Source organism: Pseudoflavonifractor sp. MSJ-30, assembly GCF_018918045.1.
In the GTDB taxonomy this organism is placed as follows: domain Bacteria; phylum Bacillota; class Clostridia; order Oscillospirales; family Oscillospiraceae; genus Faecousia.
In genome coordinates this window covers 1-56,004 of sequence record NZ_JAHLPU010000034.1, presented here as the reverse complement: position 1 = coordinate 56,004, position 56,004 = coordinate 1, and the positions used below count along the sequence as shown (strand labels likewise).

53 protein-coding genes, 2 tRNA genes and 1 pseudogene (1 of these 56 only partly in view) are annotated in these 56,004 nt (G+C 54.1%); 35 read left to right on the top strand and 21 right to left on the bottom strand.

Annotated features, from left to right (window positions below; genetic code table 11):
* Position 1: pseudogene (locus KQI10_RS05535) on the bottom strand (SpoIVB peptidase S55 domain-containing protein); its annotated part reaches 122 nt to the left of the window's first position; the annotation flags it as partial.
* Positions 2-15: 14 nt separating this feature from the next.
* Between KQI10_RS05535 and KQI10_RS05530 the strand changes: the two are divergent.
* A complete protein-coding gene (locus tag KQI10_RS05530; protein ID WP_253285170.1) occupies positions 16-924 on the top strand; it encodes a YhcG family protein in 909 nt (302 codons plus the stop codon).
* On the opposite strand, the gene KQI10_RS05525 is transcribed toward KQI10_RS05530, so the two are convergent.
* From KQI10_RS05525 to KQI10_RS05505, 5 genes are all read right to left on the bottom strand, one after another.
* Positions 849-2,339, bottom strand: coding sequence for a class I SAM-dependent DNA methyltransferase (locus KQI10_RS05525; protein ID WP_216566411.1), 1,491 nt, complete (start codon positions 2,337-2,339; stop codon positions 849-851). The genes KQI10_RS05530 and KQI10_RS05525 overlap by 76 nt on opposite strands.
* Before the next feature lie 92 nt (positions 2,340-2,431).
* A complete protein-coding gene (locus KQI10_RS05520; protein ID WP_216566410.1) occupies positions 2,432-3,583 on the bottom strand; it encodes a hypothetical protein in 1,152 nt (383 codons plus the stop codon).
* Between the two features lie 61 nt (positions 3,584-3,644).
* Positions 3,645-4,994, bottom strand: a complete 1,350-nt coding sequence (locus KQI10_RS05515; protein WP_022402616.1) for an ATP-binding protein — start codon at positions 4,992-4,994, stop codon at positions 3,645-3,647.
* A 413-nt stretch (positions 4,995-5,407) separates the two neighbouring features.
* Positions 5,408-5,758, bottom strand: coding sequence for a TnpV protein (locus KQI10_RS05510; RefSeq protein WP_022402617.1), 351 nt, complete (start codon positions 5,756-5,758; stop codon positions 5,408-5,410).
* Positions 5,759-5,790: 32 nt separating this feature from the next.
* Positions 5,791-6,282, bottom strand: a complete 492-nt coding sequence (locus tag KQI10_RS05505; RefSeq protein ID WP_256445302.1) for a helix-turn-helix transcriptional regulator — start codon at positions 6,280-6,282, stop codon at positions 5,791-5,793.
* A gap of 272 nt (positions 6,283-6,554) precedes the next feature.
* On the opposite strand from KQI10_RS05505, the gene KQI10_RS05500 reads away from it, so the two are divergent.
* Positions 6,555-6,899 (top strand): TfoX/Sxy family protein, encoded by a 345-nt coding sequence (locus KQI10_RS05500; RefSeq protein ID WP_216566408.1) that lies wholly within the window; start codon positions 6,555-6,557, stop codon positions 6,897-6,899.
* 34 nt (positions 6,900-6,933) lie between these two features.
* On the opposite strand, the gene KQI10_RS05495 is transcribed toward KQI10_RS05500, so the two are convergent.
* The gene (locus KQI10_RS05495) at positions 6,934-7,893 is read right to left on the bottom strand and encodes a SpoIVB peptidase S55 domain-containing protein (RefSeq protein WP_216566407.1); all 960 of its coding nucleotides are present in this window, start codon (positions 7,891-7,893) and stop codon (positions 6,934-6,936) included.
* A 160-nt stretch (positions 7,894-8,053) separates the two neighbouring features.
* Here KQI10_RS05495 and KQI10_RS05490 point away from each other — a divergent pair, with 160 nt between their 5' ends.
* The 4 genes from KQI10_RS05490 to KQI10_RS05475 all read left to right on the top strand — a co-directional run bounded on the left by KQI10_RS05490 (position 8,054) and on the right by KQI10_RS05475 (position 10,662).
* The gene (locus KQI10_RS05490; RefSeq protein WP_216566406.1) at positions 8,054-8,509 is read left to right on the top strand and encodes a GAF domain-containing protein; all 456 of its coding nucleotides are present in this window, start codon (positions 8,054-8,056) and stop codon (positions 8,507-8,509) included.
* Positions 8,510-8,616: 107 nt separating this feature from the next.
* Positions 8,617-9,804: a cysteine desulfurase NifS gene (nifS, locus tag KQI10_RS05485; protein ID WP_216566405.1), complete on the top strand. Its 1,188-nt coding sequence runs from the start codon at positions 8,617-8,619 to the stop codon at positions 9,802-9,804.
* 17 nt (positions 9,805-9,821) lie between these two features.
* Positions 9,822-10,250 (top strand): Fe-S cluster assembly scaffold protein NifU, encoded by a 429-nt coding sequence (nifU, locus tag KQI10_RS05480; RefSeq protein WP_216566404.1) that lies wholly within the window; start codon positions 9,822-9,824, stop codon positions 10,248-10,250.
* A gap of 4 nt (positions 10,251-10,254) precedes the next feature.
* Positions 10,255-10,662: an Rrf2 family transcriptional regulator gene (locus KQI10_RS05475; RefSeq protein WP_216566403.1), complete on the top strand. Its 408-nt coding sequence runs from the start codon at positions 10,255-10,257 to the stop codon at positions 10,660-10,662.
* A gap of 713 nt (positions 10,663-11,375) precedes the next feature.
* Here the strand turns inward: KQI10_RS05475 and KQI10_RS05470 are convergent.
* Positions 11,376-12,086 (bottom strand): 5'-methylthioadenosine/adenosylhomocysteine nucleosidase, encoded by a 711-nt coding sequence (locus KQI10_RS05470; RefSeq protein WP_216566402.1) that lies wholly within the window; start codon positions 12,084-12,086, stop codon positions 11,376-11,378.
* A gap of 10 nt (positions 12,087-12,096) precedes the next feature.
* Positions 12,097-12,573, bottom strand: coding sequence for an S-ribosylhomocysteine lyase (locus KQI10_RS05465; protein WP_216566401.1), 477 nt, complete (start codon positions 12,571-12,573; stop codon positions 12,097-12,099).
* A 193-nt stretch (positions 12,574-12,766) separates the two neighbouring features.
* On the opposite strand from KQI10_RS05465, the gene KQI10_RS05460 reads away from it, so the two are divergent.
* Together KQI10_RS05460 and KQI10_RS05455 are read left to right on the top strand one after the other, a co-directional pair.
* Positions 12,767-14,860, top strand: a complete 2,094-nt coding sequence (locus tag KQI10_RS05460) for a hypothetical protein (RefSeq protein ID WP_216566400.1) — start codon at positions 12,767-12,769, stop codon at positions 14,858-14,860.
* A gap of 17 nt (positions 14,861-14,877) precedes the next feature.
* On the top strand, positions 14,878-15,375 hold the full coding sequence (locus KQI10_RS05455; protein WP_216566399.1) for a DivIVA domain-containing protein: 498 nt from the start codon (positions 14,878-14,880) through the stop codon (positions 15,373-15,375).
* A gap of 186 nt (positions 15,376-15,561) precedes the next feature.
* Here the strand turns inward: KQI10_RS05455 and KQI10_RS05450 are convergent, their stop codons facing one another.
* Together KQI10_RS05450 and KQI10_RS05445 are read right to left on the bottom strand one after the other, a co-directional pair.
* The gene (locus KQI10_RS05450) at positions 15,562-16,176 is read right to left on the bottom strand and encodes an ECF transporter S component (RefSeq protein WP_216566398.1); all 615 of its coding nucleotides are present in this window, start codon (positions 16,174-16,176) and stop codon (positions 15,562-15,564) included.
* 170 nt (positions 16,177-16,346) lie between these two features.
* Complete coding sequence (locus KQI10_RS05445; RefSeq protein WP_216566397.1) at positions 16,347-17,135, bottom strand: type III pantothenate kinase; 789 nt, start codon at positions 17,133-17,135, stop codon at positions 16,347-16,349.
* A gap of 156 nt (positions 17,136-17,291) precedes the next feature.
* On the opposite strand from KQI10_RS05445, the gene coaBC reads away from it, so the two are divergent.
* Entirely contained in the window at positions 17,292-18,491 is a 1,200-nt protein-coding gene (gene coaBC, locus KQI10_RS05440; protein WP_216566396.1) for a bifunctional phosphopantothenoylcysteine decarboxylase/phosphopantothenate--cysteine ligase CoaBC, read from the top strand.
* Between the two features lie 59 nt (positions 18,492-18,550).
* The gene (locus KQI10_RS05435) at positions 18,551-19,909 is read left to right on the top strand and encodes an MATE family efflux transporter (RefSeq protein WP_216566395.1); all 1,359 of its coding nucleotides are present in this window, start codon (positions 18,551-18,553) and stop codon (positions 19,907-19,909) included.
* 242 nt (positions 19,910-20,151) lie between these two features.
* Here KQI10_RS05435 and KQI10_RS05430 read toward each other — a convergent pair whose 3' ends face one another.
* From KQI10_RS05430 to KQI10_RS05415, 4 genes are all read right to left on the bottom strand, one after another.
* Complete coding sequence (locus KQI10_RS05430; RefSeq protein WP_216566394.1) at positions 20,152-20,826, bottom strand: PolC-type DNA polymerase III; 675 nt, start codon at positions 20,824-20,826, stop codon at positions 20,152-20,154.
* A gap of 72 nt (positions 20,827-20,898) precedes the next feature.
* Positions 20,899-22,011 carry an aldo/keto reductase gene (locus tag KQI10_RS05425; protein ID WP_216566393.1) on the bottom strand — a complete coding sequence of 371 codons (1,113 nt, stop codon included), beginning with the start codon at positions 22,009-22,011 and terminating at the stop codon, positions 20,899-20,901.
* Positions 22,012-22,015: 4 nt separating this feature from the next.
* A complete protein-coding gene (locus KQI10_RS05420) occupies positions 22,016-22,276 on the bottom strand; it encodes a cysteine-rich small domain-containing protein (protein ID WP_216566392.1) in 261 nt (86 codons plus the stop codon).
* Positions 22,277-22,288: 12 nt separating this feature from the next.
* Positions 22,289-22,924, bottom strand: coding sequence for an RluA family pseudouridine synthase (locus KQI10_RS05415; RefSeq protein WP_216566391.1), 636 nt, complete (start codon positions 22,922-22,924; stop codon positions 22,289-22,291).
* Between the two features lie 306 nt (positions 22,925-23,230).
* Between KQI10_RS05415 and KQI10_RS05410 the strand changes: the two genes are divergently transcribed.
* Complete coding sequence (locus tag KQI10_RS05410) at positions 23,231-24,265, top strand: hypothetical protein (RefSeq protein ID WP_216566390.1); 1,035 nt, start codon at positions 23,231-23,233, stop codon at positions 24,263-24,265.
* A 267-nt stretch (positions 24,266-24,532) separates the two neighbouring features.
* Positions 24,533-24,967 (top strand): stage V sporulation protein AC, encoded by a 435-nt coding sequence (spoVAC, locus tag KQI10_RS05405; RefSeq protein ID WP_216566389.1) that lies wholly within the window; start codon positions 24,533-24,535, stop codon positions 24,965-24,967.
* 90 nt (positions 24,968-25,057) lie between these two features.
* On the opposite strand, the gene KQI10_RS05400 is transcribed toward spoVAC, so the two are convergent.
* Positions 25,058-26,926 (bottom strand): glycogen/starch synthase, encoded by a 1,869-nt coding sequence (locus tag KQI10_RS05400; protein WP_253285167.1) that lies wholly within the window; start codon positions 26,924-26,926, stop codon positions 25,058-25,060.
* Between the two features lie 214 nt (positions 26,927-27,140).
* On the opposite strand from KQI10_RS05400, the gene KQI10_RS05395 reads away from it, so the two are divergent.
* The 3 genes from KQI10_RS05395 to KQI10_RS05385 all read left to right on the top strand — a co-directional run bounded on the left by KQI10_RS05395 (position 27,141) and on the right by KQI10_RS05385 (position 29,950).
* Positions 27,141-28,127 carry a 3'-5' exonuclease gene (locus tag KQI10_RS05395; RefSeq protein WP_216566388.1) on the top strand — a complete coding sequence of 329 codons (987 nt, stop codon included), beginning with the start codon at positions 27,141-27,143 and terminating at the stop codon, positions 28,125-28,127.
* Between the two features lie 165 nt (positions 28,128-28,292).
* Entirely contained in the window at positions 28,293-28,853 is a 561-nt protein-coding gene (locus KQI10_RS05390; RefSeq protein WP_216566387.1) for an RNA polymerase sigma factor, read from the top strand.
* Positions 28,850-29,950, top strand: a complete 1,101-nt coding sequence (locus KQI10_RS05385; RefSeq protein WP_216566386.1) for a DUF4367 domain-containing protein — start codon at positions 28,850-28,852, stop codon at positions 29,948-29,950. The genes KQI10_RS05390 and KQI10_RS05385 overlap by 4 nt, the downstream gene beginning before the upstream one ends.
* Positions 29,951-30,000: 50 nt before the next feature.
* Here the strand turns inward: KQI10_RS05385 and KQI10_RS05380 are convergent, their stop codons facing one another.
* Together KQI10_RS05380 and KQI10_RS05375 are read right to left on the bottom strand one after the other, a co-directional pair.
* Positions 30,001-30,519: a spore maturation protein gene (locus KQI10_RS05380; protein WP_216566385.1), complete on the bottom strand. Its 519-nt coding sequence runs from the start codon at positions 30,517-30,519 to the stop codon at positions 30,001-30,003.
* Positions 30,507-31,085 (bottom strand): spore maturation protein A, encoded by a 579-nt coding sequence (locus KQI10_RS05375; protein ID WP_216566384.1) that lies wholly within the window; start codon positions 31,083-31,085, stop codon positions 30,507-30,509. The genes KQI10_RS05380 and KQI10_RS05375 overlap by 13 nt, the downstream gene beginning before the upstream one ends.
* Positions 31,086-31,242: 157 nt before the next feature.
* Here KQI10_RS05375 and KQI10_RS05370 point away from each other — a divergent pair, with 157 nt between their 5' ends.
* The 4 genes from KQI10_RS05370 to KQI10_RS05355 all read left to right on the top strand — a co-directional run bounded on the left by KQI10_RS05370 (position 31,243) and on the right by KQI10_RS05355 (position 36,278).
* Entirely contained in the window at positions 31,243-31,920 is a 678-nt protein-coding gene (locus KQI10_RS05370) for a response regulator transcription factor (protein ID WP_216566421.1), read from the top strand.
* Position 31,921: 1 nt separating this feature from the next.
* Positions 31,922-32,812: a sensor histidine kinase KdpD gene (locus KQI10_RS05365; protein WP_216566383.1), complete on the top strand. Its 891-nt coding sequence runs from the start codon at positions 31,922-31,924 to the stop codon at positions 32,810-32,812.
* Between the two features lie 136 nt (positions 32,813-32,948).
* The gene (locus KQI10_RS05360; RefSeq protein ID WP_216566382.1) at positions 32,949-33,620 is read left to right on the top strand and encodes an ABC transporter ATP-binding protein; all 672 of its coding nucleotides are present in this window, start codon (positions 32,949-32,951) and stop codon (positions 33,618-33,620) included.
* A 15-nt stretch (positions 33,621-33,635) separates the two neighbouring features.
* A complete protein-coding gene (locus KQI10_RS05355) occupies positions 33,636-36,278 on the top strand; it encodes an ABC transporter permease (RefSeq protein ID WP_216566381.1) in 2,643 nt (880 codons plus the stop codon).
* Positions 36,279-36,409: 131 nt separating this feature from the next.
* Here KQI10_RS05355 and rsmI read toward each other — a convergent pair whose 3' ends face one another.
* From rsmI to KQI10_RS05340, 3 genes are all read right to left on the bottom strand, one after another.
* A complete protein-coding gene (gene rsmI / locus KQI10_RS05350; RefSeq protein WP_216566380.1) occupies positions 36,410-37,243 on the bottom strand; it encodes a 16S rRNA (cytidine(1402)-2'-O)-methyltransferase in 834 nt (277 codons plus the stop codon).
* Positions 37,244-37,257: 14 nt separating this feature from the next.
* On the bottom strand, positions 37,258-37,947 hold the full coding sequence (locus KQI10_RS05345; protein ID WP_216566379.1) for a tRNA1(Val) (adenine(37)-N6)-methyltransferase: 690 nt from the start codon (positions 37,945-37,947) through the stop codon (positions 37,258-37,260).
* A 61-nt stretch (positions 37,948-38,008) separates the two neighbouring features.
* Positions 38,009-38,179 carry a DUF362 domain-containing protein gene (locus tag KQI10_RS05340; RefSeq protein ID WP_216566378.1) on the bottom strand — a complete coding sequence of 57 codons (171 nt, stop codon included), beginning with the start codon at positions 38,177-38,179 and terminating at the stop codon, positions 38,009-38,011.
* Positions 38,180-38,335: 156 nt separating this feature from the next.
* On the opposite strand from KQI10_RS05340, the gene KQI10_RS05335 reads away from it, so the two are divergent.
* The 16 genes from KQI10_RS05335 to KQI10_RS05260 all read left to right on the top strand — a co-directional run bounded on the left by KQI10_RS05335 (position 38,336) and on the right by KQI10_RS05260 (position 56,002).
* Positions 38,336-40,663, top strand: coding sequence for an ATP-dependent Clp protease ATP-binding subunit (locus KQI10_RS05335; protein WP_216566377.1), 2,328 nt, complete (start codon positions 38,336-38,338; stop codon positions 40,661-40,663).
* A 174-nt stretch (positions 40,664-40,837) separates the two neighbouring features.
* Positions 40,838-41,266: a division/cell wall cluster transcriptional repressor MraZ gene (locus KQI10_RS11930; protein ID WP_216566376.1), complete on the top strand. Its 429-nt coding sequence runs from the start codon at positions 40,838-40,840 to the stop codon at positions 41,264-41,266.
* A complete protein-coding gene (gene rsmH / locus KQI10_RS05325) occupies positions 41,263-42,198 on the top strand; it encodes a 16S rRNA (cytosine(1402)-N(4))-methyltransferase RsmH (RefSeq protein ID WP_216566375.1) in 936 nt (311 codons plus the stop codon). The genes KQI10_RS11930 and rsmH overlap by 4 nt, the downstream gene beginning before the upstream one ends.
* Positions 42,199-42,217: 19 nt before the next feature.
* Positions 42,218-42,703, top strand: a complete 486-nt coding sequence (locus KQI10_RS05320) for a hypothetical protein (RefSeq protein ID WP_216566374.1) — start codon at positions 42,218-42,220, stop codon at positions 42,701-42,703.
* 114 nt (positions 42,704-42,817) lie between these two features.
* The gene (locus KQI10_RS05315) at positions 42,818-45,142 is read left to right on the top strand and encodes a penicillin-binding transpeptidase domain-containing protein (protein ID WP_216566373.1); all 2,325 of its coding nucleotides are present in this window, start codon (positions 42,818-42,820) and stop codon (positions 45,140-45,142) included.
* 19 nt (positions 45,143-45,161) lie between these two features.
* Entirely contained in the window at positions 45,162-46,622 is a 1,461-nt protein-coding gene (locus KQI10_RS05310) for a UDP-N-acetylmuramoyl-L-alanyl-D-glutamate--2,6-diaminopimelate ligase (protein WP_216566372.1), read from the top strand.
* Positions 46,615-47,997 (top strand): UDP-N-acetylmuramoyl-tripeptide--D-alanyl-D-alanine ligase, encoded by a 1,383-nt coding sequence (murF, locus tag KQI10_RS05305; RefSeq protein ID WP_216566371.1) that lies wholly within the window; start codon positions 46,615-46,617, stop codon positions 47,995-47,997. Before KQI10_RS05310 ends, murF begins: the two co-directional genes overlap by 8 nt.
* Positions 47,994-48,974, top strand: a complete 981-nt coding sequence (gene mraY / locus KQI10_RS05300; RefSeq protein WP_216566370.1) for a phospho-N-acetylmuramoyl-pentapeptide-transferase — start codon at positions 47,994-47,996, stop codon at positions 48,972-48,974. The genes murF and mraY overlap by 4 nt, the downstream gene beginning before the upstream one ends.
* 21 nt (positions 48,975-48,995) lie before the next feature.
* Positions 48,996-50,150, top strand: coding sequence for an FtsW/RodA/SpoVE family cell cycle protein (locus KQI10_RS05295; RefSeq protein ID WP_216566369.1), 1,155 nt, complete (start codon positions 48,996-48,998; stop codon positions 50,148-50,150).
* The gene (locus tag KQI10_RS05290; RefSeq protein ID WP_216566368.1) at positions 50,147-51,271 is read left to right on the top strand and encodes a glycosyltransferase; all 1,125 of its coding nucleotides are present in this window, start codon (positions 50,147-50,149) and stop codon (positions 51,269-51,271) included. The genes KQI10_RS05295 and KQI10_RS05290 overlap by 4 nt, the downstream gene beginning before the upstream one ends.
* 22 nt (positions 51,272-51,293) lie before the next feature.
* A complete protein-coding gene (locus KQI10_RS05285; protein WP_216566367.1) occupies positions 51,294-52,763 on the top strand; it encodes an FtsQ-type POTRA domain-containing protein in 1,470 nt (489 codons plus the stop codon).
* 161 nt (positions 52,764-52,924) lie between these two features.
* Positions 52,925-54,019, top strand: a complete 1,095-nt coding sequence (ftsZ, locus tag KQI10_RS05280; RefSeq protein ID WP_216566366.1) for a cell division protein FtsZ — start codon at positions 52,925-52,927, stop codon at positions 54,017-54,019.
* Positions 54,020-54,075: 56 nt separating this feature from the next.
* The gene (locus tag KQI10_RS05275) at positions 54,076-54,825 is read left to right on the top strand and encodes a class I SAM-dependent methyltransferase (RefSeq protein ID WP_216566365.1); all 750 of its coding nucleotides are present in this window, start codon (positions 54,076-54,078) and stop codon (positions 54,823-54,825) included.
* Positions 54,822-55,700: an Hsp33 family molecular chaperone HslO gene (hslO, locus tag KQI10_RS05270; protein ID WP_216566364.1), complete on the top strand. Its 879-nt coding sequence runs from the start codon at positions 54,822-54,824 to the stop codon at positions 55,698-55,700. Before KQI10_RS05275 ends, hslO begins: the two co-directional genes overlap by 4 nt.
* Positions 55,701-55,845: 145 nt before the next feature.
* A tRNA-Val gene (locus KQI10_RS05265) sits at positions 55,846-55,921 on the top strand.
* 7 nt (positions 55,922-55,928) lie between these two features.
* A tRNA-Asp gene (locus tag KQI10_RS05260) sits at positions 55,929-56,002 on the top strand.
* The last annotated feature ends 2 nt before the right edge of the window (positions 56,003-56,004 follow it).

Here is a 56,004-nt window from a genome sequence, read left to right as displayed (position 1 = left end):
CGAGTGATTGCCATTATGGACAACACAATATGTTTACAATGCCTTTTTATTTGTACTGTTGAAAGCCGATTGCTTTCTTTTGCGCTGTATGGTAAAATATCCAAAGAAAAAGGTGTGTTTCGTTTCATGAGAATGGAGGATTTGCAAATGCTGATGAACAGTGGCGAGTACTTGGATTTGGTACAGAGTATCAAGCAGGAAATCCAAAGTGCGCAATATAGGGCAGCGCTGAATGTCAACAGGGAACTGATATGCCTGTACTACGATATTGGGTCAGCCATCAACGAGCATAAAACCTGGGGAAATAAATTTATTGAAAACCTTGCTACAGACATTAGGCTGGCATTCCCGGAAGCAAAAGGGTATTCGGTGCGAAATCTCAAATATATGGCGAAGTTTGCGCTCCGTTTTCCGAACTTTGAAATTGTGCAAGCGGCGCTTGCACAAATAACGTGGTATCATCACATTGCATTGATGGATAAGGTGAGGACAGCGGAGGAGCACATTTGGTATGCCGATCAAGCAGCTGGGAACGGGTGGTCACGCAATGTTTTGGTACACCAAATTGAGATAGGGCTCTATCAACGCCAAGCGCTGGCTAAGAAAATAGCAAATTTTGAAGAACGCTTACCCTCCCCGCAAAGTGAGCTTGCCGCACAGACAATGAAGGACCCCTATGTGTTTGACTTTATCCCGTTTAAAGAAGATATGATGGAGCGGGATATAGAACAGGCACTTGTGAAAGATGTTACAAAGCTACTGTTGGAACTGGGAACAGGATTCGCCTTCCTTGGAAATCAATATCACCTGAATGTGGGTGGAGATGATTTTTATATTGATTTGCTGTTTTACAATGTATGGTGTTTCAGAATATTTTCCTTAAAAGTCTGTTCGTCTTTGGTCTTGCCTGTCATGGACGATTGAGGAACAATTACCGCAGCCCTTGCTCCTTCGGTCAGGGAATCGAGCAAATGCTCCACAAAGGACAATTCATACTGAGACGGATCTGACTTGGTTCCTTGCGAATAAGGAGGATTCATCATGCCAACAGTTGCGCCTTTGAGCTGCACTTGGGCAGGATTTTGTCGGAGAAAATCTTCGCATTTGATATTGCTATTACCATCATCCCGGAGGATCATATTGGTTGCAGCAATAGCAAACATATTGCTCTGGAGTTCAAATCCGTGTAACTGTTTCTTCTTGATGTTCTTTCGCTTGTTCTGATCAGCACCTGCCTTTTCAAGCATGTGATGCATCGCTGCAACAAGAAATCCGGCAGTACCACAACAAGGGTCAAGCACAATATCTGTGGTCTGAATGTTCAGAAGGTCACAGAACAAATCGCAGATATGGCGAGGCGTAAGGACAATGCCCAGTGTCTGACCATCACCGCCAGAATAGCGCATAAATTCGCCATAGAATCTTCCAATGAAATCCTCGCTAGAGCTTCGATACTTAATGTTGTCAAAGACATTCTTCTTCAAGAACTCAGTGTAGAATTTCAGTGGGGTTTTGCCCAGTTTGGCATCAACTTCGTTCAAACGGGCGCTTGTGCGGATGATAGAAAATTCACTCATCAGCTTGTCACGTTTTGCATCAGGCCCAACATTGGATGCTTTGAGGCGGCGCTGAATCGCATCGTAAATCAGCTGACCATCTGTGGTCGTTTCGTCACCGAGCAAATCATCGGGTTTGAAAAACTTATCATCCAGTGCCAGAAGAATACCGGAGACCACCAAAGGCTTGTCCTGATCCTTCAGGGAGCCATAGGTGCGCAGATATTCGTGCAGTTCCGCCGCATCTTTTAGAATTTCCTCAGTAGTCTTTTCGACATCGGTCTTTTCTGCCAGAACATAACGAGTATAGTATTCGTCGATATTGACAGCGGTGAAGGAGGTAAAAGATTCAATATCAGGGAGCTGCTTATACCCATCTCTATCATCCACATACAGCGGAGTGATTTTATGGTGCTTTTCATCTCCTGAAACACCGATTGCAAAAATCTTATGGAAGCTGCTGTTTTGCGCAATGTGCTTGGCGTAAAAATATGCTCCATTAACAGCGTAATCTGCAATATCTTTCTGATCGATAGAAAGGATTCCTGTATTGCTCAGTTTCTGATGCTTGGCAAGATCAGCTTTGTCCTCAATGACAATAACAAAATCTTTAACAACTGCAACATACTCGGGGTATCCAGCGTTGCCAGTACCACGCTTTGATGCACTCTGCAAAGCGTCATTGATTTCCTTAACATCGCTACCTTGAGCATCATATTTAATTTTGGAGTCATCGAGCTGACGAGCGACCCACAAATCGGTTTTAACTTCTTTCTTTGCCATTTCATTTTCGCCCTTTCTAAGTATCTGTAAGGACATATTGCCTAATTTCTGAGTATCTAACTGAGTTTCTATATTAAGCTTGTATGTTTTTTCTAAAAGAGAATATAGTTTGAAATGTCATCATTAGAAAACCCTATCCATTTCAAGCTCATGCATTTGATCAATTCATCGAGAAGAATCATCAAATATTTGGTGTTGGAGTCATTTTTGAAATCATAGTAATACGCATATCCATGTGCAATAGTACGCCTAATTTCCTTAATTTGATCACTAATCTTCTCTGCAGAAATCTTCGTTCGTGATAGTAATTGTGGGAATTCATTAAACATACATTCCAATTCTTTTTTTAGGGGAAATTTAGGGTTTTGAGCATTCTTGTGATCCAGCTTGTCGAACAAATACTCAAACGCCATAACTTGTTCTGCAAATCGCTGCGGTGTATACATGGAGTTAAAATCCCCTAAATGCCCCAGGGGAATGCTTTGTGTTATTTTATTGCCGGAATCTAACGCTATGTTATTTAAGATTTTCGGGATGTATTTCATAACATCAAATTCGTGGAAGAAACCGCCATGCCCACCAACTATATCTTCTGAAATGAGAGGACAGTAGAACCACCCTGCTTTCAATCCTTGTTTATAAAGTGTAATCCGTTTGAAAGGAACTTCTGCATGGGATGTCATAAACATTGCAAGCCTATGTAGAACATTAGTAATATCATAGCACTCTTGTATCTCGTTGGTGTGTAGTGGCAGAATCAATTCGCACTTTCTGTCGAGGTCTTCCAAAAGCCCGAGTCGGTTATCGTGACCTATCCGGAATTCTAATTCATACTTCTGATCGTTCATACCAAACGGAACCTTATATACAACCTTAGGCTCTATAGCCAAATTGATTCCCGCTTGCACCATGTCAATGTATTCATATTCGTATCTAAAAACTTCATCGAGGGACGGTGATTGAAGGCCTATGGAGTCATACTCTTCATCTTTGTCGAACATATTGATAGTATAGCAACGTAAATAGCAGGTACTGCCCATAGAGTTTTCTACTAAAAAAGTTGCTTTCCGTCCACGAATTCCGATATCAAAACATTGTCCATGCAGGATATAGTTTTCTTTAAAATTATATTCTTTACAAAAATCATCCAGCAGCGAGTCATCCGTAAATAATTCCATGCGGTAGTTTTCGATTACGAATGGTATCTTTCCGTCTCTGAAGAAAATGAAGCCTTTGACCATCATATCACCTTTCTATTTCTTTCATTCTATAGGTCAAATTGTTACTTTTTATATTGATGAACCATTACTGACCAAAGCTATTCTTCTTTTCTAATGCCAATCCAATCAATCTATCTGCTTGATCAGCCATGAACAAAGGGATGTTCAGTACATCATCATCCAGCTTCAGATTATCCAGAGAGAACCGCACACGGAGCTTGACTTGATCCGGGAACAGCTCCTTAAACTTCTTAAGGCTCTTGCTGGTGGTATTGGCCTCAGACTTGACCTCAACAGGGAAAATGTCATTTTCTCGTTGTATGAGGAAATCCACTTCATAAGGTGGATTATTCTGGCTCCAATAACGGGGCATGACTTCAAACTGAGTAATTAAAGTCTGCAACACAAAGTTTTCAGTTAATGCGCCTTTGAATTCAGTGAAAAGGCGGTTACCTTCACCAAAAGCAGTGGGGGCCAACTGTGCCAGACGGCGGAGCAGACCAACATCCACCAAATAAATCTTAAAGGCCGAGAGGTCATCGTAGGCAGCCACTGGAAGACCAGGAGCGGAGCTACGGTAGATTTTATGAACCAATCGGGCATCCACCAGCCACTGCAAAGCATCCTCGTACTCACGGGCTCTGGCCCCTTCTTTGACAACCTTGTAGATAAACTTTTTATTCTCCCTTGCCAGTTGAGAAGGAATCGATTTCCAGATCATCGAAATCTTTGGGAACTCGCTGATATTGGGATGTTTTGCAAAGTCCCGCTCATACGCACCGATAATACCAGACAAGGCTTCTTGCATGGCTGCAACATCCCTTGCCTCTGTCCACATTTTAACTGATTCCGGCATACCGCCAGTCACATAGTACATTTTCAATTTCTCATACAGAGGATTAAAGAACGCATCGGGAATCGGTTCAATGGTGTTTACCGTTTCCAGATACTTTGCTAAGTTTTCATCACCGTTGGCAAGCAGAAATTCTGTGAAGGTCATAGGGTCAATCTGCATGAAGTTGACCTTGCCTACCGGGAAGGAAGATGGCTTTGCCAGAGCAATGCCCAGCAGAGAACCGGCGCAGACAATGTGATACTGCGGGGCATTCTCACAAAAATATTTCATGGAGTTGATGACCTTAGGGCAGTCCTGCACCTCATCAAAGATGATGAGGGTCTTTTCCGGCACTATCTTCTGACCGCTTGCCAGCATCAAATTTTGCAGGATACGGTCAACATCTTTTGTAGTTTCAAAGAATTGCTTATATTCCTCGTTCTCGTCAAAGTTGAAATAGGCGGTATTTTCATAATAGTGTCTGCCGAACTCTTTCAGAATCCAAGTCTTACCCACCTGACGTACGCCCTTCAAGATTAAAGGCTTGCGGTAGGGAGAATTCTTCCAATCCAGCAACTTTTTTAAGATAAATCGTTCCATAGAATCACTCCTCACATTTTTATTGGAGTCTTATGCTTTATAATCACGCTTTTATTATATGCGAAATCTATATAAATTACAATCACAAAATTATTAATTTTTTATGCTCATCGATCACATTTCTATATGAGATAGTGAAAAAGATATTCTGCAATAGAGGCATACCACTGCCTCATCATCAGTTATATAACATCTTATCATTTCTTTTCCATTCCGGATAGGAAGAGAAAGGAACGGATCAGTATCACTATAATCAGTATAGTTATTATCAGTATTATTACATTGTGATTTTCACAACTCTTGAATTGTGAAAATCACAATTCTGGAACTGTCAAAAACACAATTCAAGAATTGTTTTTCTGCATAACAAATGGACTGACCCTTTCGAGCCAGCCCATTCTTTTATTGGTTATTTAACTGTAAATCAGCTCTGCAACTATAATTTCTTCAGCCTGTGCTTTCAGCATATTCATGTGCTGAATCCATGCAAATTGTTGAGTTGACTTATCCGGAGCCGGATTTTTCTCCAGAAGTTCAGTCATTATCTGTTCCACTCTACGGTGAGCAGTTTCGTCAATTTCCCATAAATGCGGAAATAATGTCTCTGTTAGAATCATGTCATCTAAGAGTATTGGATTATTTTCCGCAAGAAAAACTCTGCGCATTCTACCGTACTTCCCAAGTGGTTTATCGCTTACATAGCTCAACCGAACATCAGGGATGAGATAATCACCACAACGGGTATAAGTCAAATTCTGTGTCATAGCAACTCCTCCAATCATTTTTTCTTTCACTTTCATTGTAATGGATGCTCCCCTAAAAGTGAAGTTTGTAGACTGGTCGTTTCAAGCGCAGCATATATCTTCTGATAAACCTTTCGTGACGGTCTGCGATTGCCTTCTTCGATTTTATAGTAGTAGCTTGGTACAAGCCCTATCCGTTCTGCAAAAGCCTTCTGTGACAGCCCCAAAGCCGTTCTAACGCTCTTTAGCGCTTCGGTATAGGGTACAGAAAGGAAACGAGAGAAATCATCATAGAGTAAGGACGCTTCGATTTCCAAAACATCTGCCAGCTTAATAGCTACATTATAAGGAATAGGATGTTTTCCATTTTCATACATCACAACAGTTGATGGTACAATATCCATCTTTTCCGCCAACTGTCTTGTTGTCATCTGTTTTCGCTGACGGTAGTACTTGAGATTGTCGCTCGGTAAGTTGGTCTTTGGCTTTTCTTCAAAAGGTATCGTTAAATGGAGTAACAGCTTGCCTTGATGAAATTCACACAACAATGTGTGATTGAAAATACCATTGCAAATGCTTTATTGTGCTATTTGGATTATATGTTTTAAGAAAAACAGCGTTTTCAGAGCATTAGCACTTTCTATTATTCCTTCAATGTTGTTCTTATTTAGTGGGATTATGAGTAGGTCAGTGCTATTGATTATTGCATCAGTATTATTTGCACCAAGTCATATTGTGATTTCATATAAAAATGTAAAATGATATTTACAACTTCAAGCATTGGAGAATTGAGAAAATCGTAATTTGAGGAGGAAATATGGCATCAAGCAAGGAATACTTAGAGTTTATTTTAGGGCAGCTATCTGAGTTAGAAGAAATTACTTATCGAGCTATGATGGGAGAATTTATTATTTATTATCGTGGCAAGATTGTAGGCGGTATCTATGATGATAGATTACTTGTTAAACCAGTAAAATCAGCAATTAGTTATATGCTGACAGCTCCGTATGAATTACCCTATGAGGGAGCAAAAGAGATGCTGTTGGTAGATGAAGTTGATAATAAGGAATTTTTGACAGGCTTGTTTCATGCAATGTATGATGAACTGCCAGCCCCAAAACCGAAAAAGAAGAAATTAACAACTTCCAGTTTATCGAACTAGCTCTCCCGGAAAACCTCTCCGGGAGAGCTGTTTTTCATCCCGCCGCCTCCAGCATATTCTCAATAAAAATCCCATAGCCGGAAGTTGGATCATTTACCAGCACATGGGTCACGGCGCCGATGAGCTTGCCGTCTTGCAAAATGGGACTGCCGGACATTCCCTGAACAATGCCGCCGGTGGTATTCAGCAGTTCCGGGTCTGTGACTTTCAGAAGGAAATTCCGGTAGGTTGTACGGTCTTTGGGATATAATTTCAGAATTTCCACAGAATACTCCCGTGGCGGCCCCTGCGCGACGGTGGCGAGGATGGTGGCGGGGCCTGTGTGCAGGGAATCCCAGTCTCCGACGGGGACGGGGGAACCGGAAAAGCCTGCGGCTGTGCTGCCGAAAATACCCTGTGGCGTGTTTGCGGAGACAGTGCCGATGGGGATGGGGGAGAGAGTCTGGCCTTTGAGAAGGCCCGGATTTCCAGCGGCACCCTTCCGGACGGAATAGACCTCCGCCGGGAAAATGTCGCCGGAAACCAGTCTCAAAAGTCCCTCCTTGCCGGTGCTGACGCCGTGGCCCAGGGCGGCGAACTGTCTGGTCTCCGGGTCGTACCAGGTGACGGTGCCGATGCCGGAGATGCCCTGGCGCAGGTAGACGCCCAGCACCCGCTGGCCGTCCTCTTGCCCGGGAGTCAGCCGCAGAGTCAGATTCCGGCTGCCCCGGGTGACGCTGAGCTGTACAGGTCCATCCGTTTTTTGCAGCATGGCCTTCATGTCCTCGATGCTCTGCGCCGGTGTGCCGTTGACGGCGGTGATCCGGTCGCCGATCTTCAGTCCCGCCTCCCGGGCGGCGGTACCCAGGGCATCGTCAAAAGCGGCGACCGTAATGCTGTCCGTGCGCAGCTGCAGGCCCACCAGACTGCCCACAGGCACCAGATAATCTGCCGCCCAGGCAGAAACGGGCAGCATCCATAAAAAAAGAATAAAAATCGCGATCCTGCGTTTCATGTGATCCCTCCTCTCTGTCTTACTATTCCGCGCAGACGGCAATGTAACCGCAGAAAAAGTCGAAAAATCTGGAACGGTCTGGCCGGGTTCTCAGATTTTTCTTGATTGTGGCCACGAAAACCGCTAAAATAGGGAAAGAACGTGAAAGGCGGGAAAAATTATGAAATTTGAAACGGACTATGCTTCTTTGTGCCGTGACCTTGCGTCTCTGACAGAGAACGTGCCCTATCTCATTGCCAATCTGGCCAATACCTCCGCTCTGATTTGGGAGCGGATGGAGGGCCTGAACTGGGCGGGGTTTTATATTTTAACGGACGGCGCTCTGGTGCTGGGCCCCTTTCAGGGGAAGACGGCCTGTATCCGCATCCCCTTGGGCCGGGGTGTATGCGGCACGGCGGCGGAGCAGGGGAGGACCCAGCTGGTAGAAAACGTCCACAATTTTCCGGGGCACATTGCCTGTGACTGTGCCTCCAATTCCGAGGTTGTTGTGCCGCTGTATAAGAATGGGAATCTCTGGGGTGTGCTGGATCTGGATAGCCCCTATGTGGGCCGTTTTACGGAAAACGACCGGCAGGAACTGGAAAATCTGACGAAAATCATCGAGGCTTTTCTATAACACAGCATTTACCTATTGACAGGGTAGGCAAAATGTGGTATGCTCCCCAGTGGAATACTAGGGAAACTTCGGCTATTCGAAGTCCTTTCAAACCATAGGAGGTATTTATGCAAGTTTACGCCGATAATGCGGCAACTACAAAGATGAGCCAGACGGCCATCGATGCCATGCTGCCCTACATGACCACCATTTACGGCAACCCTTCCAGCCTGCACTCCGTGGGCCAGAAGGCCAAGGAGGCACTGGATGCCGCCCGGGAGACCGTTGCCCAGTGCCTGGGCTGCGAGCCTCGGGAGATCATCTTCACCTCCGGCGGCAGCGAGGCCGACAATCAGGCCATCATTTCCGCCGCTCGTCTGGGAGAGAAAAAGGGCAAGAAGCACATTATTTCTACTGCCTTTGAGCATCATGCCGTGCTGCACACTCTGAAAAAGCTGGAAAAGGAAGGCTTTGAGGTTGAGCTGCTGGATGTGCGTCAGGGTCACAACATCACCGCCCAGCAGGTAAAGGACGCCATCCGGCCCGATACCTGCCTGGTGACCACCATGTATGCCAACAACGAGATCGGTTCCATTCTGCCGATTCCCGAAATCGGCGCCATCTGCAAAGAAGCGGGCGTGCCTTTCCACACCGATGCCGTTCAGGCCGTTGGGCATCTGCACATCAATGTGAAGGAACAGAATATCGATATGCTGAGCCTGTCCGGCCATAAGTTCCATGGCCCCAAGGGTATCGGCGCGCTGTATGTCCGCAAGGGCTTCCCTCTGGTGAATATCATTGAGGGCGGCGCTCAGGAGCGGGGCAAGCGGGCCGGTACCGAGAATATCCCTGCCATCTGCGGCATGGCCGCTGCCATGAAGGAGGCCTGCGACCATATTGATGAGAACGCCGCCAAGGTTTCCGCCATGCGGGACAAGCTGATTGAGGGCCTGTCCAAGATCCCCCACAGCGCTGTCAACGGCGACCTGGTGCACCGGCTGCCCGGCAACGTGTCCTTCTGCTTTGAGGGCATTGAGGGCGAGAGCCTGCTGCTGCTGCTGGATCAGAAGGGCATCTGCGCTTCTTCCGGCTCTGCCTGCACCTCCGGCTCCCTGGACCCCAGCCACGTGCTGCTGGCCATTGGCCGGGTTCATGACGTGGCCCATGGATCTCTGCGTCTGAGCTTGTGCGAGTGGAATACCATGGAGGAAATGGACCACATTCTGAAGTGTGTCCCGGAGGTCGTTGAATATCTGCGCAGCATGTCCCCTGTCTGGAGAGATCTGCAGACCGGCAAGAGAACCTATATTCTGTAATTTGGAGGAAAAGAAAAATGGCACTTTACAGTGAAAAAGTTATGGATCACTTCACCCATCCCCGGAACGTCGGCGTCATTGAGGATGCCAACGGCATTGGTGAGGTCGGCAACGCCAAGTGCGGCGATATCATGAAAATCTACCTGAAGATCGAGGACGACATCATCAAAGATGTGAAGTTCGAGACCTTCGGCTGCGGCAGCGCCATCGCTTCCTCTTCCATGGCTACCGAGATGATCAAGGGCAAGTCCATCCATGAGGCTATGGCTCTGACCAACAAGGCTGTGGCCGAGGCTCTGGACGGTCTGCCTGCCCACAAGTTGCACTGCTCCGTGCTGGCCGAGGAGGCCATCAAGAATGCGCTGAAGGACTACTATGACCGGGCGGGCCTGCCCTACGACGAGAAGGATTTCCCCGACTGCGAGCATTGCGAGCACTGCGAGTAAGCCTATGATCGTATCTACCAAAGGACGCTATGCCCTGCGGGTGATGGTAGCCATGGCACAGCGGGGCGGGGACGAGTACATCCCCATTAAGGAGATTGCTGAGCAGGAAGGAATCAGCCTGAAATACCTGGAGTCCATTATGACTATTTTATCCAAGGGCGGTCTGGTGGACGCGGTACACGGCAAGGGCGGCGGCTATCGCCTGAATCGGCCTCCCGAAAAGTATACGGTGGGCAGCATTCTGAAGCTCACAGAGGGCGGTCTCAGCGCCGTATCCTGCACTTCGGAAGGCCCCTCCGCCTGCTCCCGCAGCTCCTGCTGCGAGACAAGGCCCATGTGGGACAAGCTGGACGCCATGATCGATGATTTCTTTGAGGGAATCACCCTGGCGGACCTGCTGAAAGAAAAATAATTGACCGCATGGCCCGGGAAATGAACTGCCCCCTAAAAGTTAGACAAAAGTTTTAACGTAAATTGTTCAAGCTGCCGAAAGGGCTTGTTGTCTGTGATTTGCAGGCGGCAGGCCCTTTCGGCAGCTTTGTGGTATCGTCTTTATTGCGCATAGAGATGTTCCTTTCAGTGCCGTAGGGTACTTTTGTTGTAAAAGATTGTATCTCTATGCTCACCTTTTTTGTATAGCAAAGGGGTCAGGCGCATAGCCTGACCCCAGCATTTATTATAGAACCAGGGAGCATCTGAAAATTTCCAGGCAAATAGAGCTATTCTCTCACTCTAAAACCTGTAATTTTTGCGAGACTGACATATATTTGTCGACACAGCGCAGATATATGAACGCGTTTTCAAAGGCCGCTATTTACGAAAGTTGGCATATCATGCTAAAATATAGTCAGATTTCTTTTGAAACCCGTGACTTTTCCCCTTCCAATTCTTATTACATGGGTGAGGAACCTCAGAGATTCCCGGAGAAAGGAGTGACACGCATTGGACGACACACAGATCATTGCCCTGTTTCTGGCACGGGATGCGCAGGCCATCCACGAAACGGACCTGGCCTATGGCCGGAGGCTGCATACGCTGGCGAACCGGATACTGCTGAGCCGGGAGGACGCGGAGGAAAGCGTCAGCTCTTGTCGATTTAATCAGAGCTTCCCTGGAGATCGGATTTTAGTTTTCCGCTTCCAGCAGCATCTTGGCCAGCCGGTGGGTGACCTCCGCGCAGCGGTGGGCGGAAAGAGTCTCAAAGGTGGGGTAGTCCATTTCCGCACTGTTGTCAGCTTTGTCGGAAATGGCCCGCAGGATCACGAAGGGAATGCCGTTGCGGTAGGCTGTCTGGGCGATGGCGGTGCCTTCCATTTCGGTGCAGAGGGCATGGGTTTTCTCGATGATAGAATCTTTCGTTTCCTTGCTGGCGATGAACTGGTCGCCGCTGGCCACTCTGCCGATTTTTGTGTGGCCGGGGTTCACGGCTTCGGCGGCAGAAAAGGCATAGGCCATCAGGGTTTCATCTGCCGGGAAGGAAATCACATCCATACCGGGCACTTTTCCATAAGGGTAGCCGAAGTGAACGCAGTCGAAGTCATGGTACATGGCGTCCCGGCTGACTACCAGATCCGCAATGTCCAAGTCGTTGGAAAGGGAACCCGCAATGCCGGTGTTCACCAGGTGGGTGACCCCAAAGCAGGAGCAGAGGATCTGCGCGCACAAGGCAGCGTTGACCTTGCCCACGCCGCACTGGACGATGACGGCGGGCAGTCCATCCAGAGTGCCTTCATAAAAGGTGCTGCCGGCGATTTCTTTTGCAATGTGATCGGCCATGGATGCGACCAGGGTTTCGACCTCCTGGGTCATGGCTCCGATGATTCCAAGCTTTGTCATAGTGTCCTCCTTATTCCGGGTATGTGAGCCGGTCGTCCGTAATGTTCTCCAGCAGAGCGGTGTAGCGTCTGCCCCAGTAGTTTGCCATGGGAAGATTCATATCCAGGTAGTTCCCGCAGTCTCTGGGGCTGGCGCCGGGGACCTCGCCCCGATAGTCCCGGATGAAGCGGAAGCAGTCCGTTACCAGAGGCAGCGCATCCCGGGAGGAGAGATCTCCCGCAAGCAGCAGGTAGAAGCCGGTCCGGCAGCCCATGGGGCCAAAGTAGAGAACGCGGTCCTTCCAGACAGGATCATTCCGCAGGAATGTGGCCGCCAGGTGCTCAATGGTATGCACCTCCGCGGTGTTTATCACAGGCTCCTCGTTGGGGCTGGTGAGCCGCAGATCGAAGGTGGTGACGGTCTCCGTCCCCACGGCATCTTTCCGGGAGACGTAAAGCCCGGGCTGAAGGCGGATATGGTCAATGGTAAAGCTGGTAATTTTTTCCATAGAAAACCCTCCGGGTAATTTCGTATTTTCCCGGACATGATACCACAGAACAGGTCGAAAAGCAAGGAAAGCCGCCGAAAGAAGCCGAAAAAGATTCATGGATTCTTAAACATGTTTTATGTCAATTCGGCTTGCTTTTTTTCGGCAGGAATGATAGAATATCATTGACTATACCATAAGGTAGGGATTTGCCATGGATAAGAACGATTTTGACGTCGATTTTGATTTTGACAAGGATATGGGTTTTGACCCGGAGGAGTTCCTGGGCAGTGACGATCCCGGGGATTTTGATATGTCGCAGTTTGACGATGATGATCTGAATTTGTCGGATATTCTGGGGGAGGACGGCGGTGACGCGGCGGACTTCCAGGATTACAACATGGAGGAAGAGAAGGCTCGGAGCGAGGATACCTTCGACCCCTATTCCGATGGGGACGGCACCGGTCAGACCGCGGATGATGCCGACTATAATGAGAGCGAGGACCTGGGGGAGGATTTGTATTTTCCCAAGCGCGACCGCCGGCAGGCCGCCGACGAGGGCTTTGATCCCGACGGCTATGACCCGGATGCCTATACCCAGGACAGCTATTCTCCCGAGGATTATGCCCCGGAGGAGGGCGGCGAATACGACCCGGATGTGGACCCCTATCCCCAGGGCGTGGAGCCTGTGGACGAGCCCAGCACCCGGGAGGACCGGAAGAAACTGAACCTTTCCAAGTTCTTCAAAAAGAAGCCTCGGAGCGCCGCGGGTACGGAGAAGGGGAGCGAACCTGAGAAGAAGGAACGCACCCGGAAACCTTCCAAGCCGGGCCTCCTCTCCAAATTTTTGGATTGGTATATGGAGCCCATCAACCGGCGCAACGAGCCGGATCAGGAGTATGTGGATGAGAACGGCCGCCGCCGCAGAAGAAGAAAGCCCACCAGAGAGCAGATCTTCAAGGAGGCCTATCTGCCCGCGATCATTGCGGGCGTGGCGCTGATTCTGATTCTGTCCTTCGTGGTCGGCGCGATCACCAATGGCTTCAAGAATAAGAAGGTCAAGGACGAGGCGGCCAAACAGTCCTCTATTGCTGCCCAGCAGCAGGCGGACGAGGCGGCTGCCGCTTACCAGCAGCTGCTGGCGGAGGCTGAGCTGAAGGCTACGGAATATGACTATGACGGCGCCATTGCCGTGCTGGAAAGTCTGACCGACACCTCTGACGACGTCAAGAATGAGCTGACGGCGAAGAAGTCCGCCTATATGAATGAGAAGTCCAAGCTGGTGGAGTGGAAGGACGTGAACGCCATTCCCAACCTGTCCTTCCATGTGCTGATCAACGACCCCCAGCGGGCCTATGCGGACAAGGAGTTCGGCGGACTGTACAACAAAAACTTCGTGACCGCCGGGGAATTCTCCAAGATCCTGGAGCAGCTGTATAACAACGGCTATGTTCTGGTGGATATGAAGAGCTTTGTGGCCAGCAATCAGGACCTGACCGGTACCATGAATTTCTCCTATAATTCCATCTATCTGCCAGAGGGCAAAAAGCCCGTCATGATCTCCGAGACCATGGTGAACTATTTCAACTATATGATCGACGGCAACGATGACGGCGAGCCGGACGCCGGCGGCGACGGCTTTGCAACCAGGCTGGTGGTGGACGGCAACGGCGATATCAAGGCAGAGTATGTGGACAGCAGCAACCAGACCCTGACGGGCGACTACGATCTGGTGCCTATCCTGGAGACCTTTATCAAGGCTCACCCGGACTTTGTCTATAAGGGCTCCCGGGCGACGCTGGCCGTCTCCGGCTCCGAGGGCGTCTTCGGCTACCGTACCGACAGCTCCTATGTGGCCACCAAGGGCCAGGAGTACCGGGATCAGCAGGTGGCCCAGGCCAAGGTGGTTGTGGACGCACTGCGGGAGAAGGGCTATACCATCGCCTGCTATACCTACGCCAACAAAAACTACCGGACCATGAGCGTCAATGAGATCCGGACGGATATTCAGAACTTCACCAACCAGGCAATCCCTGTACTGGGAGATGTGGATACCATCATCTTTGCCCAGGGTGTGGATATGGACGACTATTCCGGCAACAAGTTTGATGTGCTCTATGGTCAGGGCTACCGTTACTTTATCGGCGCGGCCCAGGAGATCAAGACCGAGATCAACATCACCTATGTCCACCAGAACCGTCTGATGGTTACGGGCAACGCCATGGCCTGGCACAACAACCTCTTCACAAACTACTTTGACTGCAACGTGGTGCTGGACGTGGCCAGCCGCGGCAATGTTCCCAACTAACAGGAGAAAGCAGAGGGATGACAATGGACGCGGATATTGTCAGAGAAGTGGAGTTTTCCCGGACCCTGCGGGGATACAATATGGCGGAGGTGGATTCTTTCCTGGAACAGATGGAGGGGATGTTCCGCCGCCGGGATCTGGAACAGGAGAATGCCGAAAAGAGACTGCAGCAGGAGCTTCGGGAAAATGCGGATCAGGCACGGCGGCTTGCGCTGCTGACCGCCGAACTGGAGGATGTGCGCCGGGAAAGTCAGACTTTGGAAACGCAGCTCACGCAGACCAGAGAGGCTCTCCGTGCGGAAGAACTTCGCTCCTCGCAGCTGAACGCTGAGCTGGAGCGTATGCGTTCCGCTCTGGCCGCCGCACAGGCGGACGCGGTTCAGGCGGAACAGCGCAGCAGGACTTTGGAAAAAAGTCTGGAGGCCCAGCCCCAGAATCGGCTGGCGGAGGTTGGCGCCGCGGCAAAGGACTCTCTGAAAAAGTTCTCCGATACCCTTCGGGCGAAGCGTAAGTAACAGTTTTAAGGACCGTTGTAAAAGAAAACACAGCGGGACGGCAAGCTGCCGTCCCGCTGTGTTTGGTTTTTTGGAATAGTCCTTTTGACGGATGTTTTCCGCAAAAGCTACGGAAGGAATACCGCTGTAAAGAATTCCATATCATGCAAAAAGAGACACCCGGAATTCCGGGTGTCTTCTGTTTCTTCAATTCTGCCGCTTCAGTACGGAATCCAGGGTCTTGCCCAGAACACCGCCCAGGACGCCGCAGGTGCCGGCTTCAATGAGTCCCTGAACGCCTACCAGAAGCACCACGAACATCAGCGGATTCGCAGCTCCCAGTTTGCTGACCAATGCCTGGATGTAATCCGTGCGATAAAAAACAAGCACGATGTAGCCCATGAAGAACAGGGTGTTCAGCAGAGGCGCGCTGACAGCGCCTACAAAATAGCTCCAGGTACCCTTGACATCCGCTTTGCGGCAGAGCTTATACGCATAGCCGCAGCAAAGGCCCATGAGCATCCGCATACCTACACACAGAATCACCGTGTGCACAGGACTCAGGGCGAAAAAAGTACCCGTCATCGGAGAGCGGCCGGTAATGGCGTCTGTCAGGCTCAGAATGCCAAAGACCGCACCCAGAGCCATGCTTTCCAGCGGCCCGCAGAGCATTGCGGCAACCGCAATGGGCAGGGTCAAAAAGCTCATTTTCAGTGGCCCAATCATAATGGAGTCCAGCCCAATGGCCCGCATAGCCAGCTCAATGGCCAGCAGCAACGCAAGCTTCGTCAGTCTCTGAACGCTCGTACTTGTGGTTTTCATATTCAATTCCTCCTGCTGTCGTTCCGTCCTTTGCCGGATACAACGCATTGTTTATTTGCCGCGGCAACGCTCTTTTCCTCCGCTGCCGTTCCCGGAACGGGATACAGCGCGGATGTCTGGCGTTGGCCGCAAACATCCTAATTATAACAGGCTTTCCGTGAAATGCAAGATTAATTTTCCGCTTTATTAAGCTGATAGAGATAAGCAAGGCCCTTGAGAATCATATTCGGATCATAACTATGCGGATGACGCACCAGTTTGTCCACATATGCCGCGCCGCCGCCGGTGATTACAAAGCTGACGGGTTCCCCGAGTTCCTGCTCAATGGCTGTGACGATGCCATCCAACAGTGCCGCGGTGCCGATGACCGCGCCGGAGAGCATGCATGCCTCAGTATTCTTGCCGATGACTTGTTCCGGGGCCCGCAGTTCCAGTTTGGGCAGCTGGGCTGTGTGGATTCCAAGCGCCTTCAATCCGGTTTCCATACCCGCCGCAATAACGCCGCCGCAGAAAACGCCGCCCGCTTTAATCACGTTAAAGGTTGTCGCCGTGCCCAAATCTGCCGTCACCACAGGAAGGGGATAGTTGGCAGCCGCCCAGGCGCTGTCTGCCAGACGGTCCCGGCCCAGTTTCTGAGGCTCCGGTACATCCAGAGTCAGTCCCAATCTGCTTTCGCAGGTAACGACCAAAGGTTCCAGGCCAAATATGGAGTTCAATGCCTCCCGAACTACGTCCAAGACCCTGGGCACAACACTGGAGATCACGATGCCGGAGAATTCGGCGGTTTCTTTTCCAAGAAGCCGCAGCTTTTTCAGGAGTCGGATGGTATAGTCCGCCGTGTCCCAGGTGCAGTTTGTGTCCAGCTTGGTGGTAAAATCCACACGGTACCCATTGCGGTCACTGATTTCAATGCCGCCGAAAGAAACCGTGGTATTGCCGATGTCAACTACCAGAATCATATAGTATTCCCCTGTCGGAAGGCTCACCCCGGCAAGCGAAAGGCCGTGGGCTGCTGCGATTATTATACCCGGCTTTTTCCCCGTTGGCAATACCCTGTTGCAAATTCTCCATTTCTTTGGTATACTTTATATAATCAGAAAGCAGGAAGGGATATTATGGAAAATTTACAGGGGAAATGCGTGCTTCTCGGCGTTACCGGCGGCATCGCAGCCTACAAGATGGCGAATGTCGCCTCAGGCCTGCGCAAAGCGGGGGCCACGGTGCATGTCATAATGACGGAGAACGCCACAAAATTCATTACCCCCTTGACCTTCGAAACCTTGACCAACAATCGGTGCGTGGTAGACACCTTCGCAAGGGACTTTCAGTATGATGTGAAGCACATCTCTCTGGCGAAGGCGGCGGATCTGATTCTGATCGCCCCCGCTACTGCCAACGTCATCGCGAAGCTGGCAAACGGTCTGGCGGACGATATGCTGACGACTACGGTGCTGGCCGCAAAATGCAAAAAGCTGGTGGCCCCGGCAATGAATACGGCCATGCTGGAAAACCCCATTACTCAGGATAACATTGCCAGGCTGAAGCGGTATGGCTTTGGAATCATCGAACCTGCCGTGGGAATGCTGGCCTGCAAGGACGTTGGTAGCGGCAAGCTGCCGGAACCGGAAACACTTCTGGACTGCATTGCCATGGAGCTGGCCCGGGAAAAGGATATGGCGGGGCTGCAGGTCACCGTTACCGCGGGCCCAACGCAGGAGGCGCTGGACCCCGTGCGTTACCTCACCAACCATTCCACCGGCCGCATGGGCTATGCCATCGCCAGAGAGGCCATGCTGCGGGGAGCTGACGTGACCCTGATCTCCGGCCCTACGGCGCTAAAACCTGTACCCGGTGTCAAAACGGTGGATGTGGTCTCCGCCAGAGATATGTTTGAGGCAGTGCAAACAGCCTTGCCGGAAACGGATATTTTGATAAAAGCCGCAGCCGTGGCTGACTATCGGCCCGCCAACGTCGCCGAGGACAAAATCAAAAAACAGCCCGGCGACATGTCTATCCCTCTGGAGCGGACGGATGATATCTTAGGCTGGGTAGCTGAGCATCGGCATCCGGGCCTGTTTGTCTGCGGCTTCTCTATGGAGACCCGGGACATGGTGGAGAATTCCAAGAAAAAGCTTGCGAAAAAGCATCTGGATATGATTGCTGCCAACAATCTGAAGGTAGCAGGCGCGGGCTTCGGCGTGGACACCAATGTGGTTACTATCCTGACCGCCGACGGTATCCGGGAGCTGCCCCTTATGGGCAAGGATCAGGTGGCATCCCAACTGCTGGACGCCATTCTGGAGAGACGGAAATAATTGTTTACGCCCCTGCTTTCAGGCAGGGGCGTGAATCACGGATACAGAAAGGAAATGGAATGAACACCCAATTGAAAAAGGTCCAATCTCTGACCTCCGGCAGCATCCCGGACTCCATTCTGCGCTTTGCGCTGCCCCTGTTCCTGGGGCAGCTTCTGCAGCAGTTTTACAATATGGCGGACGCCTGGGTCATTGGCAATTTTGCAAGCAACAATGCCTTCGCCGCTGTCAGCAGCGGCGGCAATCTGACCTTTATGATTATCGGCTTTTTCAGCGGCATCGGTGTCGGCGGCGGCGTGGTCATCTCCCGCTACTTCGGCGCCCAGGACAAGGCGAACACCCAAAAAGCCATCCATACGGACTTCTTTTTCGGCATTGCCGCCTCTGTCATTGCCACAGTGGCGGGATTGTTGATTGTGCCCAGGATGCTGGTCTGGATGAAAACCCCGGAGGATGTGCTTCCTTACTCCTTGCAGTATTTCCGGGTGTACTTCGGCGGTGTGACCACCATCGTGCTGTACAACATCTGCATGTCCATCATGCAGGCCCAGGGCGACAGCCTGCGGCCGCTGTACTACCTGGGCATTTCCTCCGCGACGAACGTGGTGCTGGATCTGCTGTTTGTAGCCGTGTTCCACTGGGACGTCACCGGCGCTGCCGTGGCAACGGTCATTGCGCAGGGCCTCAGCGTGGTGCTGTGTCTTGTCCGGATGCTCCGGGAGCCGGAGGAGCACCTGCGCCTGAATCCGCGCCTTATCCGCTGGGACAAAGAGATGATGTCCCGGATCATCCGGCAGGGATTGCCAACGGGCGTCCAGAACGCTGTGATCGGTCTTGGCAATGTGGTCATTCAGTCCAACGTCAATTCCTTCGGCGCCTACGCCATGAGCGGCCTGGGGGCCTACAGCAAGGTGGAAGGCTTTGCTTTCCTGCCTGTGACTGCCATGAGTATGACGCTTCCCACCTTCGTCAGCCAGAATCTGGGCGCGGGCAACATCGAACGGGCCAAGAAAGGCTCTCTTTTCGGCGTTCTCTCCGCTATGATCGCGGCGGAAATCATTGGCATTATCCTGTACATCTCGATTCCGCAGCTGCTGAAGCTCTTTATCAGCGATCCGGAGGCCATCGTCTACGGCATTATCCACGCGCGAATTGACACGCTCTTTTACTGCATGCTGGCCTTGGCCCACTGCGCGGCCGGCGTTCTCCGGGGCTGCGGCAAATCCACGGTGCCTATGGTGGTCATGCTGGGCTGCTGGTGCGTGCTGCGGAGCATCTATGTGACGGTCATTCTGCAATTCATCCACGAATTCCGCATGATCTCCTGGGCCTACCCCCTGACCTGGACGGTCAGCTGCATTCTCTTCGTTATCTACATCTTCCGCCTGAACTGGAACAGGGCGGCGGAAAGGCTGTAACAGAGAAGGGGCTGTTTCACTATGCACTTTAATGGGTCAAAATAACCAAAAATGAAATGTCATTGCGAGCCAGTGACCGAGTCACTGGTGTGGCAATCCCCCGGATAGACGTAAAATCTAGGACTTTCTAACGTAGATGTTTGAAAATCGGGGGGATTGCCACACCAGCGTGCGCGCTGGTTCGCAATGACATTGTTCTCTTTGGGCACTTTGCTATTTTGAGACAGTCCCTTTTTTTGCCATTATGGAATATTTTCCGTATACCGGCACAATGGGTAGCCGGTGCAGCCGTAGAAGGCGCCGAAGCGGCCACGGCGTTTGGTCATGGGGGCGCCGCAGAGAGGGCAGAGCTTCTCCGGGGCGGCGTTTGTCTCCGGCTCCCGGGCCAGGCGCTCGAAGACCTGCTGGTTCATCCGGCAGTCGTTCAGGGCCCGATGGGCGCCGGATGTGGAAAGGCCATAGTGCTCCGCCAGCGCCGTCAGCCGGTAGGTTTGGAGCCCTGCCAGGCGGCAGCGGGCATAGCGCAGGGTATCCACATAGTCATTGCCCGGTACCAGGCCGAACCGGGTCCGGCAGTCCCGGGCAAGGAATTTCAGGTCGAACCGCTCAATGTTGTGGCCCACCAGAATATCGTTGCCGAAGAAGTCCAGGAACCGCGGAAGAATCTCCTCCATGGTCGGGGCGTCGGACACCAGTTCGTCCGTGATATTGTTCACTTGACTGGCTGCCCAGGGGATGGGTCTGCCGGGGTTGACCAGTGACGAGAAACTATCCACAATTTTCCCGCCCCGGACCTTTACGGCGGAGATTTCGATCACATCGTCGCAATTGCAGGAAATTCCGGTGGTTTCCAGATCGAACAGCACATAGTCCGGGATGTAGCGGTTCAGATTCTTTCCCTGAGCGGAAGCAAGCATACAAAAGGTTCTCCAATCTCTCTTTTGCGGACAGTATACCGCCCATAGGCAATTCTGTCAAGTTTGGCGAGGCTATTCCGCCTTTTTGTCATAGATTTCCGCTACCTGCTCCAACAGTTCCCGGATGTGTAAATGCTGGGGGCAGATATTCTCACATTGGCCGCATTTTATGCAATCCGAGGCTTTTCCGCCGTTCCGGGTGTGGACGTCGTAATAGAATTCGCCGTTCCAGTCGCTGTAAATCTGGCGGGCATTCAGGACGGCGAAGAGATCCGGAATATGGATCTTCCTGGGGCATCCGGCCTCGCAGTAGCGGCAGGCGGTACAGGGAATCAGATGCATGCCCCGGAACACCCGGCAGACCTCGGAAAGCGCCTTCCGCTCCCGGTCGTCCAGAGGTTTGAAATCCGTCATGTAATCCGTGTTGTCCCTGAGCTGTTCAATGGAACTCATACCGGAGAGCACCATTTTGATGCCCTCAAAGCCCGCGGCGAAGCGGATGGCGTAGCTGGCGTTGCTGCCGCCATGAAGTTCGTCCAGAATTTTCCGGGCCTTCTCCGGCAGCTGGGTCAGCCGTCCACCCTTGACCGGCTCCATGACCAGTACAGGCTTTCCGTGCTTCCGGCAGACCTCGTAGCAAAGCCTGCTTTGAATGGCCGGATCTTCATAGTCCAGGTAGTTGAATTGGAGCTGGACGATTTCAATCTCCGGGTGCTCCGTCAGAATCTGGTCCAGAAAGTCTGCCGTGTCGTGGAAGGAAATGCCCACATGGCGGATCTTTCCTTCGGCTTTCAGGGCAAAGGCAGTCTCATAGGCATGGCACTGCTGATAATGGTCGTAATTCTCCCGGCACTGAGAGTGCATCAGGTAGAAATCGAAGTACTCCACGCCGCAGTCCGTCAGCTGGCTTTCAAACAGCGGGCGGATATCCGCCTCGGTTTTGAAGTAATTCCCGGAGAGCTTATCCGTCAGAAGGTAGCTTTCTCTGGGGTGACGGCTGGTCAGGCAGGTGCGGATCAGCGTCTCCGCCTTGCCGTCCAGATAGCCCCGGGCCGTATCGAAATAGTTGAAGCCCCGGCGCAGAAACAGGTCTACCATATCGCAGGTCTGAGGAATGTCCGCCTGCCCATCCTTCATGGGCAGACGCATGAAGCCGAAGCCTAACTTTTTTTGCATTTTTTCCATAGGGTTACTCCTTCTTCCTTGCCAATTCCAGAATTCCGGACATTTTTTCGCAGATGGCGTTGTAATTTTCCCGCCTGTGGGGACGCAGGCAGCGGGAGCAGTCCTTGATGCCATCTTTGGTATAAGTAAAGCTGCCGCCACAGTTTTCTCCCAGGGCGTACAGAGGACAATAGCAGAAAATGCAACTGAAGGTTTCAGGGTCAGCCCCCTTGTGGCAGGGAAAATATTCACATTTTTTGTGCTGGAAAAAATCGTAATTGGGCATTGCTCTGCCTCCTTATGCAAATACATTCCAGGGAAACGCCTGGGGCGGCTCCTTGGAAAATTCCATTTTTTTGCCGGTTGCGGGGTGGGCAAAGGTCAGACGGCAGGACCAGAGGGCGATCTCGCAGGGATCGTTCCTTTCGGAATACTTCCGCTCTCCCACCAGCGGCATTCCGCGGCTGGCAAACTGCACCCGAATCTGGTGTGTGCGGCCCGTATGCAGACGGATGCGGACCTTGCTCATCTGCTCCGCCGTTTTCAGGACTGCATAGTCTAGGACCGCTTCCTGGATTCCCCTGGCTTCCTTTTCCGCTACAAAGGTCATGCGCCGGGCCTTGTCCCGGCCAAGGAGGTCCCGGAAGGTGCCGGAGTGCTCCCGCGGTGCGCCATGGACGACGGCCAGATACTCTTTCCCAAAGGACCCTTCCCGGATCTGCCGGGAAAGCTCCGAAGCGCTGGCAGCGTTCCGGGCCAGCACCATCAGACCGCTGACCACCCGGTCCAGCCGGTGGACCGTCCGCACATCCGCTTTTTCGTCTCCCAACGCCTGCCGAACAAGCTCCGGCAGCCCCCCCGGCTCGTCCGTAGACAGCACCCGGGCGGGCTTGACGCAGACCAGAATATCCGCGTCGCTGTATAGAATCTCCATGACTTCACCTCGTTTCCCTTATTGTAGCAAAGCTGTTCCAGGTTTTCAAGAAAGAGTTTTTGCACGGGAATGGGCATGCGTTTAAAACCGTATGATGGGAACAGGTGTTGCGGATCACGCGGCGTTGGTGTATAATTGCATTGGTAAAGATTTTACCATACGGTGCGGCGCCCGGTTTCATGACTGGAACGAATTGATGAAGGGGATTAAAGGCATACATCAGTTTTTCTGGAAGGGAAAAGATGCATGCCTGGTTGCCATGTTGAAAATATCATGTATGCTGTTGTAAAAAGGGAGGATGTACCAATGGAAGTGTTTCAATCTGTGACAACGTGCCCCCAAAATGGCATGATAGATGCACGTTACCTACATCTGGAAGCGGAATTTTTCGAACTGGAAAAGAATCAGTCGGATTTTTTACTTAGGTCATTTGTGATTTGGTGTGAGTCTTTCTTTTCGGAACAATTTGTTGTCGACTGGTATTGGAAAGAAAAAAATGTCAAGGTAGAAACGTTACTGGACAGAATAAAGCAGGAAGACACTTGCTTTGCTGGTGTTGAAGCGGCGGTTCAATGCGAGAGAATTTATAATAAGAAAACATTCCGTGCATATAAGAAAGAACTTTGGTATCCAACAACATGTGGCAAGAGAGATACAGAAATATTTGAGGATTATTTTGAATTTTACAGAGAACGGGTAGCCCAAATCAACAACAAACAAATTGAATGGATAGATGCCATTTTATCCTTTTTTTACGAGCCCAATCGGATTGCTCAGACAACAATTCAACGTCTGGAGGCTGAGGGATATGTTACAAGAACACCATATTTTTCAAATGCCCACTTATTCAATGGGGAAATAGGGTTATCTATTCCCATATTCTGCCTGAATAAGCAGGTTTCAAGCGTGGCGGAGCAGTTTGCGATATTTCTGAACGAAATATCCTGCCAAATAGCAAATATGAACGGGCGCGTGGCTGTAACGCCAATAGATTATCCCTCTAAATGTAGCGGGCATATGAAGTATTTCGGCAACGAATCACGTTTGCAATTAGGACCGATACCCAATGGCTACTTTCCAATAGAGTGGTATCCGTACTACTATATTTGTGGAGCGGAATGGTTTAACGTCATTTCACCATTGGCGCAAACACATTTGCCGATGCTATTCAACGATGCTGAAAATACACCTGAAATTTTGGTAAAGAAGCATTCCAATGGAAGCGTTAACTTGAAACTGCAGATGGACCCGGATTTGGTTGATGTCAGTGATCTGCGAAAAATGAGAGATCTACTGTACAATGGGCTATATCCCGGGGTGGAAAGAATGACAAAGAAATAATTTCTAGACCCGCAGCGCACGGGCCTTCTTTCAAAGCCAAGAATGAAATGGGAAATTCTCCCAATCCATGAAGAGGAAATAATTGAGACAGAGGATGAGATTCTTTTTGTCCACGCCCCTTGTAAGGATGACAACGTATAATTGCCTTATCAGGAAGACCTGTTGATGTGGGGTAATTGCAGAAAACCGGGATGGTGCCCTCAGGCGTCATCCCGGTTTGTGCTATTCTTCGGGAATCCGGGCATACTGCCGTCAGGAGGGATTTGTATGACCCAAAAACAGTATGCCAAGCTCGTAAAAGAAATCAGCCCCAGATCCCATATCGGGAAGGACTGCCTGTTTGCCTTTGTCATCGGCGGGCTGATCTGCCTGCTGGGGCAATGCCTGATGACGCTTTACGGCACCATGGGAGCCGGCAAGCAGGACGCGGGGACAGCCGCCTCCATGACGCTGGTTGCCCTTTCCGCCCTGCTGACGGGATTGAGCCTGTATGACGATATCGCCAAAATTGCGGGAGCCGGGACACTGGTTCCCATCACAGGCTTTGCCAACGCCATCGCTGCCCCGGCCGTGGAGTTTCAGACTGAGGGTTTTGTTCTGGGCGTAGGGGCTAAAATGTTCACCATAGCGGGGCCGGTCATCGTCTATGGACTCAGCGCCTCGGTGGTCTATGGGGTAATCTATTTTTTTGCGACGCTGTAAAAGGCGGCTGCAAAACTGCGGGGGTGCTGCTAACTTACAAGTTGCGGCACCCCCGAAATGGTTATTGCCTTTGAAGCGGAACCCCGGCAGTTACCCCCGGTCTGCCGTCAGCTCCAGGTACAGGTTGCGATACTGCCAGGCGGAGTTCTCCCAGGAAACGTTCTTGTCCATATCCCGCTGGACCATTTCGTCCCAGCAGTAGCGGTTGGTGAAATAGAAGGTCTTGGCCCGGTTGATGGCGTCCAGCAGAAGGCCCGGATCGTATCGGTCGAAGGTGAAGCCGTTGCCGTCGTGGGTGAATTCGTTGTGGGGCTGCACGGTGTCCTTCAAGCCGCCGGTTTCCCGGACGATGGGAATGGTGCCGTAGTGCATACCGATGAGCTGGGTCAGGCCGCAGGGCTCGAACTTGGAGGGCACAAGCAGGGCATCCGCGCCGGCGTAGATCCGGTGGGCCCGGCCTTCGTCATACATGATGTTGGCACAGAGGTTACCCCTGTAGGCGTTTTCATAGTACCGGAAAGCATCCTCATAGCCCTTGTCGCCGGTGCCGAGGACAACAACCTGGGTGTGCTCGTCCATGATCTGGGGCAGAATGGCGTTTACCAGATCCAGACCCTTCTGGTTGGTCAGCCGGGAGATCAGGCCAATGACAAACTTGTGGTCGTCCTGCCATAGCCCAAGCTCCTCCTGCAATGCCCGCTTATTCTCCTTCTTCCGGGGCAGGACGTTGGTGATGTCGTAATTGGTGTGCAGCATGGGATCCGTCCAGGGGTTCCAGATGTCGTAGTCAATGCCGTTGACGATGCCCCGCAGCTTGCCGGAGTGGTAGCGCAGGTGGGCGTCCAATGTTTCGCCGTACTCCGGGGTCTGAATCTCTCCGGCGTAAGTATTGCTGACGGTGGTGATCATATTGCAGTAGGTCAGGCCGCCCTTGAGCATATTGGCGTCCAGCCAGTTCTGGGACAGGGCGTCCTTGTTGAATACGAAGTTCGGAAGCCCGGACCAGTAGCGAATGGTGGGGATGTTATAAACACCCTGGAAGCGCAGATTGTGGATAGTCAGCATGGTTTTGGCCCGGCTCAGGGGCGTGGTCTGGAACAGGGTCCGCAGATATACGGGCACCAGCGCCGCCTGCCAGTCGTGGCAGTGAATCACATCCGGAATCCAGTCCATGTAGTTCAGGGCCGCCAGAGCGGCCTTGGAGAAGAAGCAGAACTTGGGGATATCCCCGATGATGCTGGTGTAGGGGTTGCCGTCGGAGAAAAATTCCTGGTTGTCAATGAAATCATAGACAACGCCGTCCCAGACGTATTCCATGATGCCTACATAAAAGCTGCGGCCATCGCTGCACAGGGGCATCTGGAATTCGCCCCGGTAGACCATTTTGCACTGGTACTCCCAGGGAATGCAGGCATAGCGGGGAAGAATGACTTTCACGTCGCAGTTCATCCGGGACAGAGCCTTGGGCAGGGCATACATCACGTCTGCCAGACCGCCGGTTTTTACAAAGGGATAGCATTCCGAGCCGATGAAGACGACGCTTCTTCTGGGGCCGGGCTGGGGTATGAAATAGGATTCAGGCATAGACTTGGCCTCCTCTTGAATGGGTTCCGGAACGGTTTCAGCCGTTTCCGGGGCAGTTTCGATGGGCATTTCCAAAACGGGGACTTCCGGCGCGGAGATGTCCTCCGCCGGTGCTTCCTGGGCCGATTCTCTGGGCAACTGGGGGGCTGTCTCCGGCTTTGTAATATCTTCAGCCTTTGGCGCGGGTGCCTTTCTGGCGCGCTGACGTTTGGGCGCTTCGGCAGTCTTCACCTCCGGGGCGGTTTCTTTGGTTCGGGAAGCGGCCTTGGAGGACGCGCGCTTCCTGGGGGCGTCGGCGGCCGCTTTATTTGCTCCGCGCTTTTTGGCGGGCTTTTCTGCCGGTTCGGTTACGGCAGCTTCCTTGGTATTCGGCATGGGTTTTTACCTCCTGAATTTACACAGAATCAACAAATCAAAATGGGTCGAATCCGGGAATACATGGGAAATCTTACAAACCCTACCCTAAGTATAATACATCTTTCGGGGAAATGCAATCGGAATAATTTCAGAAGTTTTCGGAAGAACATATTTACAGAAGCGGCATATGTGTGGTATGATACAAAAAAGACGGAATCAAGAGGTTTTCATGATGGATTATATCGTTTTGGATATGGAATGGAATCAGCCCTGGCCCGGGTCCCCTTCTTCCCAGAAGCAGCTTCCCGTTGCCATCCGGGGGGAGATCATCCAGATCGGCGCCGTCCGGGTCACGGAAGCGGGACAGGTTGCGGATGAGTTCCAGATCATGGTGCGGCCCAAGGTCTACCGGCACCTGAACCGCCGGGTCAGCAAGCTGACGGGCATCAAGGAGACCCGGCTGCGGGAGGAGGGGGTGCCCTTTCCGGAGGCCGTGGAGCGGTTCCGCGGCTGGTGCGGCGAGGATATCACTTTCCTGACCTGGGGGTTTGACGATATCGGCATTCTCCGGGAGAACCTGCGGCTGTACGGGCTGGATGAAAGCTGGACAGGCCGCTGGTATAACGCCCAGATGATTTTCAATGCCCAGACCGACGGCTCCACCTCCCAAAAGGCCCTGAAGACCGCCATGGAGATCTGCGGTATTGAAGCCAGCCGCCCGGCCCATGACGCCCTGGGAGATGCCTATCATACGGCGCTGATCTGCGCAAGGCTGGACCTGGAGCGTGGAAAAATGGAATATGACACAGCCCTGCGGAACCATGAAAACGGCTTCCATGGGGCAGAGCTGCCCGGCTGCATCCAGCGGGAGGTCTTCCGGGATCTGCCGGATAAGACCGCGGCTCTGGCCGCCATGTCCGGGCCGGAAAATCTCTGCCCGGAGTGCGGGCGGCAGATGCTGGGCTCCCGTTGGTTCGCACAGCCGGGCCACCGGTACATGGATCTGGCAACCTGCCCGGAGCACGGGAAGTTCCTGATCCGTATCCGGCTCAGCGAGCAGCCGGACGGCATGGTGCGGGTCAGCCGCTTGACCTATGAGGCTACCTCCGAGGCCGCCGAGGCCTACGCCCGCCGGGCAGAAAAGGCTGACCCCGAGGAGCGCCCCCGCCGCCGGAGAAGAAGACGCTCCCGCGGGGCCGGAAAGCAGAAAACAGAATGACCGGGGAATCCCACCGGATACGGGCAGCTTGCCCGGAAACCAGAAAGGCGTGACGTTTGCGGCCACGTCTTTTTGTTTTGGAAAAATTTCTCCGCCCGAGCGTGAAAATCCTACTGTATGGATGTAAGGCCTTACAATCAAAAAGAGTGACCCAAGGAGTAACCCATGGAAGATTTACAGATCATCGAGCTTTTCTTTCAGCGCTCTGAGGAAGCCGTTTCGCAGACGGACCGAAAATATGGCCGATTTTTGCGGAGTGTTGCCGGGCGGATTCTTTCCGTCCCGGAGGATTCCGAGGAAGTCGTAAACGATACCTATCTGGCGGCCTGGAACAAGATCCCGCCGGAGGTGCCCAAAGCGCTCAAATACTATTTATCCCGCATTACCCGCAATCTGGCCCTGAGCCGGTTTGACTATGGGAACGCCCAAAAGCGTTCCGCCTTCGCGGAGGTCGCCATTTCCGAGCTGGAGGAGTGCATTCCGGATCCGGCCGCGCAGCCGGAGATGCGTGCCGAACAGCGGGAGTTGGCGAAGACCCTGAACCGGTTTTTGTCCCGCCTGAGCGGAACCGACTGCGCCCTGTTTGTGGGCCGATACTACTATAATCGGACAGCGGCGGAGCTGGGGGGAAAGTACGATATGCGGGAGTACCAGGTAAAATACCGGCTGAAAAAGCTTCGGGCGGAACTGAAACGGTTTCTGGAAAAGGAGGGCTATACACAATGACCGGAAAAGACCTTTACGGCGCAATGAGCGGTATTGAGGATCGATATCTTGCTATGGCGGATGCTCCAAATAAGGAGGATATTTCTATGAAAAAGCACAGCGGTAAGATTCGGTATTTTTTGATTGCGGCAGTGCTTGTCAGCCTGCTGGGCGTTACAGCCTATGCGGTAACGGCGAGAATTCAGCTGAACACCAAGCGGTATATGCAGGGAACCGGGGAAAGTGTGGAAGCAAATGTCTCCGCGCCCTATGAGGCGGAAATCAATTTTCAATCGACTGCCGATACCTATGAGGGCCTGCAAACGTATTGCCCCACCTGGCTCCCGGAGGGCTACCATCTGCGTTTTGTCAGTGCCAAGGCCTATGGACACCAGACACTGCACTTTGCAACGGCATCGGACGAAAGCGCACTTGTGCTGGAGACGACCCGGGGAGACAACGCCACCGACCTGGTGCTTGAAAGCGTCACGAAGGAAGAAAGCATCACCGTGGGGAGCATTCCCGGAACACTGTATACCTGCACCGGCGGTGAGCGGGTGCTGCTCTGGACGGATGAGGACCGGGGCGTTGGCTTCATGTTGCTGACGGGAGATACGGAGCTGGATCTGATGCGGGTTGCCGAGAGCGTCCGGCCGGATCCGGACCTGAAACCCACCAATGAAGACCGTTATCAGCTGGCACTGGAGGAGCTGGGGGACTATCAAATTACCGGACTGCCGGAAAACTACCCGGAGACGGAATTCATTGCCAGCCCCAGGGAAGATGGCAGCGGTTGGTTCGCCTACGTGTATCGCTGGTACATTGATGCCAAGAAAAATACCACTGTGGAACTGGAATATGAAACGTTCCTGCTGAATGGTGACAAGGATGGAGATTCTGCCCAGGATTCAGAGCCGGTTCCCGAGACCCCGGATACAATTCTCAAAATGAACGGCGGCGGAGAAGCCGCAACGGTTCAGGGAATGCCTGCCGCTGTAACCCAGGGACACATTGTCTGGGTGGATTGGGAGAACAAGGTAGTCTTTCAGATCACTGCGGATAGCATGACCGCTGACCAGCTGCAACAACTGGCGGACAGCGTTCAAAAGGTCAAATAACGCGCAAAAGACGTTCGGTCCAAATTTTTGGATCGAACGTCTTTGCATCCTCAGAAAAACAGCTTTGCAGTCCAGGCGGCGGCGGTAAACCCTACCAGGTCCGCAAACAGGGCGGCGGGGAGGGTGTAGCGGCTGCGGCGGATATTTGCGGCTCCAAAATAAACGCTGATGGTATAAAAAGTGGTCTCCGTGGAGCCAAGCATGATTGCCGCTGTCCGGCCAATTTGGGAATCCACACCGTAAACGCCCATCAGGTCTGTGGCCACAGCCAGGGCGGCACTGCCGCTGATGGGCCGCACCAGCACCAGCAGAGCGCATTCCACAGGAATACCCAGGAACGAAAAGACCGGTGATAAGAACCGCTGCAAAAGTTCCGCCGCCCCGGAGGAGCGGAACAGTTCTACGGCGGTAAGCAGCATAATGAGGGTGGGGAGAATATCTTTGAGAAGCCGCAGCCCCTCCGCCCCTCCCTCCAGCAGCAAGGCATAGCTGTTTTCCTTTTTCCTCAGGGCCAGGCCCGATGCCAGCAACAAAATCACGGGAACCAGATAGTCCGTTAAGACTTCCATAGCTTTCCCAGGGCCGTGGCGGCGGCCACTCCCAGCCCGGCGGAGAGAAGGCTTGTCAGCCATACCGCCGGGAGAATATCAAAGGGCCGGGGGCAGCCCAGGGCGGCCCGGAGGGCGGCCACATTGGTGGGCAGCAGCTGAATGGAGGCGGTGTTTAAAACCACCAGTCGGCACAGCTGGTCCCCGGCGGTTGGAGAACCCGGGGGCTTTAATGCTTTGGCTGCCCGGATGCCCATGGGAGTGGCGGCGTTGCCCAGCCCCAGGAGATTGGCGCAGATGTTGCCGCAAAGAGATTTGCGAAGATCAGGATTCTTCCGGCTGTCCGGAAAGACCCGCCCCAAAACAGGGTCCAGAAGCCGGGACAACGCCTCCATGACTCCGTTTGCCTCCAGCAGCCGCCCCACTCCGGACCACAGACACAGCCCCCCGGCCATAGAAATGGCCACCGTCACCCCCGACTGCGCCCCCCTCATAGCCGCCGCCGCAAGCCCGCCGCCTTTGCCGGTCAGTGCCGCCGAAAGAATGCTGACGGCAATAAGACCTGTCCAAATCCACCCCAAAACCATGTTTCCGCCCCCTTCGAAACAAGCCTATGCCGGGGCCGGGGAAAAAGAACGGATTGATTATAGGGGCGTCTTGGGGTATAATCATCAGAAAATACAGTATCTTTTCAGAGTCGTGACAATAACCAGGGAAGCTCTGAGTAATAAGGGCGTGAGACAGATGGAGCAATTATTGATCGTTGAAGATGATATTGGTTTGAATCAGGGCTTATGCAAAGCACTGAAAGCAGAGAATCGGCAGATCATTTCCTGCCAGGACCTGAAAACGGCGAAAGAGCAGCTGCTTTTCGGCGGAGTATCCTTGATTTTGTTGGATATCAATCTGCCGGATGGCAGTGGGCTTGAACTGCTCCGGGAGGTCAAGGAAAACACACCCGATATTCCTGTCATTCTGCTGACTGCCAATGACACCGATCTGGATATTGTAGACGGATTGGAACGAGGGGCTGACGACTACATTACCAAGCCTTTTTCTCTTTCGGTTTTGCGGGCAAGGGTCAATACCCAACTGCGAAAGAAAATGACCATCCATAAAAACACACCGATTCAGATCGACCATTTTTCCTTTGACTTTGGAACCATGACCTTTTGTGTAGGGGAAGCCAAGGTGGAACTGAGCAAAACAGAGCAAAAACTGCTGCGCTTGCTTGTGGAAAACCGAGGGAGAACCATGACCCGTGGAGATCTTGTAGACCGGATTTGGACAGACGGCGCAGAATATGTGGATGAAAACGCTTTGTCTGTTACGATCAAGCGTTTGAGAGATAAACTTGGCGCACAGGAATATATCAAGACTGTTTATGGAATCGGGTATAGCTGGGTAAAGAAAGAGGAATGAGATGGGAATTGCTGTTATACTGCTGTGTTTTCTGGCAGCGGCAGTTATTGTGTTTTGGAATCAAAGAAAAGCCAGAAAAACCATGGAGACAATCGAGAAAATGTTGGATGCCGCCATGGCCGGCTCCTTTTCTGAAAGCGGTTTTGATGAAAGCAAACTGTCTGCACTGGAAACGAAGTTTGCGCATTACCTTTCCGCGGCAGAAACTTCTTCACGGAATGTGGCACAGGAAAAGGATAGGATCAAATCTCTGATTGCGGATATTTCGCATCAGACAAAAACGCCGATTGCAAACCTGCTGTTATACAGTGAACTTTTGATGGAAGAAGATCTTCCTCCATCGGCAAAAGCAAATGTGGATGCGCTATATGATCAGGCGGAGAAATTGCGATTTTTGATTGATTCGCTTGTGAAGCTGTCCCGGTTGGAGAATGGGATTCTTTCTCTGTCACCGCAGCCCACGGCATTACAGCCACTACTTGGGGGAATTGCGGAACAATATGCTGCCAAAGCTGCTGAAAAAGGATTGTCTTTGCAACTGCATGATACAGATACTGCTGCTACCTTTGATATGAAATGGACAGCAGAAGCACTGGCGAATGTGGTAGACAATGCCATCAAATATACAGAGCATGGCGTGATCACGATTTCTGCTGTGAGCTATGAAATGTTTGCCAGGATCGATATATCGGATACCGGCCCTGGCATCCCGGAAAGTGAACGATCCAAAATCTTCACCCGGTTTTACCGTTCAAAGAATGCGGGGGAACAGGAGGGCGTTGGAATCGGCTTGTATTTAGCACGGCAAATCCTATCCGGCGAGGGCGGCTATATCAAGGTCTCTTCCATTCCCGGCAAAGGAAGCACTTTTTCTGTGTTTCTGCCGAAATAGCATCCATTCTTTCAAAACTGTTAGAATTCATTTCCAACCGGAAAGAATGTGGAAAGAATCCTATGCCATAATCTGTATGTATCAAAGGAGGACTTCTTTGCGTACATACAGATTTTTTTCATGGAGGTACCCGTTTATGGAAATTTTACAGGCAAAGAACCTGAGAAAAATTTATGGCACTGGCAATAATGCGGTTCATGCGCTGGACGGCGTTGATTTGAGTGTGGAGAAAGGCGAATTTGTGGCAATCGTCGGCACATCCGGCTCCGGAAAATCCACACTGCTGCATATGCTGGGCGGGCTGGACCGCCCTACCAGCGGCACGGTCTTGGTGGACAGACAGAATATTTTCTCCTTGAAAGAGGAAGCCCTGACCATCTTCCGCCGCAGGAAAATCGGCTTTGTATTTCAGAGCTACAATCTTGTTCCGGTGCTGAATGTGTATGAAAATATCATTCTTCCCATTGAACTGGACGGTGGCAAAGTCAACAAGGACTTTGTTCAGCAGATCGTGCAGACACTGGGACTGGAGCAGAAGCTGGATGCTCTGCCCAGCCAGCTTTCCGGTGGTCAGCAGCAGCGTGTAGCCATTGCCCGTGCATTGGCCGCCGCTCCGGCCATCATTCTCGCTGACGAACCCACAGGCAATCTGGATTCCAAAACCAGCCAGGATGTATTGAGCCTTTTGAAAGTTACCAGCCAGAAGTTCGCCCAGACCATTGTAATGATCACCCACAACGAAGAAATTGCGCAGATGGCAGACCGCATTATCCGTATCGAAGATGGACGGATCGTCACCCGGAACTAACAGGAGGTGGCGAAAATGAATGTCAAAAACAGAAAATGTATCCGAAAACTAAGTTGGCGTTTTTTATGGGCATCCCGGAAGCGCAACATGATCGCAATTATCGCTATTGCCCTGACTGCGCTGCTGTTTACCTCGCTGTTTACCATCGTCATGTCCATGAATTCCAGTTACGAAATGTACACGTTCCGTCAGGTCGGCGGTTACTGCCACGGAACCTTTAAGGAAGTGACAGAAGAACAGATCGAGAATATATCAGCCCACCCAAACGTAAAAGCCACTGGAAAACGTATTACCATTGGATATATGGACAGTGGGATTTTTGCGAAAGCCCCTGCCGAAGTTAGCTTCATGGATGACAATTGCACCGAATGGAGTTTCGCAGAACCCACCACAGGACATGTCCCACAGGGAAGAAATGAAATCACCATGGATACCTATACCTTAAAGCTGTTGGGTGTTGCGCCTGAACTGGGTGCGGAAATTGAACTGTCCTTTACGGTGGGTTCTTTATCCGCAATGCCTTATGAGAAAACAGATAGGTTTACTCTGGTTGGCTGGTGGGAATATGATGATATCAGTCCCGTTCACTATATCAATATCAGCGAACAATACGCAAAGGAAATCGAAACCGAAGCCCTGTCCAAGGGATTGGAACCGTTCCGTGTTGATTTGAATGTGATGCTGGCATCCGGCATCAACATCCGGGGACAGATGGAGCAGGTGGATCAGGACTTGGGGTATGCCTGGGACGAAACGGGGGAAGGGGAGCTTGTGCGCATCGGTGTAAACTGGGGCTATACATCTTCTCAGCTTGGCGAAAGCATGGATGCAGCAACGCTCCTGGCGATTGTCGCTTTCCTTGTGCTGGTGATCTTTACAGGGTATCTCATCATCTACAACATTTTTCAGATTTCCGTTACCGGGGATATTCGATTCTATGGTTTGCTGAAAACCATCGGTGTCACCCCCCGGCAGCTGAAGCGCATTATTCGTCAGCAGGCACTGTTTTTGTGTGTTGCAGGCATTCCCACCGGTTTGCTGTTTGGATACGGTGTCGGTGCGTTTCTGACACCAGTCATAATGGCACGGACCACTTTTGGTGCCGGCGTTTCTACCGTCAGCACTTCACCGCTCATTTTCCTCGCTTCTGCGCTGTTTGCGCTCCTTACAGTGATGCTCTCCTGCGCCCGTCCGGGGAAAATCGCTTCAAAGGTCTCTCCGGTGGAAGCAACAAAGTATACGGAAACTGTAAAAAGCAAAAAGAAACAGCGTAGCACCCGTGGCGCAAAAGTATATCAAATGGCATTTGCCAATTTGGGTCGCAATAAAAGAAAAACGGTTCTTGTAGTAATCTCTCTTTCTCTTTCCGTGGTACTTCTCAACATCCTGGTCACTTTTACCGGGGGCTTTGATATGGAAAAGTATCTGGCCAAGCAAACCTGTGCGGACTTTATCGTCAGCTCTACAGACTATTTTCGGTACAATTGCTCCGAAAGCTATATTTCTCAGGAGCAGATAGAGCAAATAAAAGCAAATACACGGTCATCTCTTTCAGGATGCGGCTATCAATTGCTAGGCTCGAAATCTTGGATAACAGAAGAAGCATGGCGTGCAGAGCGTTCCAGATTCGGTTTCTCGGAAACGCTGGAATCGGAACTGGCCATGACGGCCCACCGAGGAGAACTGGTTGGTGCTGAAGCCCAAATCGAAGGATTGGACGAAAGCCTGTTTGAAAAGCTGACGGTTGTAGAGGGAGATCTGGCTCCTTTGTTTCAAGAAGGCAGCAATGCAATTGCCATGGCGGTTTCTACAGACGATTACGGCAAGGTGTCCATTTCGGAACAATACCCGCGTATCGGTTCTCCACAGACCATCAGCTATGTGGAGGATGGCTATTACATTGACAGTCGAACGGGCAAAAAATGTGAGGAATCCACACCCCAGGAATTTCTGCAATACTACGTTTCCCAAAGCCGTGATGTGAACTATACCGTCTGCGCTTATGTGACGATACCCAACTCCATGAGTTACCGATATGGTACATTCGGACACCGTTTTCTTCTGCCTGTAACAACACTGGCGCGGGACAGTCAACAAGAGCCGGTCCCCTTATTCTGGCTGTTCGATACCCCGGATATGGCCGCAGAAGATGCTGCGGAAAGCTATCTTTCGGAACTTACAGCCAATGATTTATCGCCACTGATGTACGAAAGCAAGACCACCCTCCGTGCAGAATTTAAGAGCTATCAGAATATGTTCCTGCTGTTGGGCGGCCTGCTCTGCGCCATCATTGGGCTTGTGGGTGTTCTCAACTTCTTCAATGCCATTATGACAGGAATTATTTCTCGAAAGAGAGAATTTGCGGTATTACAGGCAGTAGGTATGACCAACAAACAGTTAAGAGCCATGCTGATCTACGAGGGCCTGTTTTATGCACTCAGTTCTGCCGCCGCAGCACTTGTTCTTTCTTTCGTGCTGAATCCTTTGGTCGGTGATCTTCTGGAGCATATGTTCTGGTTCTTCAGCGCAAGGTTTACAATCGTTCCTGTTTTGCTTGCCATACCGATGTTTGCACTGCTGGGATGGCTGATTCCTGGTGTTATGTATAATCACACTGCCAGATGCAGCATTGTGGAACAGTTGAGAGATACCCAATAGAATCCAACAACGAAAAAGCAGAGGGCCGCATATCCAATCAAATCATATTCAAAAGAAAAGAATTATAAAAAGCACCGGGAAGCCGAAGAAATCGGACCTTCCCGGTGCTTTTTTATAAGGAAATCTTGGGGTCATTCTTCTTCCAACGCCAGAGCGTAAACGGTGTTTTTGGGCAGCCCCAGTTCTGTGGCGGTTTGCTTTACCGCATCCTTACGGGATAGACCCTGGGAAAGAAGTTCTTTTACCCGGGCGGCGGCATCGGCTTCGGAGGGGGCTTCTTTGACCTCCTCAGGGGCACCGGCCAGGATAAGGACGAATTCGCCCTTGGGGGCGGTTTCGGTGTATTTGGCGATGGCTTCCCCCAGGGTGGTCCGGACCACCTCCTCGTGGAGCTTGGTCAGTTCCCGGCAGAGGCTGATGGGCCGGTCAGGGCCAAAGGCCTCTGCCATATCCTGCAGGGTGTTCAGCAGCTTGTGGGGAGCTTCGTAGAAAATCATGGTTCGCTGCTCGCCCTTTAAGCTGTCCAGGTGTTCCCGGCGGCTTTTCTTGGCGGTGGACAGAAAGCCCTCAAAGCAGAACCGGCCGGTAGACTGGCCGGAAATGCTCAGGGCGGTGATGGCGGCGCAGGGACCGGGGATGGCGCAGACCGTAATGCCCGCGGCGGCGCACTGCTTCACCAAATCCTCTCCCGGGTCAGAGATGGCAGGGCTTCCGGCGTCGGAGACCAGAGCGCAGGTCTCCCCGGACAAAATCCTATCCAGAATTTTCTCGCCCTTGAAGGACTTGTTGTGCTCATAGTAGCTTACAAGGGGCTTTTTCAGTTCCAGATGGTTCAGGAGCTTCAGCGTCACCCGGGTATCCTCTGCGGCGATAAAGTCCGCGCTTTCCAGAGTTTCCCGGGCGCGTTTGGAGATGTCTCCCAGGTTCCCGATAGGGGTGGGGACGAGATACAGCATTCCGGCCATAGGGGCCTCCTATTCTATATATGGTAGATGGATTTGTATTCTTCGGAAGGACGTCCGTATTCGTCCGTCAGCGTCAGTTCCCGGAAGATAAGACCGGGCTTTCCACCCTTGCGCAGCCGCAGAAGGATCAGAATGATGGGCCCGTTCGGACGGTGCCGTACCAGACACAGCTCTTTGGCTTCCAGGGAAAAGGAACCTGCCCGGGCGATGATCTCCCCCAGTCGCTCCGGGCGGTGGACAAGAAACAGGTCTCCGCTGTATTTCAGGGCCCAGGCGGCGCTTCGCAGCAGCTCCCGGATGGTGCAGCAGTCCTCCCGCCGGGCCAGGGGCAGAGCGGCGCTTTGGGGACCGGCGGAAAAATAGGGCGGATTGGAGACGACGGTTGTGAAGATTCCGGGGGAAAGCAGGGAGGGAACTTGCCGGATGTCCACGCATATACTTTCCATGCGGTGCTCCAGACCATTCCGGCCGATGTTCTCAAGGGCCGCCCGGTGGGCCTGCTCTGTCAGTTCAATGCCGGTAACGCGGCATTGTTTTTCCCGGGCGCAGAGCAGCAGCCCAAGGGTACCGCAGCCGGAACCGAGGTCCAGAACCCGGGCGTTCCTGGGCAGTTTCGCAAACCAGCTCAGGAGCATGCTGTCCGTGCTCAGAGGGAAGCAGCCTTCCGGTACATCCAGGGTAAAGCCATTCAAAAGTGTTTCCAAGTTGTGTTCCTTATATTGAAAACCGGCCTGCGCAGGACGCAGGCCGGTGGTTTCCGAAGAATTAGCCTTCCTCGATAGCATCAGCGGGGCACTGATCGGCGCAGGAACCGCAGCTGACACAGACATCGGGATCGATTACGTACTTGTCTTCGCCCTCGGAAATAGCCTCAACGGGGCACTGCTCAGCGCAGGAACCACACTTCAGGCAAGCATCGGTAATTTTGTAAGCCATGAAAAATACCTCCTATCGTTTTTTCGGTGTGCATTCTCACAATGCACCTATATTCTAGCATGGATTTTTAAAAATGCAATTCCTTTTTTATAAATTTTTGATTTCCGTATATTTCCTCTTTTGACTGGCGAAACTGAAGCCGAAAGGGGGCATTCCATGGGCTATTACGGACAAACGGAGGAACTGATCCGGCGCTCCGGGGCGGAGGCCAGACGTCTGGGCCACAGCTATGTGGGCTCGGTGCATCTGCTGCTGGCACTGTGCCAGATGTCCGGCGGCACGGCCCAGCTGCTGCGGTCATTCGGCATCGAGCCGGAATTCCTGCGGCAGCTGACCATGCTGCTCTATGGCGTCGGCCGGGCGGAGCTGCCCCTTCCCCAGGGACTGACCCGGGCGGCCAGAAGAATTTTGCGTCAGGCGGCCCGGGAAGCGAAACATCAGGGATTCCGGGAGGCGCGGCCTGCCCATGTGCTGCTGGCTATGGCCAGAGTGGAAGATAGCGGTGCAAGCCAGCTGCTGAAAACCTGCGGCGTCAGTGCGGACGCACTGTTCACCCATACGCTGGAGTATCTGTTTCAGGACGTACCCCGGCTGCGGGGCGGAAAAAAGGAGGGAGTATCTACGAAACTTTTGGAGCAATTCAGTGAGGATCTGGTCCAGAAAGCCGTGAATATGGATCCCGTCATCGGACGGGAGAAGGAGATCGATACGGTGGTGGGGATCCTGTGCCGGAAGAACAAGAATAACCCCGCCCTGATTGGGGAGCCGGGAGTGGGAAAGACGGCTATTGCCGAGGGCCTGGCCCAGCGGATGGCCGTGGGCAACGTGCCGCCCCAGTTAAAAGAAAAGCGCCTCTACAGCCTGAATATGGCAAGCCTGGTGGCGGGTACCAAGTACCGGGGGGAATTTGAGGAGCGGCTGCGGGATGTGCTGGCGGAGATCCGGCGCAGCGGGGACGTGATTCTCTTTGTGGACGAAATGCATACCATTGTCGGGGCCGGCGCGGCGGAGGGGGCCATTGACGCCGCCAATATTCTGAAACCTGCCCTGGGCCGGGGAGAGCTGCAAATGGTGGGAGCCACTACCCGGGAGGAGTACCGGAAATATATTGAAAAGGATGCCGCCCTGGAGCGGCGATTTCGCCCTGTAAGCGTGGAGGAGCCGGATGGGGAGACGGCGCTGGAAATTCTCCGGGCGCTGAAACCCGGCCTGGAACGCCACCACAGACTGCGGATCACGGAAGAGGCTATGCGGGAGGCGGTGCGGCTGTCTGTCCGGTATCTTCCGGACCTGTACCTGCCGGATAAGGCCATCGACCTGCTGGATGAGGGCGCGGCCCGGGCAAAAATGGAGGAGACGACCTGCACCCGTGGTTCCTCCGCCCGGAAAGAATTGGAGGAGGAACTGCGGGAGGCGGTGCGGGAGCGGCGGTTTGAGCGGGCGGCAGAGCTGCGGGATAAGGTCCAGAATCTGATGGAGCGTGCCCCGGACGGCAAGCGGGCCCGGGCGGTGACGGCGGCGGATATTGCCTGGGTGGTCTCCGCCCGGACAGGGATTCCCGTGGGCCGTTTGACGGCAGGGGAGCGAGAACGCCTGCTGAATCTGGAAGGACTGCTGTCTGCCCACGTCATGGGCCAGCCCAAGGCGGTGAAAACCGTGGCGGAGGCGGTGCGGCGAGGTTTTTCCGGCATCCGTGACGCTGGCCGCCCCATTGCCTGTCTGCTTTTTACCGGGCCAACCGGTGTAGGGAAGACCGAGCTGTGCCGGGCGCTTGCCACAGAGGTCTACGGAAGCGCGGATGCCATGCTGCGGCTGGATATGACGGAGTATATGGAAAAACATTCCGTGTCCCGGCTGATCGGCGCGCCCCCGGGCTATGTAGGCTATGAGGAAGGCGGCAAGCTGACAGAGGCAGTCCGCAGACGGCCCTATTCCCTGGTGCTGCTGGATGAGCTGGAAAAGGCCCACCCGGAGGTGCTGGGCCTGCTGCTGCAAATTATGGAGGAGGGGGAGCTGACGGATTCCACCGGGCGGCATGTCAGCTTCAAGAATACCATTGTGGTCATGACCTCCAATGTAGGCGGCAGCCTTCGGGGCGAGGGGCTTGGCTTCTGCTCGGACGGAAAGAAGGGCCTCTTCGTCCAGGCACTGCAGGACCAGTTTACGCCGGAATTTCTGGGTCGTCTGGACGCCACGGTGTTCTTCGACCCACTGGGGGAGAGCGCCATGGAGGCCATCGCCCAGAAATATCTGCGGCAGCTGGAGCAGCGCAGCGCCGCCGCCGGAATCCAGCTGGTGCTCCCCAACGGCCTTTCTCAAGCGCTGAGCAGCCGCTGCGGAGGGAAGGACGGAGCGCGGCAGCTGCGCCGGCTGGTGCAGACCGAGGTAGAGGACGCACTGGCCATGTTCCTGCTGCGCTGTCCCCGAAAGCCCGGCAGGGTCCGGTCACGGCTGGAGGACGGAAAGCTGCGGTTTGGCGCCTGAATCGACAGAATAACTGAACACACGTTTGAAAATACGGGGAAAAATAGGCTTTTCCAGAGAATTCCGGGAGGGTTTCGCAAAAAACGATTGATTTTTTTCGGAAGAGGATTTATACTGTACAAAAATGGAGTGGAATGGATGTAAAGTGGAGGATTAGGGAAAGGCGGTGAGACAGTGATCGGCAAATACGCAGCCCGGACGGACGACAAGAATCGGCTTATCGTCCCGGCGAAGCTCCGGAAGGAGCTGGGCGAGAGCTTTTATGTGACCCTCGGGGTGAACTGCGGTCACCGCTGTCTCACCGTCTATACCGCGGAGGAGTGGCAGCGTCTCAGCGAGAACTTCAACGCCCTGAGCATCTCTCAGCGGGCGGGAGCCACCAGCCTGATCTTCATGAACGCCGCGGAATGCACTCCGGACAAGCAGTTCCGTTTTACCCTGACGCCTTTCCTGCAGACCTACGCCGGGATTGACCGGGACGTCATGATTGTGGGCCGGGCAGGCCAGGCGGAGATATGGGACGCGGCGGAATTCCAGAGGTTTGAGGAAGAAAATCTGACGCCCGAAAAATTGTTGGCATCCTTGGAGGCAATCGGACTATGAGCGAATTTCATCACGTTTCCGTCCTCCTGGACGAATGCATCGAGGGCCTGAACATCAAGCCTGACGGGATCTATGTGGACGGCACCCTGGGCGGCGCGGGCCACTCCTGTCACATCTCCGAGAGGCTGACCACCGGGCGGCTCATCGGCATCGACCGGGACCCTGTGGCCCTGGAGGCCGCGGGAAAGCGGTTGGAGCCCTTTGCGGACAGAGTGACCCTGGTACACTCCAATTTCTGCCGTATGGGAGAGGTCCTGCGGGATCTGGGTATTTCCGGTGTGGACGGCATTTTGCTGGATTTGGGCGTTTCTTCCCCCCAATTGGATGACGGCAGCAGAGGCTTCTCCTATATGACGGATGCCCCGCTGGATATGCGCATGGACAATGGAGACGCGCTGACTGCCGATGCGGTGGTCAATACCTGGTCCTATGAAGAACTGAAGCGGATCCTCTATGACTACGGTGAGGAGCGCTACGCCCCGGCCATTGCGGCGGCCATCGTCCGCAGGCGGGAGAATACCCCTATCCGAACGACTTTGGAACTTGTGGATGTGATCCGCTCCGCCATGCCCCCCGCTGCCCTGCGGGAAAAACAGCATCCGGCAAAGCGAACCTTTCAGGCCATCCGCATTGCGGTAAATGACGAATTGAATTCCGTGGCGAAAGCCATGGATGCCGCCATTCCCTGCCTGAATCCCGGTGGACGGCTGGCGGTGATCACCTTCCATTCTCTGGAGGATCGGATCGTGAAAAACGCCATGGCAGCCGCGGCCAAGGGCTGCATCTGCCCGCCGGAATTCCCGGTGTGCGTCTGCGGCCGGAAGCCCCAGGTGACGGTACTTACCCGGAAGCCCATCGTGTCCGGCAAGGAAGAGCTGGAGCGGAACCCCAGAGCAAGGAGCGCAAAGCTGCGCGTTTGTGAGAAACGATAACATTGGCCGGAGGCAAAACATGGATCAGAAACCTGTTATTCAATATGTTGGCCAGTTTTATGTATACGGCAGCGAAGTAAAAGCGCCGAAGAAGAAGCAAACTCCGAAAAAGGCCGTCCTGCCGAAGCTGAAGCCCGGCAAGGAACGCCGCGTTTACGTGGACCCTGTAGCTGTAGGCGGTATTGCGCTTGCTGTAGTGGTGCTGATTGCCCTGGTGGTCGGTGCCTTGCAGCTTACCGCCTGCATGCAGGGCTATAACGAGGCCGTGGATACGCTGACGGAGCTGAAGCGGGAAAACGCCAAGCTGGAGCATGCCTACCGTACCTCCCTGAACCTGGATGCGGTGCGGGAGCAGGCAGAGAAGCTGGGCATGATCCCCGCTGAGGACGCCGAGCATATCAGCATTCGGGTCACGGTGCCCGAGCGTGCCCAGGAGCCTACGGCCTGGGAGAATTTCCTCTGGTTCCTGTCCGGCCTGCTGGCCCAGACGGAGGAAACGCCCTGAGAGCATGAAGCCATCCGCTCAGGCATATACTCAAAACGGCAGCTGCGAATGGGCGGCGAGGGATTCCCTTGCCGCCCATTTTAAAAGTCATCCGCTGCCGGAAGGGGTATCGCCTTGGGAAAACCAATTTATCGCAGGGTACGTATGGACAGTGCCCAGCACTGGCGGATCCGACTGACGGCGCTGATGCTTGGCGTGCTGGGCTTTCTGACTGTGGCGGCACGACTGTACCGGCTGATGGTGGTGGATTATGACTATTACGCCGCCAAGGCCCTGAACAATCAGACCCGTTCCACGGCGGCGGCTTCCAACCGGGGCTATGTGTACGATCGGAACATGAATATTCTGGCGGCGTCTCAGAGCGTGGAGAATGTCTATTTGGACCCTCATGAGCTGAAGCAGTCCCAGGCGGACCTGACGCGGATCGCCGCCTTTCTTAGCCCGCTGCTGGAAAGGGATGCCCGGTGGATTCTGGAGCAGGGACAGGATCTCCGCCGTCGCTATAAACAAGTGGGCAGCCGTATCCCGGAGGACACCGCCGCGAAGATCCGGGACTACATTCAGGAAGAGAACATTTCCGGCATCCACCTGGAGCCGGCCGCCCTGCGGACCTATCCATTTGAAACGTTGGCCGCCCAGGTCATTGGCTTTACCAATCTATCCGGCCAGGGCAGCGAGGGCATTGAGGCGGCCTACGACAGCTTCCTCTCCGGAAAGACCGGAAAAGTGATTACCACCAAGGGCAATAACGAAATGGATATGCCCTTTTCCTATGAGAATTTTACGGCATCCCAGACGGGCTGCAGCGTAGTGCTGACCTTGGATGCCACGATCCAGGAGATCCTGGAAAAGCAGCTCCGGGCGGCCATAGACCGCTATGATGTGCGCAACGGTGCCTTCGGACTGGTCATGAACTGCAAGACCGGGGAGATTCTGGCCATGGCAACGCTTGGCAGCTATGACCCCAATGACTACCAGCTGGTGTGGGACGAAGATGTGCGGGCCGCCCTGGAGAAAGCCCAAAGCACCTATACCCAGTACCCTCAGGGAAGCGCGGAATATCTTCAGGGGAAGCAGAGCTATGAGACAGCACTGACCCAGGCGCGGCTGAAGCAGTGGCGCAACCGGGTCCTGTCCGACGGCTACGAGCCGGGGTCTACCTTCAAGGCGCTGACCATGGCGGCAGCTCTGGACTGCGGTGCCATTGATCTGAATACCTCCTTCTATTGTAAGGGCGCCGAGCAGATTCCCGGACGGTCCCAGTTGCTGCACTGCTGGCGTGCTGCCGGTCATGGATCGGAAAAAACGCCCCAGGCCCTGCAGAACTCCTGTAACCTGGCTTTCGCCCACATCGCTCTGAAATTGGGGGGCGAGCGGTTTTATGACTATGTGAAGACCTTCGGTATTCTGGAGAAAACCGGCATCGATCTGTCCGGCGAGAGCAAGGGCGTGTTTTTCGACAAGGCTCTGGTGACAAACACCGACAAATGGGGCACGGCCAGCCTGACCTCCGGCTCCTTCGGCCAGACTTTCAAGATCACGCCCTTGCAGCTGGTCCGGGCCATCGCCTCCGTGGTCAACGGCGGGAATCTTCTGGAGCCCTACATCGTCTCCGAGGTCATCGACAAGGACGGCAATACGGTTCTGAAGCAGGAGCCTACGGTGGTGCGCCGGACCATTTCGCCGCGGACCTCCGAGACCATGCGGACGCTCATTCGCTCCGTGGTGACGGAGGGAACCGCGAAAAACGCCAGTGTTGCGGGCTTTTCCATTGGAGGAAAAACCGGAACCAGCGAGAAAATTGACGTTTTTGATGAAAACTGCCAGCGTGTTCTGGATAAAATTGTCTCCTTCGTGGGGATTGCGCCAATGGAAGATCCGGAGTATATTGTATTGGCGGCCCTGGACACGCCGTCGAGAAGTACCGGCATTTATATTTCCGGCGGCGTTATGGCGGCGCCCACCGTGGGGGCCGTTATGACGGATATCCTGCCCTACCTGGGTGTCCGGCGGAATTATACCGAAGACGACCTGCCCGGGCGGCAGATCCTCCTGCCGGATTGCGCGGGACTGTCAGCGAAAGAAGCGCAGGAGCTTTTGAAAGATTCCGGGCTGTCTTCCCGGTGCGTTGGCAGCGGGGAGACGGTCACAGGACAGATCCCGGCGGCGGGGATGAGCCTGCCCGGCGGCAGTGAGGTTTTGCTGTACTTCGGAGAGACGCCGGAGGAAAGGCTGGTCACAGTGCCGGATTTTCTGGGCAAGACCCGCCAGCAGGCCGCCGACCTGGCGGGGACGCTGGGGCTGTATATTCTGGCGTCCGGCAATCCGGATACGGCAGCAGGCGTCACGGCCATTTCTCAGGACATGGCGGCGGGGACTCAGGTACGCGCCGGAACAACGATTACAATTCGCTTTGCCGACGGTTCGGCAGAAGATTAGAGATACAGGAGCGTTTTATATGAAACTACGAGAGCTTTTGCAGGGGGTAGCGGTGCTGGAAATCCACGCCGACCCGGAGACGGAGATCACCTCCATTGCCTATGATTCCAGAAAAGCAGAGCCGGGATGTCTGTTCGCGGCCATTTCCGGCTTTGCCTCCGATGGGAACCGATTCATCCCCATGGCGCTGGAAAAAGGGGCCGCGGCGGTCATTACCGCCAGGAAGCCGGAAGAGGATGTGCCCTATGTACTGGTGGCTTCCGACCGGCTGGCCCTGGCCCGGACGGCCTGTAATTTCTATGGAAATCCGGCCACATCCATGAAGCTTATCGGCATTACGGGCACCAACGGAAAGACCTCCGTGACGCTGCTTCTGAAATCCGTCCTGGAGCAGACCAGGGGGGCAAAGGTTGGACTCGTGGGCACCATGGGCAATATGATCGGCCAGGAGGCCGTTGCTTCGGACCGGACGACCCCGGAAAGCCTGGAGCTGCAGCAGCTCTTTGCCCGGATGCGGGATGCCGGCTGCCGGTATGCCGTTATGGAGGTATCCAGCCATGCCATTGCGTTGGACCGCATCGGGGGCGTTCACTATGACGTGGCGGCCTTTACCAACCTGACGGAGGACCATCTGGATTTCCACAAGACCATGGATGCCTATTGCGACGCCAAAGCGGAGCTGTTCCGCCGCTGTGATCGGGCAGTCGTCAATCAGGACGACCCATACGCCTCCCGGATACTCGGGGCAGCCGCATGCCCGGTACTGACGGTATCGGCACACAGTGAAGCCGGGCTGTACGCCAAAGACATTGCCCTCCATGCTCAGGGTGTGGAGTTTACGGCGGTTTGCGCAGAGGAGACGGCGCATGTGGCAGTGCCCATTCCGGGACGGTTTACGGTTTATAACGCCCTGACAGTGCTGGGTGTGGCGAAGCAGCTGGGCATTTCTCTCGCCGAATGCGCCGAAGCCATGGGAAAGGTTTCCGGCGTCAAGGGACGCATTGAGGTGGTTCCCACCCCCGGAATGCCCTATACGGTGCTGATCGACTACGCCCATACACCGGATGGCCTGGAAAAAGTTTTGCTGTCCGTGCGGGACTTCTGCAAGGGGCGGCTGATCGCGGTGTTCGGCTGCGGCGGCGACCGGGACCCGATGAAACGGCCCATTATGGGAAAGATCGGCGTCAAAAACGCGGATATTGCCGTCATTACCTCTGACAATCCCCGGACGGAGGAGCCTATGGCCATCATAGAGGACATTCTGAAGGGCGTTTCCCCGGATATGGGGGAATATACCGTTATTGAAGATCGGCGCAAGGCCATCAGATACGCTATGGACATTGGCAAAAAAAATGATATAATTGTATTGGCAGGAAAGGGCCATGAAACATATCAGGATATCGGTGGACATAAGTATCATCTGGACGAACGGGAAGAGGTCCAATCTTACCTGTCGGAATTGAGGAAATCGCATGAGTAAAATATCCCTGAAGCAGGCGGCTGCCTGGTGCGGCGGCACTGTGGAAGAAAAGTACGCGGATATCGAATTTTTGGGTGCCAACAATGACACCCGGACCTTGCAGCCCGGCCAGCTGTTTCTGGCTCTGCAGGGTGCCCGGGACGGGCACGACTTTATCCCCGCCGCCATGGAAAAAGGGGCGGCTGCCGTGCTGTGTACCCACAGCGTGGGGGATTATCCGGCAATCATCGTCAAGGATGTGCGTCTGGCCCTGGGAGACATCGCCCGGGGAGAGCGTGAGCGCATCGGCATGAAGGTGGTTGGCGTCACCGGCTCCGTGGGCAAGAGCACTACAAAAGAGATGATCGCTGCAGTGCTGGAAAAGACCTATCGTACGGCCAAGACCCCGGTGAACCACAACAATGATATCGGTATGCCCATGGCGATTCTGGGCATGCCCGCGGATACGGAGGTTGCCGTGCTGGAAATGGGCATGAACCACTTCCGGGAAATGGCGTATCTGTCCTCCATCGGGAAACCGGATATCGCCGTGATCGTCAATATTGGTACGGCCCATATTGAGTACCTGGGCAGCCAGACGGGGATCCGTCAGGCGAAGATGGAAATTGTGGAGGGAATGCCCGAAAACGGCACCCTGCTGCTCAATGGGGACGACCGGATGCTGCGGGATCTGGACCAGATCCCCGGGCAGCGCATCGTCTATTTCGGGGCCGATGAGGGCTGCGCCGTGCGCTGCCGGGAGATCGTCAACGCCGTGGACGGCCTGCGGTTTCGGGTGACCTACGGAGACGAGAGTTTTTCCGTTATCATGAATCTGGAGGGCCGCCATTTTGTCAGCGACGCCATGGCAGCCGTGGCGGTGGGTCTGGAAATGGGTGTGCCCGAGGAAAGGATCCGGCAGGGCCTGCGCTCCTTCCGGAATCTGGCCGGGCGGCAGGAGACCCTGCGCGCTTACGGCTATACCCTGATCAAGGACTGCTATAATGCGGGCCCTGAATCCATGGAAGCGGCGCTGAAGGTGCTGGGGGAGAAGCAGGGACGGAAAATCGCCGTTCTGGGCGATATGCTGGAGCTGGGCGACCGTGCCGCCGCGGAGCACTACCGCATTGGCCGCATTGCCGCGGAGCGGGTGGACTTCGTGCTGGCCTACGGCGACTGTGCGGATCGGGTCATCGGCGGCTGTATTACCGGAGGTATGCCGGACAGCCGTGCCCAGGCTTTTAAGGATCAGCAGGCATTGTCCTGCGAACTGCAGCGCATTGCCAGGCCCGGAGATGTGATCCTGTTTAAGGGCAGTCACAGCATGCACATGGAGCGTGTATTGGACGCCTTTATGAAATACGAAAAAGACCTGAACGGAGGAGATCCCGTATGATCCGAATTCTGCTTACCGCGGCTGTCTGCTGCGGTGTATCTGCCCTGCTGGGCCATTTTCTGCTGCCGGTGCTTCGGGCGCTGAAGGCCGGGCAGTCTGTTCGCTCCATTGGCCCCACCTGGCATAACAACAAGGCGGGTACCCCGCTGATGATGGGCCTGATGTTCATCGGCGGTACGCTGATCTGCCTGCTGGTCAATCTGGCCTTCGGTATGACGGACTACACCCCCTTCTATGTTTACGCCCTGGCCTTCTGCTTCGGCGCCGTGGGTTTCCTGGATGACTATTGCAAGGTCAAGAAAAAGCGGGACATGGGTCTGACGGCCATTCAAAAGTCCCTGCTGCAGATGGCGGTATCTGCGGTGTTCCTGTACGTGCTGTACAGAGAGGGCGTCCTGACCTGCGACCTGTACATTCCCTTCTGGAACGTCCGGTTCTATATCCACCCGGCGTTCTTCGTCCTCTTTGCCATGTTTGTCATTGTGGGCACCGTCAACGCTGTGAACCTGACTGACGGCATCGATGGCCTGAGCGCTTCCGTGACCATTCCGGTCATGGTATTCTTCGTTGCCGCGTCCGTCGCTCTGGGCAGAGAAAATCTGGCGCTGCTGCCCGCCTGCATGATCGGCGGCCTGCTTGCCTATCTGCGCCTGAACTGGCACCCCGCAAAGGCATTCATGGGCGATACCGGCTCTCTGTTCATGGGCGGAATCGTCTGCGGCCTGGCCTTTGCCCTGGATATTCCTCTGGTCCTGATTTTGGCGGGCTTTGTCTACATTGTGGAGACCCTTTCCGTGATCCTTCAGGTGACCTATTTCAAGGCGACCCACGGCAAGCGCCTGTTCAAGATGTCCCCCATCCACCATCATTTTGAAATGAGCGGCTGGAAGGAAGAAAAAATCGTGCTGACCTTTGCGGCCGTGTCTGCCGTCATGTGTCTGATCGCCTGGTTCAGCATTTCCGGCCTGACCCATTAACGATTCTGAAAGGAGCGTCATATGGCGGGAGCGAAGCTCTTTGCCAAAGAGGACCGCCAAAACGGCGCAGCTGTGGACATTCCATTTCTGGTCCTGACGCTCCTGCTGCTGACGGTGGGGCTTGCGGTGCTGTATTCCGCAAGCTCGGCCCAAAGCGCCTATGACACCCGCTACACCATGACCACCCGGTATCTGCAGAAACAGGCCGTGTGCGCTGGGCTGGGGCTGATTGCCATGTGGGCCTTCAGCCGTATTCCGGCAATTGTCTGGTACAGATTGGCCTGGCCCATTTACTTTGTCAGCATCGTGCTTCTGCTGAGCGTGCTTGTGATCGGTCAGCAGGTGAACGGTGCGAAGCGCTGGATCAATATCGCGGGGCTTCAGTTCCAGCCATCGGAAGTGGCGAAATTTGCCATGATCGTCTTGCTTTCCCGGCTGACCCTGAACTATGGGGAAAAGGCAAAGCGCTTCCGCTTCGGCGTCCTTGGCTTCGGCGGGGCGCTGCTGGGAATTCTGGTGCCGCTGGCACTGGAAAAGCATTTGAGCGCCATTATGCTCATGGGCATGGTGGCGGTGGTCATGATGTATATCGCCGGGACCCATCCCAAGTGGCTTCTGCTGGGGGCAGCGGGCGCGGCGGTATTCCTGCTGGTGTATATCCGGTTTATGGGCTACGCCGGCGACCGGGTGACTGCCTGGCGGCATCCGGAGCTGGACCCCGGGGATACGGGGTATCAGATCCTGCAATCCCTTTATGCCATCGGCTCCGGCGGCTTTTTCGGCCTGGGGCCGGGCAAGAGCAGACAGAAGTATCTCTATCTGCCGTTTCAGTATAACGACTATATCTTTGCCATCGTCTGCGAGGAATTGGGCCTTGTGGGCGCGCTGGGCATTATGGCGCCGTTCGCGCTGCTGATTTTCCGGGGCTACCGCATCGCGCGGCAGGCGGAGAATCGTTTTTCCACGGCTCTGGCCGCGGGGCTTATCAGCCTGATCGCGGTGCAGACCATTCTGAACTTGTGCGTTGTCACGAATCTTCTGCCCTCCACCGGCATTGCGCTGCCATTCTTTTCCTATGGCGGCACGGCGCTGGCGGTGAATCTGGGGGAGATGGGGATCGTGCTGAATATATCCCGTTCCGGGAAGAAAAGAACCATTCAGGAGGCAGCAAATTGAATTTTGTTTTTACTTGCGGCGGTACCGCCGGACATATTAACCCCGCCATCGCCATTGCCAACGAAATGCGGCAGCGGCACCCGGACTGCAAGGTCCTGTTCATCGGTGCCGTAGGCCATATGGAGGAAAAGCTGGTGCCTCAGGCGGGCTATGAGCTGCGGACTCTGCCGGGCTCCGGCCTGAGCCGCAAAAAGACGCTGGCGGGCCTGAAGCAGAATATCCACGCCGTCAACTGCGTGCTGCAGGCGGTTTCCGCCTGCAAGAAGATTTTTCGGGAATTCCAGCCGGATGTGATCATTGGTACCGGCGGCTATGCCAGCTTCCCGGCTCTCTATGCCGGAAGCAAAATGGGCATCCCCACCTGCGTCCACGAGTCCAACGCCGTGCCCGGTGTTACCACAAAGATGATCGCCAACCGGGCCAGCCGGGTGCTGGTGGCCTTTGAGGAGAGTGTCAAATACTACAGCCATCCCGAAAGGGTGGAGGTTGTAGGTATGCCGGTGCAGCAGGGCTTTTTGTACAACGACAAGGCCAGTGCCCGGAAGGAGTTGGGCCTGGGAGACAAGCCTGTGGTGCTCTCCGCTTTCGGCAGCCTGGGCGCAAAGCATATGAATGAGATCGTAGCCGAGCTCATGTGCCTGGAAAAAGAGGCGGGCTATCCCCTCCACCATATCCACGCCACCGGCGGTTTCGGCTGGGAATGGATGCCGGAGCTTTTGGAAAAGGACGGTCTGGATTTGCCCCATACCCCCAGCATCGATATGCGGGAGTATATCTACGATATGCCTGTGGAGATGGCGGCGGCAGACGTTGTCATCAGCCGTTCCGGCGCGGCTACCTGCAATGAGATCGGCGTTTCCGGAACACCAAGCATTCTGATCCCGTCTCCCAATGTGACCAATAACCATCAGGAGCACAATGCCCGGCTGCTGTCCGACAGAGACGCCGCCGTGACCATTCTGGAAAAGGACTGCACGGCACAGGTGCTTTTTGATGAGATCAACCGCCTGCTGGCAGATCCGGAGCGGCGGGAGAATATGAGCAAGACACTGAAAACCATGGTGCGCGTCGATTCTGCCCAGCGCATCTGCGACATCGCCGAGGAACTGACCAAGGCCTGAACAAGGCCCGGAGGAACATAGCATGGATACAAACGAAAACAACCGGGAAGCGGTACGGAAAGCGCCGAAGCAGAGCGCGCCCAGAATGAGCGCTTCCGATGTCGGCGGGCGGCCCCGCCGCCCGGGGGAAGCGGCAGACCGTCCCCGGAAGAGGGAACCGGAAAAGACCGGAAACCCACAGGGAAGTCAGGCGCCCAGGCGCCGCCCGTCCCAAAGCGGAGCGAAGGGCGACCGGCGTTCCGGCCAGCAGAGAAATGCCCAGACGGAGGAACGCCCCCGGCAGCCGAGGCCAAGACCTGCCGCCGCGGCAGAGGGCCAGAGCGCCCGTCGCACGCCTACTGAGCCCCGGAAGCGTACACAGGCGTCATCCGACCGGAAGCCCAGACAAAATACGGGAGATTCCGGCTACCAGCCCTACCGCCGGGCAAACCAGAAGCGGAAGGCTCAGCGGTCTATGGATGTAAAGACCTTCTTCTCCGCCCAGAATCCGGTGCTCAAGTGGTTTGAAAAGGTCCGCTACAGCAAGGACAGCTTTGCCGAGAATTCGGATATTGCCCGGCAGCGTAAGGAATACCGGGCGGCGGAAGAGGAAAAGCGACGCAGACGCCAGAACCGCCTGAATACGCCTGCCGTTATCTACACCCAGCCCGCGTCCTTCAACCGGGACCGGTTGATTGTGCAGCTCATCACGGTTCTGGCTGTGGTGGCGGCATTCATGATCGGCCTTTCCGTGTTTTTCAAGGTGAAGGTCATCACGGTTTCCGGCGCGGGTGTTTACAGCCCTTATTCCATTCAGGAGGCATCCGGCATTTCAGAGGGAGACAATCTTCTGACCTTCAGCCGAGCCCGGGCCACCAGCCAGATTTTGGCAAAGCTGCCCTATGTAAAAAGTGTTAGAATTGGAATAAAATTACCGGATACGGTTAATATTGAAATCAAGGAAGACAGCATTGTCTACGCCATTCAGGATGACACAGGCATCTGGTGGCTCATGAGTGCGGAGGGCAAAGTCACGGAAATGGCCAACACCGTCCGGGCCAGCCAATACACCCAAATCACGGGCCTGACTATTTCGGATCCCGTGGTGGGCCAGACCGCTGTCGCCACAGAGCGGGCGGTGCAGACCGACGCCACAGATCCTTCCGCCGGCTCGGAGGAGACGACGCTGCCAACCGTTGCGCCCTCCAACGTTGTGACGGGTGCCCAGAAGATGGATGTCTTGCTGGAAGTCCTGAAGGCTCTGGAGAACAACGATATTGTAGGTTCCGTTGCCAGTATCGATATTACCTACCTTGATGATATCATCCTCTGGTATGGCACCCAGTATCAGGTGAATCTTGGCGATGGCGCGGACACCACCCACAGCATCGATTACCGCATTGCCTGCATGTATGATGCCATTCTGCAGATGGCGGAGTATACTACGGGCATTCTGGATGTGAGCTTTACCATCCGGGAGGACCAGGTCGTTTTGACGCCCTTCAGCTCCTGAGCGGATGATTCCAAGGAAAAATCCATGAAATTTTTGTGGATTTCAAAGATTTTCTATTGACCAATCCACCATAACAAGCTAAAATAGAAAGGTACGATTCGGATATTATGCAGAAGCGGTCGGGCTCAAACTGCAAAAAGATACATAGGAGGAAAGAATGTATGTCTGAAACCATTCAGGATCGCGTCGTCAAGATCAAGGTGATCGGCGTTGGCGGCGCTGGCAATAATGTTATCAACCGGATGATCGAGTCCGGTGTCAGCGGTGTGGAATTTGTGGCCGTGAATACGGATAAGCAGGACCTTAACAAGTCCGTTTGCAAGAACAAGGTGCAGATCGGTGAGAAGCTGACGGGCGGCATGGGCGCGGGCTCCAAGCCTGAAATTGGCAAGAAGTCCGCCGAGGAGAGCCGTTCCACCTTGGCCCAGACCCTGGAAGGGACGGACATGGTATTCATCACCGCCGGTATGGGCGGCGGCACCGGCACCGGCGCGGCGCCCGTTGTGGCGGAGCTTGCCCATGAGGCTGGCATTCTGACCGTTGGCGTTGTGACCAAGCCCTTCAAATTTGAGGGCGCAAACCGGATGCGTCAGGCCGAGCAGGGCATTGCCGACCTGAAGGGCAAGGTAGACTCCCTGATCATCATCCCCAATGACCGCCTGAAATACGTTACCGACCAGAAAATCACCTTTGCCAATGCGTTTGGCATTGCGGACGATGTTCTGAAGCAGGCTGTTACTTCCATCTCTGAGTTGGTCGGGTTCTCCAAAAATGTTATCATCAACCTGGACTTTGCGGACGTTTCCGCCGTCATGAAGTCCGCCGGCCGTGCCCATATGGGTGTTGGCGCCGCCTCCGGCCGGGAGAAGGCCGAGCAGGCTGCTACTGCCGCCGTTTCCAGCCCCCTGCTGGAGACCTCCATCAACGGCGCTACCGGTGTGCTCATTAACATTACCGGCTCTTCCGAGATGACTCTGGACGATGTGGAGACCGCCGCCGGGATCGTGCAGGAAGCTGCCAACCCCGATGCGAACATTATCTTCGGCGCCACCTGCTCGGAGGATTGCCAGGATGAGATGCGGGTCACCGTCATCGCCACCGGTTTTGAGAATGCCGAGGGCAGCTTTGCCCCCAAGGCTGCTGCCGGTGTAGCCCCCGCCGATGATATCGGCGCGCCTCTGGCCGGTACTCAGAAGCCTGTCAAGTCCGGCGATATCAGCGATATTGACGAGATCTTCAGTATCTTCAAGAAGTAAATAAAGATCTTTCAGGGGCGGCTTTCAGCCGCCCCTTCAAAGTATATGGAGACGCTATGGACGCTTACAAAGATTTGGCGGTCAGCTATGACCGCTTGACCAGTGACGTGGACTATGAAGCCACGGTGAAATTCTACCGGCAGATTCTGAACGCCGAGAAGGTACATCCCAGAACGGCGGCGGACCTGGCCTGCGGTACCGGTTCCGTAACGGCGATTCTCGCAAAGATGGGCATTCCGACCACCGGTGTGGATATGTCTGAGGATATGCTGACGGTAGCCCAGCAGAAGACCATGGAGCTGACGCCCCGGCCATTCTTCTCCTGCCAACGGCTGGAGCGGCTGCGGCTGCCCAGGGCTGTGGATCTGGCGGTGTGCGCACTGGATAGTCTGGACTATATTACGGAGCCGGAAAAGTGCCGGGAGGCCATTCGGCGGGTCTATAGGGCGCTGAACCCCGGCGGTATCTTTATCTTTGACGTGAACACGCCGGAAAAACTCCGTGCTATGGACGGCCAGGTGTTCCTGGACGAGGACGACGATGTGTACTGCGTCTGGCGGGGGGAATTCGATGAGCAGACCAATATCTGTTCCTATGGTATGGATCTGTTCCAGCGGCAGGGAAAGCTCTGGAGCCGCTCTTTTGAGGAACACCGGGAGTATGCCTATTCTGCCGAGACACTGACGGACTACTTAAAGCAGGCGGGCTTCACAAGGATCGCCGTCTATGGCGACCGCCGTATGGCACCCCCTGAAAAATGGGAGCAGCGCATTTATATCAAAGCGAGAAAGGGAATTATCAAATGAGTGATTATCTGGTTCGCGGTATGAGCATGGATGGCTTCGTAAAGGTCGCCGCCATCCGCTCTACCGAGCTTGTGCAGCGGGGAGCGTCCATTCACAAGACCACGCCCAATGCCACGGCGGCCTTTGGACGGGCGTTGACGGCTGCCTCCATGATGGGCAATATGCAGAAGGTGGAAAACGGGTCTATGACCCTGCAGATCCGGGGCGGCGGCCCTATCGGCACCATTACGGTGGTGTCCGACGCTGTGGGCAATGTCCGGGGCTGTGTTACAGAGGCCAATGTACCTCTGGCTGAGAAATATCCCGGCAAGCTGGACGTGGGCGCAACCGTGGGCACAGACGGCACGCTGACGGTGATCCGGGATCTGCAGATGAAGGAACCGTATATCGGCTCCGTGCAGCTGGTGTCCGGTGAGATCGGCGATGATGTAACGGCCTACTTTGTCCAGAGTGAGCAGGTGCCCACCGCCTGCGCTCTGGGGGTTCTGGTGGACCGGGACCACAGCGTAAAGGTTGCCGGCGGTTATCTTATCCAACTATTGCCCGGCGCTCCGGATGAGATCATTGACAAGCTGGAAGCCGGCATTCAGCGCGCCGGTGCTGTGACGCCTATGCTGGAGCAGGGCATGACCCCGGAGGACATTCTGGGCCAGGTCTGCGGTGACCTGGGCGTGGTGTTCATGGAGACGGTGCCGGTTGCCTACAAATGCTATTGCAGCCGGGATCGGGTGGAACAGGCCCTCATCAGCCTGGGCCGGGAAGAGCTGGGGGACATCGTTCGAGACGGAAAGGCATTTCCGGTGGAGTGCCAGTTCTGTGATACTGTGTATACATTCACTCCGGAGGATATCCAGGCACTTCTGAAGAAGATTTGATTTTGGACAGGAAACGGTGGTATTTCCGCCGTTTCCTGCCTTGAAAAGTTTTTCGAAAAAATGGGATTTTTTGCTTGACAAAATGGTACCTCTCGTGTATAATACGTCTTGTCGCTGATGAGCAGTCGGAAGCGACAGCCGGTACGGGAGCATAGCTCAGCTGGGAGAGCATCTGCCTTACAAGCAGGAGGTCACAGGTTCGAGCCCTGTTGTTCCCACCATATATCTGGCCCGGTGGTGCAGTCGGTTAGCACGCCAGCCTGTCACGCTGGAGGTCGACGGTTCGAGTCCGTTCCGGGTCGCC

What these genes read in the sequence shown, in the direction of transcription:
- KQI10_RS05530 (WP_253285170.1), top strand. Translation starts at nt 16, where the DNA reads ATGGACAACACAATATGTTTACAATGCCTTTTTATTTGTACTGTTGAA.
- KQI10_RS05525 (WP_216566411.1), bottom strand. Translation starts at nt 2,339, where the DNA reads ATGGCAAAGAAAGAAGTTAAAACCGATTTGTGGGTCGCTCGTCAGCTC.
- KQI10_RS05520 (WP_216566410.1), bottom strand. Translation starts at nt 3,583, where the DNA reads ATGATGGTCAAAGGCTTCATTTTCTTCAGAGACGGAAAGATACCATTC.
- KQI10_RS05515 (WP_022402616.1), bottom strand. Translation starts at nt 4,994, where the DNA reads ATGGAACGATTTATCTTAAAAAAGTTGCTGGATTGGAAGAATTCTCCC.
- KQI10_RS05510 (WP_022402617.1), bottom strand. Translation starts at nt 5,758, where the DNA reads ATGACACAGAATTTGACTTATACCCGTTGTGGTGATTATCTCATCCCT.
- KQI10_RS05500 (WP_216566408.1), top strand. Translation starts at nt 6,555, where the DNA reads ATGGCATCAAGCAAGGAATACTTAGAGTTTATTTTAGGGCAGCTATCT.
- KQI10_RS05495 (WP_216566407.1), bottom strand. Translation starts at nt 7,893, where the DNA reads ATGAAACGCAGGATCGCGATTTTTATTCTTTTTTTATGGATGCTGCCC.
- KQI10_RS05490 (WP_216566406.1), top strand. Translation starts at nt 8,054, where the DNA reads ATGAAATTTGAAACGGACTATGCTTCTTTGTGCCGTGACCTTGCGTCT.
- nifS (WP_216566405.1), top strand. Translation starts at nt 8,617, where the DNA reads ATGCAAGTTTACGCCGATAATGCGGCAACTACAAAGATGAGCCAGACG.
- nifU (WP_216566404.1), top strand. Translation starts at nt 9,822, where the DNA reads ATGGCACTTTACAGTGAAAAAGTTATGGATCACTTCACCCATCCCCGG.
- KQI10_RS05475 (WP_216566403.1), top strand. Translation starts at nt 10,255, where the DNA reads ATGATCGTATCTACCAAAGGACGCTATGCCCTGCGGGTGATGGTAGCC.
- KQI10_RS05470 (WP_216566402.1), bottom strand. Translation starts at nt 12,086, where the DNA reads ATGACAAAGCTTGGAATCATCGGAGCCATGACCCAGGAGGTCGAAACC.
- KQI10_RS05465 (WP_216566401.1), bottom strand. Translation starts at nt 12,573, where the DNA reads ATGGAAAAAATTACCAGCTTTACCATTGACCATATCCGCCTTCAGCCC.
- KQI10_RS05460 (WP_216566400.1), top strand. Translation starts at nt 12,767, where the DNA reads ATGGATAAGAACGATTTTGACGTCGATTTTGATTTTGACAAGGATATG.
- KQI10_RS05455 (WP_216566399.1), top strand. Translation starts at nt 14,878, where the DNA reads ATGACAATGGACGCGGATATTGTCAGAGAAGTGGAGTTTTCCCGGACC.
- KQI10_RS05450 (WP_216566398.1), bottom strand. Translation starts at nt 16,176, where the DNA reads ATGAAAACCACAAGTACGAGCGTTCAGAGACTGACGAAGCTTGCGTTG.
- KQI10_RS05445 (WP_216566397.1), bottom strand. Translation starts at nt 17,135, where the DNA reads ATGATTCTGGTAGTTGACATCGGCAATACCACGGTTTCTTTCGGCGGC.
- coaBC (WP_216566396.1), top strand. Translation starts at nt 17,292, where the DNA reads ATGGAAAATTTACAGGGGAAATGCGTGCTTCTCGGCGTTACCGGCGGC.
- KQI10_RS05435 (WP_216566395.1), top strand. Translation starts at nt 18,551, where the DNA reads ATGAACACCCAATTGAAAAAGGTCCAATCTCTGACCTCCGGCAGCATC.
- KQI10_RS05430 (WP_216566394.1), bottom strand. Translation starts at nt 20,826, where the DNA reads ATGCTTGCTTCCGCTCAGGGAAAGAATCTGAACCGCTACATCCCGGAC.
- KQI10_RS05425 (WP_216566393.1), bottom strand. Translation starts at nt 22,011, where the DNA reads ATGGAAAAAATGCAAAAAAAGTTAGGCTTCGGCTTCATGCGTCTGCCC.
- KQI10_RS05420 (WP_216566392.1), bottom strand. Translation starts at nt 22,276, where the DNA reads ATGCCCAATTACGATTTTTTCCAGCACAAAAAATGTGAATATTTTCCC.
- KQI10_RS05415 (WP_216566391.1), bottom strand. Translation starts at nt 22,924, where the DNA reads ATGGAGATTCTATACAGCGACGCGGATATTCTGGTCTGCGTCAAGCCC.
- KQI10_RS05410 (WP_216566390.1), top strand. Translation starts at nt 23,231, where the DNA reads ATGGAAGTGTTTCAATCTGTGACAACGTGCCCCCAAAATGGCATGATA.
- spoVAC (WP_216566389.1), top strand. Translation starts at nt 24,533, where the DNA reads ATGACCCAAAAACAGTATGCCAAGCTCGTAAAAGAAATCAGCCCCAGA.
- KQI10_RS05400 (WP_253285167.1), bottom strand. Translation starts at nt 26,926, where the DNA reads ATGCCGAATACCAAGGAAGCTGCCGTAACCGAACCGGCAGAAAAGCCC.
- KQI10_RS05395 (WP_216566388.1), top strand. Translation starts at nt 27,141, where the DNA reads ATGGATTATATCGTTTTGGATATGGAATGGAATCAGCCCTGGCCCGGG.
- KQI10_RS05390 (WP_216566387.1), top strand. Translation starts at nt 28,293, where the DNA reads ATGGAAGATTTACAGATCATCGAGCTTTTCTTTCAGCGCTCTGAGGAA.
- KQI10_RS05385 (WP_216566386.1), top strand. Translation starts at nt 28,850, where the DNA reads ATGACCGGAAAAGACCTTTACGGCGCAATGAGCGGTATTGAGGATCGA.
- KQI10_RS05380 (WP_216566385.1), bottom strand. Translation starts at nt 30,519, where the DNA reads ATGGAAGTCTTAACGGACTATCTGGTTCCCGTGATTTTGTTGCTGGCA.
- KQI10_RS05375 (WP_216566384.1), bottom strand. Translation starts at nt 31,085, where the DNA reads ATGGTTTTGGGGTGGATTTGGACAGGTCTTATTGCCGTCAGCATTCTT.
- KQI10_RS05370 (WP_216566421.1), top strand. Translation starts at nt 31,243, where the DNA reads ATGGAGCAATTATTGATCGTTGAAGATGATATTGGTTTGAATCAGGGC.
- KQI10_RS05365 (WP_216566383.1), top strand. Translation starts at nt 31,922, where the DNA reads ATGGGAATTGCTGTTATACTGCTGTGTTTTCTGGCAGCGGCAGTTATT.
- KQI10_RS05360 (WP_216566382.1), top strand. Translation starts at nt 32,949, where the DNA reads ATGGAAATTTTACAGGCAAAGAACCTGAGAAAAATTTATGGCACTGGC.
- KQI10_RS05355 (WP_216566381.1), top strand. Translation starts at nt 33,636, where the DNA reads ATGAATGTCAAAAACAGAAAATGTATCCGAAAACTAAGTTGGCGTTTT.
- rsmI (WP_216566380.1), bottom strand. Translation starts at nt 37,243, where the DNA reads ATGGCCGGAATGCTGTATCTCGTCCCCACCCCTATCGGGAACCTGGGA.
- KQI10_RS05340 (WP_216566378.1), bottom strand. Translation starts at nt 38,179, where the DNA reads ATGGCTTACAAAATTACCGATGCTTGCCTGAAGTGTGGTTCCTGCGCT.
- KQI10_RS05335 (WP_216566377.1), top strand. Translation starts at nt 38,336, where the DNA reads ATGGGCTATTACGGACAAACGGAGGAACTGATCCGGCGCTCCGGGGCG.
- rsmH (WP_216566375.1), top strand. Translation starts at nt 41,263, where the DNA reads ATGAGCGAATTTCATCACGTTTCCGTCCTCCTGGACGAATGCATCGAG.
- KQI10_RS05320 (WP_216566374.1), top strand. Translation starts at nt 42,218, where the DNA reads ATGGATCAGAAACCTGTTATTCAATATGTTGGCCAGTTTTATGTATAC.
- KQI10_RS05310 (WP_216566372.1), top strand. Translation starts at nt 45,162, where the DNA reads ATGAAACTACGAGAGCTTTTGCAGGGGGTAGCGGTGCTGGAAATCCAC.
- murF (WP_216566371.1), top strand. Translation starts at nt 46,615, where the DNA reads ATGAGTAAAATATCCCTGAAGCAGGCGGCTGCCTGGTGCGGCGGCACT.
- mraY (WP_216566370.1), top strand. Translation starts at nt 47,994, where the DNA reads ATGATCCGAATTCTGCTTACCGCGGCTGTCTGCTGCGGTGTATCTGCC.
- KQI10_RS05295 (WP_216566369.1), top strand. Translation starts at nt 48,996, where the DNA reads ATGGCGGGAGCGAAGCTCTTTGCCAAAGAGGACCGCCAAAACGGCGCA.
- KQI10_RS05285 (WP_216566367.1), top strand. Translation starts at nt 51,294, where the DNA reads ATGGATACAAACGAAAACAACCGGGAAGCGGTACGGAAAGCGCCGAAG.
- ftsZ (WP_216566366.1), top strand. Translation starts at nt 52,925, where the DNA reads ATGTCTGAAACCATTCAGGATCGCGTCGTCAAGATCAAGGTGATCGGC.
- KQI10_RS05275 (WP_216566365.1), top strand. Translation starts at nt 54,076, where the DNA reads ATGGACGCTTACAAAGATTTGGCGGTCAGCTATGACCGCTTGACCAGT.
- hslO (WP_216566364.1), top strand. Translation starts at nt 54,822, where the DNA reads ATGAGTGATTATCTGGTTCGCGGTATGAGCATGGATGGCTTCGTAAAG.